We start from the raw sequence: 57,671 nt of genomic DNA, 5'->3' as shown, positions 1-57,671 counted from the left end.
ATTTCATGTATTCTTCTATTTGCTTGTTCATATTCGAAAAACTTTCTCCCGATTAACATGTTCCTCTCCCCTGAAATCGTGTTTACATAAATTGAAATGGGTTCGTATTTATTTTAGAAACCAATAATTCAGTTGATATTTCCTTTTTTTTAAATTCCTCTTCAACATAAGCTTTTACGTGATCTAACACATATTTTTCAATATTATGTCCAGCATCTATGATCGCTAAATTTTGAGCCATTGCATCATGTGCAACATGGTAGTAAATATCCCCTGTTACTAAAACATCTGCACCACGAAATGCTGCTTTACTAACAAAACTGTTTCCATCTCCACCAACAATCGCTACTTTTTTAACAGAACGATTTAAATCGCCAACAATCCGTACACCATCCAATTGAAATTGTTGTTTTACAAATAATGCGAAATCTTGAAGTAACATTACTTCTTTAAGCTTACCTATTCTTCCAATACCATATGCTTTTTCTGATAACTCTAAAGAATTGAAAGACTCCAATAATTCTACTTCTTGAAGTTCTAGCCGTTCAGCTAAAACATCATTCACTCCACCTTTTACTGAATCTAAGTTAGTATGAGCCACATAAACGGCTATATCATTTTTTAGCAATTTATCATACAAGCGTCCTTGAGGCAAATCTGTTCTTAAGTTTTTTAGCGGTCTAAAAATAACGGCATGATGAGAGATAATTAGATCAACTTGATGCTCTATCGCCTCATCCACCACATTTTCTAAAACATCTAACGTGAACATTACCTTTTTTACTTCTTTGTTTAAAGTGCCTACTTGTAGACCAATTTTATCATCTTCTATGGCAAAATGTTTAGGTGCAAACTGTTCCATTAACTGAATAATGGTTTGTCCTTTTGCAAACATTGGATAACCCCCTTCAGCCATTTTTGCTCATGGTTTAATTGCATTTCTTTTATAGATTTTTCTTGTTCATTCTTTGAATTTTTAATCTGTTCAAGGATATATTCTACTTTTGTTAATTCAATCATCCACTTTTTAATTAAAACCTCAGACTGCTTTTTCACTAAAATCGGTCCTAAACGATATAATTCGTCTTTGCTCCATTTTTCTGACCGATATACCGGATCTTCCATTCCCCTTCTTTTTTCTGCCACAATAATCTCATATATTTTTTCGCCCTCTTCTAAAATTTCTTCGGCTATCAAGTCCCAATTATGCTGATCCAGCCATCTTCTAACCTGATCTGCACCAACATTAGGCTGTAAAATGAACCGTTCAAGTTGATCTATTTTTTCTTTTCCCTGTTCTAAAATTTGAGAAATCAATGATCCTCCCATTCCAGCAATTGTAACCACTTGAACTTCGTTTGGTTCTATCACTTGTAGACCATTTCCTTTTCTGACTGAAACCTTATCTTCAAGCCCTAAACTTTCAATTTGCCTTTTCGCTGCCTGGTAAGGTCCTTCATTTACTTCACCAGCAATGACGAATGGAGAGATTTCATTAACGATAAGATAACTTGGTAAGAGGGCATGATCTGAACCGATATCTGCTACTCTTTTTCCTACAGGGATATTTTGTGCAATCATTAATAAACGCTCAGATAACTGGATTGATTCCATGATTTCACCTTTTCTTATCAAACTATATACATAACCATTATACATTCCAACCCATACATAGGCAAAAAGAAACCTATGCTGAATAACATAGGTAAGTTATCACTTTTGTGGATTTTTCTTAACGAGTAATGAGCCACTGATTAAAAAAAGGGCTCATATCCTTATTGAGTACTGTATTTGCCGTTTGGATAAAATCCTCTGTTGAAGCGATTTTGAATCGGTAATTTTTATAATAGGTTTGTAATAATTCTTTAACTTTCTGATCCCCAAACTCTTCCTTTAATTCCCATAACATAGCTGCTGGTCTTGCATAAATAAATAGTCCATATAAATCACCATAAGAATAAATCGATTGTAGTACACTCACATTTTGCTCAGCTGAAAGTTGATCTGTCGTTTGTTTGATTTTTTTCATTAAAACATCGATATTTTTTCGCTTTAAGACCTGTTCGGTATAAAGATATTCGGAAAAAGAAGTTAACCCTTCGTCTAACCATGGTTCTTCAATTTGATTATTTCCTACCGTACTATACCACCATTGATGAGCTAATTCATGGGCCACAACGTGATAAGCAGGCCACTTTTTTTTCCCTTCCTCAATGTAGGCATCAGATGTAACCAGTCCCGGATATTCCATACCAGCTATTCCATATCCTGAGTTAGCTAGCACAATATCTATTTCTTTCATCGGATAGGATCCAAACGATTCATTAAAAAATTGCATTGCATCGGTAGCAGCACCTAAGAGTAATGGAGCCACCGCCTGTTGATCTGATAGGTACCAAAGGTTTGTTTTTACCCCATCTTTTGTTATCCCAGAAATCGATTCGTATTCTTTTGTGATAACCATGGCAAAATCTCTAATTTTTTGTTGAGACAAAGTGACTTGTTTCTCATTTGCAACTTCATGATGTGGATCGTTTGCAGAGGAAATAACAGTATATCCTTCTGGTACTTGAACATGTACTTTAAAATCTGCAATTTCAGAAAAAAACGGATCACCTGTTGTCGTATAGGGGTCAATATGCCATCCCTGATTATCCACCACTGCTAGCATTGGATACCATTGGGCTAAATAGGCAGAATAGGGTGTTTGATTTAAACGTAACCCTCTTGTTGGCAGCTTTAATTCAAAAGTGATTTCCACCATTGCTGCTTTATTCGGTTGTAAAGGAATAGGTAAATTAAGTTTTAGCAATGTATCTTTCTGATGAGGAAAAGCTTCTATCTGGTTGATTGAAGCTTTAATCACTTTTAAATAACCGTTCGTTTTGGGCTTGGTCACTTCTTCCCATTTCCAATTAGCAAAAGCGTTTGGATATAGATGAAAATAAAGCTCATCTAATGGTTTAGTTGTGCGATTAGGAACCATCACTTTCATGTTTCCCGTCACTTTTTTCGTATTTTCATGATAAATCATATCGATTAGATAACTGGGAATTTGGTCTCTTTTTATAGTAATATAAGGTGCAAAAGAACGTAAAGTTGGTGTACTTTTTGAACTCATTCCTTGAAGATTAATTACAGTACCTAATATTGCTAGGGTCAAAAGACTAATCACCCATAGCTTACCTTTTTGGAACATAAGATATCACTCCTCATCTACATAGAATACGCAAATAAGGAGGCATTCATCCAAAAAAAGTTTGATTTGGAAATTTGCATTAGGTTATTAAAAAATGTAAAATTGAAAACAACAAGAAGTTAGTTATATTTATTGAAAGAAAAAGACCCACAAATTAGCTTTGCGGGTCCGAAAAACAAATACTTAAGAATTATTCTAGAAAATCTTTTAACCGTTTGCTGCGGCTTGGATGACGAAGTTTTCGTAAGGCTTTTGCCTCAATCTGACGAATCCTTTCCCTTGTTACACCAAAAACTTTACCAACTTCTTCCAATGTTCTTGTGCGACCATCATCAAGTCCAAAGCGTAAACGGAGTACATTTTCTTCTCGTTCTGTTAACGTATCTAGAACATCTTCTAATTGTTCTTTTAATAATTCATATGCGGCTGCATCGGATGGAGCTAGAGCATCTTGATCTTCAATGAAATCACCTAGATGGGAATCATCTTCTTCTCCAATAGGAGTTTCTAAAGAAACTGGCTCTTGCGCAATTTTCATAATTTCACGTACTTTTTCAGTACTTAGATCCATTTCTTTGGCAATTTCCTCTGGAGAAGGTTCACGTCCTAAATCTTGAAGTAATTGTCTAGAAACTCGAATCAATTTATTGATCGTTTCAACCATATGGACTGGAATGCGAATCGTTCTTGCCTGGTCTGCAATCGCTCTTGTAATTGCCTGGCGAATCCACCAAGTTGCATAGGTACTAAATTTGTATCCTTTTCGGTAATCAAATTTTTCAACTGCTTTAATTAATCCCATATTTCCTTCTTGGATTAAATCCAAGAATAACATACCACGTCCAACATAACGTTTAGCAATACTTACAACTAATCTTAAATTAGCCTCAGCAAGGCGACGTTTCGCTTCTTCATCACCTTTTTCAATTCGTTTGGCCAATTCAATTTCTTCTTCCGCAGATAATAACGGAACACGCCCAATTTCTTTAAGATACATTCTTACGGGGTCATTAATTTTTATACCAGAGGGAATAGTTAAATCTTCTAGATCAAACTCATCATCTAGATCTTCATCCCTATCATCCTCTATTATTAATGTATTATCATGGTCATCATCATCTGAATCATTGACTATTTCAATTCCTTGATCTGTTAAATATTCAAAGAATTCATCAATTTGATCGGAGTCCTGGTCATATGTGGATAATTTAGCTATCATTTCTTTGTACGAAACGGATCCTCGTTTTTTACCAGCTTCAACAATCTGGTCTTTTACTTGATCCAATGTAAGTTCAGGATCAACATGATTATTTTCCACATTCAGATTCTTATCTTTCGCCATAATAATTCCCTCCTTCCCTAAATTTCCTGATTATCCCCATTTCAATTTATTACGTAATTGGATGATCTCCTGTCCAATTTGGGCTGCTTTAGCAAAATCGTTTGAACGCTCTGCCTTTAGCTGTTCTTCCCTTTTTTGCTTAATCATAATCTCTATATTATATTTTTTAACTTGCATAATATAATCATTTAACTCATCCTCTGTGATCTCTTCATTCACATCAAGCATAGCCATTTCTGTTGCAAGTTGAATATCATGTTGGTCTTGAAGGGTGGAAAGAAACCGACTAATATCTGCAGGATTTCCTTCACCATAATATGAATATATATACGCCGCTAATACTGCAAAATCCTCCACATGAAATCCACTTCCAATCTCCTGTTGGATTTTCTCAGCAATTTGGCGATCTTTCATCATGAAATAGATTAAATATTTTTCAGCATTATAGTAAGCTGGATATAAAGTTTTAGATCTACCCAGATGATTGCCATTATTTATATTATTATTCCACTTGACTGCCAGATTATCCCTTGTTTTCTCCTTTTTTTTCCGTTTTTCATAATAAATGAGCTGGAGGTCATTTTTTAAGGAATCAAATGATAGCTGAAATTCATCTGCCAGTCCCTTCAAATAATGTTCACGCTCAATCGCATGTGTTAAGTCAGCTATAATATCTATCGCATGAGTAAGATATTTCATTCGATCAGATTCAACATTTAAGTTATAGTCTTTTCGAATATATTGGATTTTAAAAGCTGTTGCAGTTACAGTATTCCCAAGAATCTCTTGTTTAAATGATTCAGCCCCAAATTTACGAATATAATCGTCAGGATCAAGTCCCTTTGGCATTTGAACTATCTTGATTTGACACCCAACTTCTTGAAGTATGTCTATAGCACGAAATGTGGCCAATTGTCCTGCTGAATCAGAATCATAACTAATGACCACCTCATCCGCATCTCTTCGCAGGATTTTTGCATGTTCTTCTGTTAATGAAGTACCAAGTGTAGCAATCCCTTGCTCAACGCCTGCATTCCAAACAGCAATGGTATCTACATAACCTTCTAATAAAATAGCTTGCCTTTTTTTTCGAATCTGTTTTTTTGCTAAATGTAAATTATATAGTGTTTTACTTTTGTTAAAAATAAGGGTCTCAGGACTATTTAAATATTTAGGTAAACTTTGATCTAAAACCCTTCCTCCAAAGGCAATCACTCTTCCATGAGCATCAAAAATAGGAAACATCACACGATTTCTAAACCGATCATAGTAGTTCCCTTCATCGGATTGAATAATTAACCCCGCCTTCTCCAATATCTCTATAGCAAAACCCCTTTTTAATAAAAAGTTTTTTAATGTGTCCCAAGCTGAGGGTGCATATCCAATATAAAAAGTCTCAATCAACTCCCTTGTAAACCCTCTATCTATTAAATAACGTAAAGATTCCTGCCCATGTTCTGTCTCAAGCAGAAGATAATGATAAAACTTACTAGCTAATTCATGGACTTGGATCATTTGTTGTTTTTGTTGTTCCAAAGGATCATAATAGGTTTGCTCATGCTCCAAAGGAATCGTAATACCTGCTTGTTGACCTAAATGCAGAGCAGCTTCTCTGAAGCTAAAGTTTTCGATCTCCATTATAAAACGAAGCACATCACCGCCAGCACCACAGCCAAAACAATGATAAATTTGTTTTTCAGGAGAAACAGAAAAAGATGGTGTTTTCTCAGAATGGAAAGGGCAAAGCCCAACAAAGTTCCTCCCACTCTTTTTTAATTGAACATATTGGCTAATCACATCAACTATATCAAAATGGCGTCTAATATTATGTAGAATTTCATCTGGTATCAACTTAGATGACATAGAAGCACCCTCAATTCCATCACATTACATTCTTCATCGGTTTAAAATTTCCTGCTAAGAATTTAAAATTTTTCGTAGTGTTTCGACAAAATTTTCCCTATCTTGCATGGTATAAGCCTAACATAAATAATCTGGGCACCCTCTATTGGACTCATAAAATGAGCAAAGGATGCCACAAAGATGACTGAGATCACATATTCTTTAGCTACTTGTACGATTTCATCCTTTACAGGACAGGAATCTGCATCAACAATTAATCTTTTAATCATTTTCATTTCCTATCTAACTTATTCTACAAAAACACAAAAAATCCTTCTCGACAAAGTTTTTAAATAAAAGGAGAATTTTGTCGAATAAACGATCTATATTATAACAAAAATACAAGAAAAAATAAGTAGCAAATTTATTTTTTTACAAAAAAAATACACCGAATGAATAAATTTGGTGTATTTTTGACTACCAACTACCTATTCACTTTTATGCTCTTTTCTGTTTAACCGTTGCTTGAGCTGCCGCTAATCTCGCTAAAGGAACGCGATATGGGGAACAACTCACATAGTTTAGCCCTGTTTGATAACAAAATTCAATTGATTTTTTTTCTCCACCATGTTCACCACAGATACCTACTTTTAAAGTAGGCTTTGTGTTACGGCCTAATTTTGTTCCCATTTGAATCAATTTTCCTACCCCATCTTGGTCGATGGTGACAAAGGGATTATCAGGTAGAATTTTATGATCAACATAATAGTGCAAGAATTTACCTTCTGCATCATCCCTACTAAATCCAAATGTAGTTTGGGTTAAGTCATTGGTTCCAAATGAGAAAAATTCCGCGTGTTCAGCAATTTCATCTGCAGTTAAGGCTGCCCTTGGGATTTCAATCATTGTACCGATTGTATAATTAAAGGATTTTCCTGTTTCTCTTTTTATCTGTTCCGCTGTTTCTATGACTAATTCTTTCAGCAATTTTAATTCGTTCACATGTCCTACAAGTGGAATCATAATTTCTGGTTTTACTTCGATCCCTTCTTCTGCTAATTCAATCGTTGCTTGAAAAATGGCCTTTGCTTGCATTTGGTAAATCTCTGGGAAGGTAATGCCTAAACGACATCCCCTATGACCAAGCATTGGATTAAATTCTGACAAATGACGAATCTTCCGTATAAGTCGTTCCTTTTCCCTTAACTGTTTAGAATCTTCATCCACCATTTTTAATTTTGTAATTTCTACCACTAATTCTTCAACATTAGGTAAAAATTCATGAAGAGGTGGATCTAGTAATCGTATTGTTACTGGCAAACCAGCCATCGCTTTCAAAATTCCTTTAAAATCAGATTTTTGCATTGGGAGAAGTTTGGCTAGAGCTGCCTCCCGTTCTTTCACCGTTTCTGAGAGGATCATTTCTTGTACAATTGGAATCCTCGTAGCCTCCATAAACATATGCTCTGTTCGGCAAAGGCCAATTCCTGTTGCACCAAATTCTCTTGATTTCATCGCATCTTCCGGGTTATCTGCATTTGCTCTAACATCAATTTTCCTGATCCGATCAGACCACTCTAACAATTCAATTAGTTCTTTAGATAACTGAGGGTCAATCAATTGAACTTCCCCAGCGATGACTCTACCTGTACTTCCATCAATAGAAATGACCTCTTTTTCTTTAAGAACTTGACCGTTACTTAAGACGATTTCTTTCTTTCTTAAATCTATTTTTAATTCTTCACAGCCTGTAATACAAGGTTTCCCCATTCCTCTAGCAACAACTGCTGCGTGGCTTGTCATACCACCACGACTTGTCAGTATCCCTTGGGCTGCAACAATCCCATGAATATCTTCTGGGGTGGTTTCTGGACGAACCAAAATCACTTTTTCACCTGCCATTCCCAACTTTTCCGCAATATCCGCATCAAATACTATTTTTCCGGTTGCAGCCCCTGGAGATGCTGGCAAACCTTTTGCGATCTGATCAAACTTAGCAGATAAATCAATTTGACGATGTAGTAATTGATTTAGTTGATCAGGGTCCACTCTTAATATGGCTGTCTCTTTATCAATAATTTCTTCCTTTACCATATCAACAGCGATCTTTACTGCTGATTGGGCAGTTCTCTTTCCATTTCTGGTTTGTAATAAATAAAGTTTTCCTTTTTCAATCGTAAATTCTATATCCTGCATATCTTTGTAATGCCGTTCTAATCGTTCTGCAATACGACTAAAAGATTCATATACTTCAGCGTTTATTTCTGCTAATGTATGAATGGACTTAGGTGTTCTAATGCCTGCAACAACATCTTCTCCTTGAGCATTCATTAAAAATTCTCCATACAAAGTCCGTTCTCCTGTAGATGGGTTTCTCGTAAAGGCTACCCCTGTTCCAGAATCTTCGCCCATGTTTCCAAAAACCATCATTTGTACATTGACAGCAGTACCCAAATTATCAGGGATTTTGTTGATTTTACGATAGACAATTGCCCTTTGATTATTCCAAGAATCAAAAACAGCACGGATTGCCATTTCTAATTGAACCATAGGTTCTTGTGGAAATGAATCTTTTGTTTTTTGGAGGACTATTTTTTTAAAACCAGCAATGACTTCTTGCCAATCTAATGCACTTAATTCAGGATCTTCCTTTAATCCTTTTTTTTCTTTTACTTCTTCAATTACTTGTTCGAATAGGTAATGTTCAATTCCCAATACAACATCTGAAAACATTTGAATAAAGCGGCGATAACTATCATAAGCAAAACGAGGATTTCCCGTTAAATTAGCAAGCACTTGAACTGTTTCATCATTTAGACCTAAGTTAAGTACAGTGTCCATCATTCCGGGCATCGAAATGACTGAACCAGATCTTACAGATACTAATAAAGGATTTTCCAACCCCCCAAGTCTTTTCTCTGTATTCTCTTCCAGAACATGTAGAGCTTTTACAATCTGGTCTTTCATTTCATTTGATAATTCTTTACTATTTTCATAATATTGATTACACGCATGTGTTGTAACCGTAAATCCAGGAGGAACAGGTAGCCCGACACGGGTCATTTCCGCCAAATTGGCTCCTTTTCCACCTAACAGTTCTTTCATTCCTGCATGCCCCTCATGGAATAGATAGACATATTTTTCGGCCATTTTATCTTTCCCCACCTTTACGAAACATATCTAAAATAATATTGGCAGTCTCCTCCACTGCTTTACTAGATACATCAATCACGGGACAACCTATCTTTTTCATGACTCTTTCTGCATATTCTAATTCCTCTAAAATTCTTTTATAATTGGCATAGTTAGCTTGAGCGGTTAACCCTAATGCTTTTAATCTTTCTTTACGTATACTGTTTAATTGGTCAGGATTTATTTTTAGACCAATTACTTTTTTGCTAGAAACCTCAAAAAGTTCATCTGGCGGTTGTACTTCTGGAACGAGTGGTACGTTTGCTACCTTTAAACGTTTATGAGCTAAATACATGGATAATGGGGTTTTAGAGGTTCTTGATACACCAACCAAAATAACATCAGCTTTTAAGATACCTCTTGGGTCCCTTCCATCGTCATATTTAACTGCAAACTCAATCGCTTCAACTTTTCTAAAATACTCATCATCTAATTTCCTAACCAATCCTGGCTTCATTTTTGGAGGTATTTTATAAATTCCCTGTAAAGCATCGATCATTGGACCCATGATATCTACTGTTTTGACTTGCTTCTTTTCTGCAATCTTCAGAAGATATTCCTTCAATTCAGCTACAACAATGGTAAAAGCAATTAATCCATTGACTTCTTTCGCTGATTGAACAACCTCGTCAATTGATTCATGGTCGTCAATATAAGAAATTCTTCGAATTTCAGCTATTCCCCCATTAAATTGACTTGCAGCAGCTCTTACCACATATTCAGCAGTTTCTCCAATTGAATCAGAAATAACATAGATAATTGGTTTTTCGTTTTGGCTACTTATGGTTATTCCCTCCTCTAAATATCTTTTTCATTGACCAGTTCAACAAATGCCTTTGTTATCGTCGTTTTTGTTATCCGACCCACTACCTCAAGACCGTCAAGCCCATCAAATGGACGGACAACCGGAATCGAATCAATTTGATAATGAATTAATTTGTTTGCTACATTCACCAGTGGGTCATCCAATTGACAAGTAATGATATTCGGCATTCTTGTCATAATAATGGAGATAGGGATTTCCTGTAAATTTTGTTTCCCTATTGCAGCTTTTAACAAATCTTTTCTGGATACGATTCCTGCTAATATCCCCTTATTCTTGATCACTGCCAATGTTCCAACATCCTCTAAAAACATCATCACAATCGCATCATAAACAGAAGCTTCTTCTTTAATGACAACAGGAACTGCCTTGTAATCCTTTACAAGTATTTTGTTAAGTGTTTCACTGATCAGTTGGTTACCCTTTTTTCCTGTATAATAATAACCAACCCTTGGCCTAGCATCCAAAAAACCTGACATGGTGAGGATCGCCAAATCAGGGCGTAAAGTGGCACGTGTAAGGTTTAATCTTTCAGCGATCTGTTCTCCAGTAATTGGTCCTTCATCTTTTACAATTTTTAAAATCAATTCTTGTCGATTTGTTAGTTCTATCGTTATCACCACCTTCAAATAATTGTGTTATACTTTTTATATTTTTTCTTTATATAGTATATACTATATTGTTATTCCAACTTCTGCAAGAACTAATTAAAGGTTTAAAAGAAAAAGCTCTCTGTTCCTGAATGGGATACATGAGAGCTAAAAGAACCCACAAAAGTAAAGACTTCCTTAAAAGCTATTCCGACTACCTTTGTGGGAACCTATGAAATCATTACGCTATTCTTTTCAATATCTTAATCGTGTAATTACTTTTTATTAAGTAAAGAGTTGTTAATGTGGAAATGAAAGGATATAACCAAAACATGAACACCCCAAAAGCAAGGGGAATAGATAAGAGAACTTTCTGGTCTTTTTGTAGAGTTAAATGGACCAAATTCGTTTGTTTTAGAAGACTCCTTAACGTTTTCAATAATTTCTCTCCAGAGACATGAAAAACTTCTTCGATAACATGTTCTTTTGGCCCATCTTTTATTCCGTTGATTTCATTCATAGCGGATACCAAATCATAATGGTGTTTTTTTAGAAAATTACGTGCTTCTTCGCGACTACAATGTACTCGATGTTGGATAATTTCTATTAGCACATCTTCCTTTTTAGGCTCCATGGTATCCCTCCTATTCCTTGTACTTGTGCAATTGATCTAGAAATTGTCTAGATTTTAAAGTTATACCTATATATTGATCAAAAAATGACTTCATTACATGTGAAAGTTGAATTTTTGTTGAATCTTTGATATTGACCTGACCAATTCGTTTCATATCAATCATTTCAAACATTTGTAATAATTTAATGGTAATTGGTTGTAAAGCAATCGTTCGATACTGGTCAAAATGTTTAGAACAAACAAGACCACCATGTCTAATGTCAAAACCACTAAGTGCCTCCTCACTACCGCAAATTGTACATGAGTGTAGATGAGGGCGATAACCAGAAATGTATAGTATTTTCATTTCAAAAATTCTGGCAATCACTTCTTCATCTTTTCCCTCATCAATTAATTCAAGGCCAGCTAATAATTGTTGAAATAAAAAAGGATTTGGATCATTTGATTCTGTCATCTTATCAATAAGTTCAATTAGGTATGCTGCATATGCAGTCTTTTCAATATCAGTATGAAAGGTGGGGAACATACGAATATGTTCAGCTTGATTTAAAGATCCCATCTCTTTTCCCAAAAAAAATATATATTCTCCATAACTAAAAACCTGTGACATGGAACTAAAACGACTTTTTGTTTTCTTTGCGCCTCTAGCCATAAGCGATACTTTTCCATGTGTTCTTGTATATAAGGTAATAATTTTATTTGTCTCTCCGTAATCCACGGTTCTGATCACGATACCTTCAGTTCTTACTAACATTTTTATGCTCCAGTTTCTCCCATTCACTTATTTATCCTTTAGGTCTGTTCTAATGCCTTCCGTTCTTTTATTGCAGAGTCATCCTCTACTTGATTTGCTTTTTCACAATCCTTGTATAAAAGATAAGCGTCAATCTGTCCTGTATTGCAAAAATAGTTCCATGAAAAGTTTTTCATGGCTTTTCACCCTTTCCTCACAGATTGAAGTATTTATATCTATTAGGATAAGCTAACTACTTCTTTTCTATCCGAGGAAAAAAATTTCAGGAATAATCTAATCATTTTCTTCAAAATAACCAAAATCCTTTAATAAGTAATCGCGATTTTTCCAGTCTTCTTTCACTTTCACCCATAATTCTATAAATGTTTTGGTTCCCAATAATCTTTCAATATCCTCCCGTGCCTTTTTCCCAATTTCCTTTAACATGCTGCCACTTTTGCCAATAATAATTGCCTTTTGAGAGGGTCTCTCAGTATAGATTACGGCTTGGATCACGACGGTATTGGGATTTTCTTCACCTGGCTTCATCGATTCAACCACAACCGCAATAGAATGTGGAACTTCTTCCCTTGTTAGATGCAAAATTTTTTCCCGAATTAATTCAGCAACGATAAACCTTTCAGGTGATTCTACGACTTGATCTGGTGGGAAATAGTAAGGCCCCTCTGGTAGCTCTTCAAAAATCTCACTTAGTAAAGTTTGCACGTTATTCCCTTTTAACGCAGAAATAGGAATCACTTCTTTAAAATCAAATAATGATCGATATTGTTCAATAATCGGTAATAATTGCTCTGGAGTCACTAAGTCAATTTTATTTAAGATAAGGAATACAGGGGTAGAACGTACTTCCTTTAATTGTTCTAAGATGAACTGCTCCCCTAGACCAAATTTATTAGTCACATCAATGAGATATAAAATGAGATCTACTTCTTGTAATGAGGTCAAAGTAATATTCATCATATACTGACCCAATTTCGTTTTTGGTTTATGTACACCTGGTGTGTCAATAAAAACAATTTGTCCTTGCTCATTTGTAAAAACAGCACGAATCTTATTTCGGGTCGTTTGCGGTTTGTCGGACATGATTGCCACTTTTTGACCAATCACTTCATTAAGTAATGTGGATTTCCCTACATTTGGTCTACCAATAATGGCAACAAAGCCAGATTTGATTTGCTTACTTTCCTGATTCATCTAAATCCTCCTGTGTAAATGCGCCTGGAAGTAACCCCTCTACGGTTGTTTCCATTACATCCCCTTTTAAATTAGCCAAATATACTTTTGCTTTAGGATTGAAAAACTCAACCATGACCTGGCGACAAGCACCACACGGTGCTACAGGATCTTCTGTATCAGCAATAACAGCAATTTCGTCTAAGTCATGATCCCCTTCTGAGATCGCTTTGAAGATCGCTGTTCTTTCCGCACAGTTGGTTAAGCCATATGAGGCATTTTCAATATTTGCCCCTTTATATATTTTCCCACTTTTAGTTAAAATCGCAGCGCCAACTTCAAATTTTGAATAAGGAACATAAGCATTTTTTCTTGCTTCCTTTGCTAACTCAATTAATTCCTCTTTTGTCATTTCTTATTCTCCTCCATTTATGAATATGAAAAAGGTTATCAGTAAAAAAGATTGTATAAGAGAAAAAAACCCCCGATTGAGATCAGTCCATTTTGCACAAATCCAACCCAGGTAAACTTCTTCTTAAATAAAATCATGATTAAATAGTTGGTTAAAAGAAAAAAAACAAGTAAAGAAAATAAAACATTTATAAAATAGAAAAGAACAAATAAATATAACAAATTACCTACTAATACGTTAGGCTCGTAATTGGATTGCTTTTTATACCAATATGCTTTTACAACATAGGTAAATAATAACAGAAAGAATCCCTGTAAAATAAAGAAAGAGGGTTGGGATGGCAACCTCCCTTTCCATCCCTCTTGATAGATCAATGTTAAATAGGGAAATAGCACAACCAATCCAACAAAAACAACTGTAAAAGTAACCATTAAAATAGCTCCAGCGGCTACATCCTTTGCAATCTTTGCTAAAGGATGAAATTCTTGCGTTACTAAATCTATCGTCGCTTCAATTGCCGTATTTACCATTTCAAAACCAATCACCAGTCCAATGGCAAAAAGAATAATAAGGGTATCCATCGTATTAAAGTGAAACCACATTCCTAACAAAAGAACGATGAAAGCAATCGTGAAGTGAGCTTTCATATTTCTTTGGCTTGCCAAGGAATATGTAATTCCCTCACTTGCATAGACAAAACTTCGAAGGAATTTCCCCCAGATCACATTCATCATCACCTTGATAGTTTCATTTTCTCCAAAATCAACTCTTGTTTTGTAAACATTACTTTTTCATCTTCTTCTGTCTCATGATCATAACCTAATAAATGCAAGAAACCATGAGCTGTTAAAAACCCTAACTCCCGTTCAAAGGAATGGCCATAATCAGCTGCTTGCTGGATCACCTTTGGAATTGAAATCACTATATCTCCAAGCATAGTCGGCATATCCATCTCTTCATCATAAACAATATCTAGATCATCTTCGCCCGGTTCATTTAATGCAAAGGATAATACATCTGTAGGTCGATCGATTCCACGATAGTCTCGATTTAGTTCATGGATTCGCTTGTTATCAACCAGTGTAACAACCACTTCTCCTTCAGTGATCCCTTCTAATTCTGCAGCAGTTTGAATTACTTGATTGACTAATTCAATTTCTTTCTCTAGGATTTCCCTTTCTTCTTGCTCATCTAAGACATCAACATCTATCATTAGCTAGATCTCGCCCCTTTTGTTTCTTCTAAATCCTTATCATCAGGATACTCAATTCGCGAATGAAAAATACCTTTCAAGGTTTCCAACATCGAAATTGCAATAATTTCTAATTCTTTTAATGTTAAGTCACACTCATTTAACTGACCATCATCCAATTTGGATTTAATAATCTTTCTAACCATTTCTTCAATGATTTCATTGGTAGGATGTTTAATTGACCTTACAGCCGCTTCAACACTGTCTGCGATTCCTACAATCGCTGCCTCTTTAAATTGTGGTTTTGGCCCAGGGTAACGATATTCAACCTCTGGAATAGGTTGTTCAGAATCTTTAGAAGCCTTATGATAAAAATATTTAAGTAAAGAAGTTCCATGATGTTGCTCAGCAATATCCTGAATGGCATTAGGGATTTTATAAACCTTTAACATCTCTACCCCATCTTTTGGATGAGCCAAGATAATATTTTTACTCAAACTTGGTGAAATTTTATCATGAGGATTTTCCATATTTAATTGATTCTCAATAAAAAAACTAGGCCGTTTTGTTTTTCCTAAATCATGATAATAGGCACCTACTCTAGCCAATAATCCGTTTGCATTAATTGCTTCAGCTGCTGCCTCTGCCAGATTTCCTACAATCACACTATGGTGATAAGTCCCTGGCGTTTCAATTAACAATTTCCGTAAAAGAGGATGATTTGGGTTCGATAATTCAATTAATCTAGTAGGAGATAGAATCCCAAAAACAGCTTCAAAAAATGGTAAGAAACCAATCGTAAGCACGGAAGAAAAGAATCCTCCTATTGCACCATATGAAAGGGTTGCAAACATTTGTCTCAATGAATAACTTTGGCTCGTCAACATCACAATCACGGCAATTCCAATTACATTAAACAACGAAACCACTAATCCAGCTTTTAAAATGGCGGAACGTTGCTTAATTCTTCCAATCGCAAATGCACCAGCAGCACTACCGATCAAGGCAACAAATCCATATCTAAAATCAAAAATAAAGCTTTGATCCGTACTAAAGATCATGCTTGTAAAAATACTAAAAATAACGCCACTCAGAATCGCCATCTTCATATTAATGAGTAAGGTAATTAACATCACACCAAAAGCGACTGGTGCTAAATAACCCTTAGGAGAGGTTAGAAGGTCTTTACCTAAACCAATCAATCCCAAAATACTAATACTTGAAAATGTTAAAATAAAGATCGTAAATAATAAAAGAAGTGCACGGTTATCTTGATGTAAGAAAGGGTTCATCCGTTCAATACTAAAGAAAAGAAGTAATAAAATGAGTAAAATGAACAGCAATAACCCAAAATAGGGCCATAGTGTTGAAGTATCTTTTAATAGTCCTGCTGCTTTTAATTTTTCATAAATTTCTTTATCAATATATTGGCCCTGTTTTACGATCAATTCATCTTTTTTAATGATAACAGGTTCGACTTCACTTTTTGCTTTTTCTCGTAAAAGGGAAGTTTGATCCGAATTATAAAATACATTTGGTTTAATAAAATATTTTGTCATTTCATTGGCCAAATGTTTGATTCTATCTTCATTATCAAACGGATTGTTTTGAATGATTTGAGCCGCTTCTTCAAAAGCTTCATTTAATTTTTTAATGTTCACTCCATCATTCATCACAATATCCAATGTAGATTTAGAGATATATTGAATATTTTTTATCTTTTCAACATTTAAACTAGATAGTTCTTTGAATAAAGCGTCGTCTAAAAAAGATAAGCTAGTTAGGTCTCTTAAAGCAGCTTCCTTCTCTTCTTTAGATAGATCTTTATTTTCTGCTATCGTTAAAATGTCTGTAAACATTTGCTCCAATCGGCTAATTTGGTCATTAACAATATTTTGGTCCTTTGTATATTGATCAGGAACTGATTTTGCTGCTTTATCCTTTGCAAGTTCAGTCGCCCACTGATTTTCTACACGAATCGGTGAAGTTAAAGTAACCTGACTAATCTGCCCCTCTTTTAGTTCATAGGTTTCAGGTATAACTTGTCCAATTAGTAACAAATACATGATGATTCCTAACCCAATATACATGAAGAAACGAATGGAAGGATGATTCCCCCAACCTTCCATCATTTTAACCATATTCCATTTCACTTTTTGCTTTTTTCCCATTTCGTTTTCGCCCCTTTTTAGGAAGGACTTTGTGTATCTCTTTCATAAGCAAGAATTATCTTTTGAACGAGATGATGACGAACCACATCATGTTCAGTTAAATAAATAAAACCAATGTCGTCTATAGATTTAAGAATTCTTTCCGCTTCACGTAAACCTGATTTCGTTTTTCTTGGTAAATCGACTTGTGTAATATCTCCGGTTACTACCATTTTAGAACCTATCCCTAAACGTGTTAAAAACATTTTCATTTGTTCAGGTGTGGTATTTTGCGCTTCATCTAGAATAATAAATGAATCTTCTAATGTTCTACCCCTCATATATGCTAAAGGGGCAATTTCAATCATTCCTCGCTCCAACAGTTTATTTACTTGTTCTACACCTAGTAAATCATATAACGCATCATAAATTGGCCTTAAATAAGGGTCCACCTTTTCCTGTAAATCACCAGGAAGAAAGCCTAAGTTTTCCCCAGCTTCAACGGCTGGGCGAGTTAAAACAATCTTCCGTATCTCACCCTTTTTTAATGCCGACACCGCCATGACAACTGCTAAGTACGTTTTCCCAGTACCTGCTGGACCTATTCCAAAGACAATATCCTTTTTTTGAATCGTTGAAACATAATGCTTCTGTCCCAAAGATTTTACTCGAATCTCTTTTCCTTTATAGGAAACCATGATTTTTTCATCATAAAGGTCTAATAATTCGTTTGATAAATCATCTTTTGCGAGTTCTAATGCATAATAAATATCTCTTTCAGAGAGTCGGTATCCTTTTCTTACTAAAACGACCAGAACTTCAAATAACTTTGTCAAACGGTCTACTTCTTTTTGATCCCCTTGAAGCACAAGATTCTCATGCCGAGTTAAGATATGAACATTTGTTTCTTTTTCAATAATTTTTAACCATTGATCTTGTGGCCCAAATAAATTTTGTCGTTCTTCCATATCTCCTAGCGCAATTCGATTTGTATATACGTCTACTTGCAAATGCCCTCATTCTCCTTGAACTATAGGTTGTGTTGTTGCGATATTTTCTAACACCTCAAAAAGTATCTTTACTGTTACTTTACCATTCTCTGTGCTTTGGTGCAAAACTTTTTCACTTTTAAAATTGCTGTCTTCATCAATTTTCGTTCGTAAATCCTGTCTTGCTTGATTTTTTGCTAATTTGATCGCTTCAGAGACAGATAAAACTCGTTGTTGATTATGGTATTCTAAAATGGTCTCATCAAGAAAACCGATTGGTAAAACATAGTTTTTCCATGATATCTGTTTTAAATCATACTGTTTTTGAGATTGTGAAAAAGGAATATCCTTCGCTCCCTTTACTCTTAATACTCGATTCCCAAGCATAAGATACTTCCGTTCAACCCGATTACCCGTATATTCCTTCCACTCCTGCTTTAATGGAATCGTAACGGTGGATTCATACCAAACCACTCCTAAGACTTCCCCTTCTGCTGCTACTAGTTCTTGAGCCTCTTGGTTTTCAACATTTCCCACAATTCCAGAGATTAAAAGATCTCCCTTTTTTACGCGATCATTCACTTTTACCTGTGGGATTCCTTTTTCAGCTAAAATGCGATAAATAACTGCGTTTTTGCTAGATATAATATGCCTTGGGCCAACTAATGGCTTTTCATCTGGTTTCACCTTCTCCATTATGGTGATCAATAAATGAGTTCCTTTTAATTTTACCCCAATCCATGAGGCTTGTTCTAAATTTGAACCTAGTTGTTCTTGAATCACTGTATCTTCTGGGAGTTGAAATTTAAACATTCCTCTATGTATCCCTAGCTTTTCAATCGCTTGAAATATTTCTTCATCTGTCATAGTTTGATTGCCTTCTATTTCGATCGTCCAAACCATAGAAGATAAAAGATAAATCAACAGAAAAAATAATAAAAAGCCGGTAGCGATTCCCTTTCTTTTGTTTAACTTGGCTAGTTGGAAAGGTAACCCTACCTTACGCAGAATATGGATTCGAGTATAGGTTTTTTGCAATATCGGTTTTAATTTAAAAAAGTTCTCAAGGCTAATCGAGAATACAGCCTGTGAATCATTTACGATTTTTATGTTCCAAATCTTTAATTGTTTTTTGATTGTCATGTTAATAAATAATTCAATATGTTTTCCTTTGAGTGAGCATACGACGTAACCTCTAGTCCATTTTAATCCACGAACATTCAAAAAGACTCCTCCTAATCAATATAGTGAATTTCATTTATAATACCTTCTACTAGTACCTCTTCAGGTAATATGGTTCGGATCACAAGTTGTTTTCCAACTAATCTTAATTCACCTTTACTTAAGCGTAGATGTAAAAATTGATCAGTAAATTGAATAACTCCTCTATGATTTTCAATATAGATTTGATAGGAACCAATCATGGTGATACGAGGCAAATCAAATATAACATCTTTTGGAAGTTCCAATTGATTTGCAGTCAATTGTTTAATTTTTTGTCTTAACTTTCTCAATGCTTTGCCCCCTCTCTTCCTTGTTACACCCATATGCTTTTTTTTTGGAATTTATGAATATAACAATCCCACAAAAGCGAAGATTTCCTTTGAAGCTTATTCCGATTAATTTGTAAGAAAACATACTCCCAAAGGTCGCTGCTTATGGAATATACAAATTCAAATGATAAGGAGAAGAAAGTTATACTTTCTATAATATTTAAAAAAGCTGTTGATTTCTCAACAGCTTTTTAAATTCAATCTATGATCTTGTACGGTGTAGGGGTGAATAGGGTCTAATTGCCCGTGGTGGGTTCAATATTTCTGACCAAATGATTCCTTGAATAACAGGATGAGTATAGGTTGGGTATTCAGTAGTCTTCTTTAAATTTTCTTTTTCACTTTCAATTTCTTTTTCAATTTCCCTCTCAGTCCATTGCTTCTTCAACATTTTGTCCTTCACAAATTGATCCATTTTGATCACCTATTTCCCACTGGGAGGCGTTTGATTTGGGTCATTTAACTTACTAAATGCTTCCCTCATCTCAGTATCTGCGTTAATATTCTGCATATTCATATAGTCCATTACACCAAGTTTGCCATTGCGTAAGGCTTCTGCCATGGCTAATGGAACTTGTGCTTCAGCTTCGACTACTTTTGCCTTCATTTCTTGTACCTTTGCCTTCATTTCTTGTTCTGAAGCAACTGCCATCGCCCGTCTTTCCTCTGCTTTGGCTTGTGCAATACGTTTATCTGCTTCAGCTTGGTCTGTTTGTAATTGAGCACCGATATTTTTGCCTACATCCACGTCAGCGATATCGATGGATAGGATTTCAAAAGCTGTTCCAGCATCAAGTCCTTTTTGAAGAACTGTATGAGAGATTGCATCTGGATTTTCTAAGACATGCTTATGAGTTTCAGAAGAACCAATTGTTGTGACGATTCCTTCGCCAACTCTAGCGATAATGGTTTCTTCTCCAGCTCCACCCACTAAGCGATCAATATTTGCCCGAACTGTTACTTTCGCTTTTGCTTTTACTTCAATTCCATCTTTAGCCATAGCTGCCACAATTGGTGTTTCGATCACTTTAGGGTTAACACTCATCTGAACAGCCTCTAATACATCCCTACCAGCCAAATCAATGGCCGCTGCTCGTTCAAAGCTTAAACTTATATCTGCTCTTTCAGCAGCAATTAAAGCATTCACGACCCTATCCACGTTTCCCCCAGCAAGATAATGTCCTTCTAATTGATTTGTTCCTAACACTAGCCCTGCTTTTCTCGCCTTAATGAGGGGATTTACAATTCTTGAGGGAATCACTCTACGCAGTCTCATTCCTACTAGTGTAAAGATTCCTACATGAACCCCTGAAGCTAGAGCAGAAATCCATAACATCACTGGAACAAAGGTGAAAAATACAGATAAGATAATAATCCCAAAGGCAACAAATACGAGTAATGTAATTTCTGGACCAAAACCCATTCGACAAACCTCCTAAAACTATTTTTTTACTTCTCTAACAATGATTCTAGTTCCTTCAACAAAAATCACTTCAATCTCTTGGTTCGCTTCAATCCAAACCCCTTCACTAACCACATCATATCTTTTATTATCAATCAATGCTACCCCAGATGGCCTTAATTTAGTTAATGTTCTTCCTTTATGACCAACTATTGTTTTATCCTTTGTATGAGAAATATAACCTCCTTCTTTTTTCTGTTCATCTTTTAAAATAAATCGATTCCATAATCCTTGGTGTTTAAAATATTTAAATAGAATAAAGAAGAGGATGGAATTAACTACAACAGCTATAACTAAGCTTATTAAACCATAAGAAGTCTCATAAGCAGCAAAAATAATGCCTGCAAAAAGAGAAATCACGCCTAGCGCGCCAAAAATGCCAAAGCCAGGAACAAATAGCTCAACCACCATTAAAATAAATCCAACGATAAAGAAAATGATATCTTCCCAGCCAGCAAAACCAGCAAAATAATGCCCAAAAAAGTAGAGGCTAAATGCGGATATTCCGATTAACCCAGCGATACCAAATCCAGGAATGAATAGTTCAATTAAAATCCCTGCTAATCCAATGATCAATAAAATGGGGATCACATAGGGGTTTGTAGAAAACCGAGCTAATCTTTCAGCAGGTGTTAAACCAACCTCATAAGTATCTGCCGACCCCAAACCAATGGTATTTAAAAGCTGTTTTCGACTTTGAACGATCCCGTCGGCAATTCCATATTTTAGTGCTAGGTCTGAATCTAATGTGATCAATTGGCCTTTTTTAGACAGACCTGGGATCTCAACAGCAGGATCTACCATTCCCCTTGCAATTTCTTCATTTTTATTATTCTGTTTAGCTGCATCAATCATATGACTAGCCCACCAAGAAGTGATCTTAGGGTCTACTTGTTGCCCGGAAATGGTTCTCACTGCTGCAGCACCAATATGGCTATTAGGTTCCATATAAATTTTGTCGGCATTTAAAGATATATAAGAGCCCGCTGAAATGGCTTCTCCTTTAATATAAGCATATACAGGGATCTGTTCTTTTTGAATCAATTTACCTATTCCTATCGCCGCATCCACACTTCCGCCTAATGTATTGATTTCTAAAATAATGGCATCTGCAAAAGCATTTTCTGCTTCAGAAAAGGCACGTTCTAAAAAACGCTCTAATCCTCTTTCAATCCCTTGCTCAACAGGAATGACATAAACGAGTTGTTTTTCTTCTGCAGAAATGATTGATGATTTAGGAATAAATGTTAAAACAGTAGCTAAAAAAATGATAGATAAAAAAAGACTTAAGTTTCGTTTCAAAAACATCCCCCTTTCCTTGATGAATTTACATACGTTTGGTTTTCAATTAGGTTTCACTTTCCCAACAAAATAAGGGAAATAAAAAACGACTAGAGAGTTCTAGTCGTCATTTTTTCTATTCTTTATGATAAATATTCCTGTACAAGCTGATTAATGAGTTTCCCATCAGCACGACCTTTTACTTTAGGCATCACTGCACTCATTACTTTTCCCATATCTGATTTCCCTTTTGCTCCAATTTCTTCGATTACACTTTGGATGATGTTTCGAAGTTCTTGTTCAGATAGCTGTTGAGGAAGATATTGTTTTAGAATTTCAAGTTCTGCTTGCACATTTTCAACCAGATCTTGTCGACCTGCTTTTTCAAACTCTTGGAGGGAATCGCGTCTTTGCTTTACTTCACGAGTCAGAACGTCAAGTATTTGTTCATCAGATAGCGTTGTTTGCTTTTCAATTTCGGTATACTTGATAGCAGAACGAATCATACGGATGACAGATAGTTTTACTTTATCTTTGTTCTTCATCGCTTGTTTCATATCTTCACTTATACGATCCATTAACGACATGTTATGATTAGCCCTCCTTAATACTTACGTTTGCGCGCAGCCTCAGACTTTTTCTTACGCTTTACGCTTGGCTTTTCATAGTGTTTACGTTTTTTAACTTCTGCCAATACGCCATCTTTTGAAATTGTACGTTTAAAACGACGAAGAGCACTATCTAATGATTCGTTTTTTCTAACGCGAATTTCTGACATTCACTTTCCCTCCCTCCACAATTACCATGCAACAGACCTTGTTTTTGCAAAGTCTAACAAATTTAATTATATTATAGTAAATTTAGTAGTGTCAACCTTTCATCATCAGACAGGCAATTTCTCTCCACCCAAAACATGATAATGAATATGGAATACCTCTTGGCCTCCATGATCTCTACAATTATTTACCACTCGAAAACCGTTTTCTGCAATTCCAAGTTGATTCGCTATTTTTTGAATGGTCTGATGTAATTGGCCAATTAAAGGAAGATCCTCCTCCTGAACATCCATAAATGTTGGAATGTGTTTTTTGGGAATCACCAATACATGAACCTTTGCCTTTGGATGAATATCATGGAATGCGACAAAGTTCTCATCTTCATATACTTTGTTTGCTGGAATTTGACCATCTACAATTTTACAAAAAATACAATCGTTCATTTTTACAGCTCCCTTATTCTTTATATTATGCATATTTTACCACAAAAGTTTAAAAAATAAAAAAGAACGCCTGTCATGAGACGTTCAGGTTCATCAAGATTTTTTTGTCAAATTTCTCATAGTTTTCACCGTATTCGTCTTGTAACGCCTCTACAAAAATACTAACGATTTTGGCATCAAATTGGGTTCCAGAATATCGAAGCAATTCATCAACCGCATCTTTCATCGACATACCCATACGATAGGATCGATCAGCTGTCATCGCATCAAAGGCATCCGTGATTGCCATGATTCTAGCATGCAACGGAATCTGTTCTCCTTTTAATCCCAAAGGATAGCCTGTCCCATCATATTTTTCATGATGGTGGCGGATGACAGGTAAGAACTTTTTAAAAAAGTGCATATCTTTCACTAATTGATATCCTCTTTCTGGATGACTCTTAATAATTTCATATTCCTCCTGTGTCAATTTCCATGGTTTATCTATAATTTCTATAGGAACTTCAATTTTACCAATATCATGCCAAGATGCAGCCTGAGAAAGCTGACGTATCTCTGATTGAGGTAACTCCATTTTGGTCGCTAATAATACTGTCCAAAACTTCACACGTTCTGAATGGGTGTGGGTGATCGGATCCATCTGTTTAAGGACATGTAATACAAAATTAGTATAAGTAGAAAGCTCGTTATCAAAGATTTGCCGATATTGAAGTGCTGGTTTTATAAAATAGACGAGAAAGGTAAAGATAGCAACACCTATAAGATTTGAATAATAGAATAAAACAACATTGATTAGGCCAATAAATACTGTTACAAATGCCACTCTAGTAATGGATACAATACCTATAAAACCATTTACATCGAATCTAGACTTTTCAAGTGAAACAACAATAAATAAAAATAAATTTGTGATCATTGAATTTATAAAGGTAACAAGAAAAATACTAAGAAAAAAAGTTGGAGTAAATATTAAATCATTGCTATATCTAATTTGTGAAAATTGGTGAAAGATAATTGATGATACAAGAATTGATATACCATAAATCGATGCATTAAATAGTCTTTTGTACCAAATAAGTTTATGAAAAATGAGCATTGCTGAAATAAAAATAAATGCCATTACATAAAATGGATTTAAAAAAACTAAAGCAGGAATAACAAATGGTAATACAATTAGAAAAATCATGTTACTATGTAGATCCCTAACTGGATCAAGATTAAACAAAACCATTAAAATAATTAAACCTGTCATCTCAATTATTTGTTTTGTATCTATGCCATCCCAAATGTATAGAAATGAAACAATAAATGTAGAGTAAATAATAAACAAATATATTTTCAAACTTAATTTCATAAAAAACACCTCAATCTATAGAAATGCATAGCATAACATTTATTTTTAATTTTTAAGCCCAACCACCATAATCTCCAACAGATACTTTAGTATCATTTTTGGATTTAACGATCTTTTTGATCACTTTTAACATGGCGATGACCTCCCTTAAAATAGATTTTTTCCCATTTCAAGTTCGGCTCATCTCGTTGTTCTGCTCTGCTCTTGTTATGCTATGCAAACTGAAAAACTAAATCATGTGGTAGATTCTTCGATTTAATGCATCTAAGGTTGCCTTAGCAACCGAAGATAATAAATCTTTAGTTTTGACGACAGAACCTACAAATAGATTCCCTGCTCCAGATGGGCGATGAATCACAGTAAGTGTGACAACAATGACATCGACTTGACCCATAGGAACTTCACGGACCTGATCAATCCTTATACTATAGTCCGTCGCCACCCTCATCAACGCAGAGGCAGCTGCATTTGCGATAATATATTCTAACTCCATCTCAAAATGATGGGCAGTAACATTCTCAACAATAATTTGTTCGTTATATTCTAATTGAACCGTCCCTTCGATAAGACCATTTGTCTTTTGAACCTGATAAGCGGTCAAAAAACGAATGCGATTGCCCTCTATCGGGGTTTCTACAAATTGCTGTTCTACGATACTAATCTTATTATGATTAACGCGATATCCAGCCACATTGCGAAAGGTTTCTTCTACGTCACGCTTGATATCCTTTGGATGACGTAACCCATCACTAAAGACCCCAATCGCATGAACCTCTCCCTGCTCATCAAAGTCTACATGGGCACCTGTTACATTTTTGATGGCACGAAATTGTCTCTCTAATTCCATAGATACTTCTTTTATATTCATAGATAATCTTCCTTCTTAAATAATAATCATGATTAAAAAAAAAAGCATAATTTACCATTAGATAATATTCTCCATTATTCGATCATTTCCTTCTTTTTTCTACTAAAATTTTTAATATAGAAATGTCTAAAAGTTTTATCATCAACAGGAATTTTAACTAGAAATAGAGAATGATGATTAAATATGTATGTTTTTGTCATTCAAGATGATTAGAGGAGAATAGCTATGGAACTGATGAGAGGGTTACCTGTAAAAAAAGAATGGATGAATCGATCTTTTGGATTACTCATGGTGGGTAGGTTCATTTCACAATTAGGAGATAAGTTATATTTGCTTGCCCTACCTTGGCTTGTATTAGAATTAACCCATTCTGCTTTGTCTAGCTCAATTACTTTTGCTTTGGAAATCATACCCCAAGTTTTATTGGCACCTTTTATCGGCGTCTTTGTCGATCGGAAATCAAGAAAACTCTTAATGGTCTTTTCTGATTGGGTACGTGGAATCATTGTTGGTGTTATTACCATGCTCGCCTATTTAGGAAATATTCAGATGATTCATATTTATCTCGCCGCTTTTTTATTAGCAACCTTTACATTATTATTTGATTCTGCTTCAGAGGGATATATTCCTAAGGTTGTTGCCAAAAGTTATCTAGTTGAGGCCAATGCTAATTTGACCTTTATCAATACCTTGATGAGATTGATTGGCCCTGCACTAGCAGGAATCTTGATTGCATGGATTGGGGCGGCAGGGACAATTGGTATCAATGCCATTTCCTTCATCCTTTCTGGAATGGTTTTAAGCTTTTTAAATAAGGACGATGACGAAAACAGTGGGAATAAAAAAGTGAATAAGATCCTTGAAGATATAAGGGAAGGATTCCAATACTTAACGAAGCATGAAATCCTTTTTCCTATTGCACTTTTTAGTACGTTTATGAATATGGGAATTTTTTTAGTTCAAGCACTTCTTATCTATGGTAGTAAAGAAATCCTAGGCTATGGCCCAGAAGAGACCTCTATTATTTTTTGGGTTAGTGGAATCGTGGCTTCTATAACGACACTCCTACTAAAACCATTAAAAAAAATTGCAACCAAAGGAAAAATCGTACGTTTTGGGAGTATTGGCGTTTTCTTTTCCATTTTCATTTTAGTGTTGAATGAATCTTTAGTTACTTTTACAGTATCCTATACTCTATTGTTGATGATAGGAATTATCGTGAATGTCAACATGATGGCTTATCGCCAAGAAATTATCCCTGACCACCTGTTCGGAAGAGTGATGACTTCTAGTCGTGTGCTTGTTAATGTCTTTTCACCTATTTCTATGATAGCGGCTGGATATCTAGCCTCAAAATATAGTACACAGCTTGTTTTTGAAATTGCTGCAGTGATTATCTTTTGCAATGTTCTTTATGCTTGGTTTAGTAAAATGAGACAGATTGAATAGTTTGACTCTGAACTCCTAGGTTTGTTCTATTTTAACTCTTGACTTCATAAGGATTACATAGGACAACCATAGGAGTTGAATTTTTATGCGAGAAATCATTATTCCATTAGCTACTGGAATGACCCTTTTTTTATTTGGTATGAAAATGATGAGATTGGGTTTGGAAAGAATCTCTAGTCAATATCTTCAGCAATTTTTGTACCGTTTTACTAAAACACCCTATCATGGTTTTTTTAGTGGAACGATTGCCACATTATTATTGCAAAGTAGTAGTGCTGTTACTGTAATCACCATTGGCTTGATCAATGCAGGATTGATTGATTTTTTTCAAACGATTGGCATTATTTTGGGTACGAATGTTGGTACGGTGGTCACGGTTCAGTTAATCGCCTTCAATATCGGCAAATGGGCAGTACCCGCATTATTGGTTGGTGCAATGCTTATTCTATTTTCAAATTATAAAGTAAGAGCAACCGGTTTATTTATTGCTGGTTTTTCTATTATTTTTCTTGGAATGGATGCCTTACAGATGATTTCAGTTCCTATTCTACGATCATCTTGGCTACAATCAATCGTTTCTTTACAAGAACATCAAACCATGATCGGGATCTTAGTAGGGACTCTGATGACGGCTTTGATTCAATCAAGTAGTGCGACGATTGCCATGACGATGGGGATGATCTATCATAATGGAATTCCGTTAGATTTTGGACTTGCTATTGTTTTAGGAGCCAATATCGGTACATGCTTTACGGCTGTGCTTGCAAGTATGGGAGGTAGTATAGAAGGAAAACAAGTAGCAATAGCTCATGTTTTATTAAATCTACTTGGTGTGATTCTATTTTACCCTTTCATCCCCCAATTTTCAGAAATCGTCCGTGTATTGACCCCTTATCCAGCGGTACAAATTGCTCATTTTCAGTTGATCTTTAATTTAATCAGTTCATTAGTTGTTTTACCCTTTGCTAAACCCTTTGCCTATCTAACATTACTTCTCTCGCCGAAGGGGGGAAGCCCACAAAAGTAACGTCGACCTTTGAAGTTTATTCCGATAACTTTTGCAGGGTCCTACGAATAATAAAAGGCTTGTTCTAGCTTTATTGCTAAATACAAGCCTTTTACCTTTAATATGTATTTTTAATAATCATTCTCACTTGTTAAACCATTGATAATGGCAATTCCTGAACTTGCCCCAATTCTAGTTGCTCCTGCTTCAATCATTTTCATGGCACCTTCAAAATCTCTAACCCCACCTGAAGCTTTTACTCCCATTTCAGGACCAACTGTTAGCCTCATCAATTTGATGTCTTCATAAGTGGCTCCACCATGGCCAAAACCAGTAGATGTTTTAACAAAATCGGCTCCGGCTTTCTTACTGATTTCACATACTTTTACTTTTTCTTCATTTGTAAGCAAGCCTGTTTCTAGGATAACTTTTACTAATGCTTTGCCTTTAGCAGCCTCAACAACCGCCTTTATATCTTCTTCAACAATTTCGTACTGTTTTGATTTTAGTGCACCGATATTAATGACCATATCTACTTCTGTAGCACCATCTTCAATTGCTTTCTTTGTTTCAAAGACTTTTACTTCTTTGGTTGTTGCCCCTAAAGGAAAACCAATGACAGTACACACTTTGACATTCGTATCTTTTAAATGTTGAAAGGAACGTTTTACCCAAAAAGGGTTCACACAGACGGAAACAAATTCATTTTCTTTTGCTTCTAAACAGAGTTTATCAATCATCTCTTCTGTGGCTTCAGGTTTTAATAACGTATGATCGATCATTTTGGCTAATTTTCTTTTATCCATTTCTTTATTCCTCCTGGCTAAATTGATTAAACCCCAGCTCTTCTAATGCCATTTTTATAACAAGCAGGTTGTTGTCATAACCTGATATTTTTTGTCTTTCCCAGGCCTCTTCTAAACTAAACCATTCTGCCGCATTGATTTCACTGACTTGAACCTTCAACTCTTTGGATGTGGTTTTTACTAAATAATAGTGAACTTCCTTCTCTATCTTTCCATTGCTAGGGTGATAATACTCATAATAAACTTTATCTAAAGGTTTGACAATGGTTCCTTCAATTCCAGTTTCTTCAGCTATTTCTCTTAATGCGGTTTCAGCGAAAGTTTCCCCTTCTTCTTGTTTCCCTTTAGGGAGTGTCCATCTTTGACAACGGTCTTGAATCAAAAGTAATTCAATATGGTGATCTGCCTCAAAAAAAACGACTCCACCAGCTGATACTTCCTTCAAGTTTAATCTCCTCCTTCTTCATCTAAATTAAAATCTACTACTTTAAGGATTGTCATTTTACTGGTTTTTAAACAAAAAAGGTGATCAAAAGTTGATCACCATAGAGTGCTATACTGCTGCTGTCTTTTCTTCTATGTCGATTAGGGTACCCTGACAATATTCAGGTCCTACACCATCTAGTCTTACTCTACAGATTTTACCAATCATTTCTTCATTTCCCTCAAATACGATTTGAAGGTAGTTATCTGAATAACCTGTATAAAATCCACTGTCAGGATCTTCTTTGTAAGAGCGCTCTGGAATGACTTCCAGCACCTGTCCTACGAATTTGGTTGCATATTTCATCGATAGACGAGTGGATAATTCAATTAATTTTTGTACACGCTCATGTTTTACCTCTTCAGGAACTTGATGATCCATTTTGGCTGCTGGAGTTCCACTTCGTTTAGAATAAGGGAAAACATGCATTTCAGCAAATTCCAGCTCCTCCATTAGATGATAGCCATTCATAAATTGTTCTTCTGTCTCTCCAGGAAATCCTACAATGACATCGGTCGTAATGGCTACTTCAGGTAAAGCTTCTCTAATTTGTAATATTTTATTCCTGTATTCTTCAACGGTATATTTCCGTTTCATTCGTTTTAATACTTCATCATCTCCTGCTTGCAATGGAATATGAAGATGACGAACCACTTTATTAGACTTATTTAAAACCTCTAATACTTCATCCGTAATTTGGCTAGCCTCAATAGAGCTGATACGAATTCGTTTTAAACCTTTCACAGCATCTAGATCCCATAATAATTTGGCTAAACTATAATCTTCTAGATCTTCTCCGTACCCTCCTGTATGAATCCCTGTTAGAACAATTTCATTGTAGCCAGCAGCGACTAATTGTCTTGCTTGCTTAATTACATTCTCAGGCTTACGGCTGCGTAACAATCCTCTTGCCCAAGGAATTATACAGAAAGTACAGAAGTTATTGCACCCTTCTTGAATCTTTAATGACGCCCTTGTTCGATCGGAAAACTCAGGCACATCTAATTCTTCAAATTCCTTGGTCTTCATAATATTCTTAACCGCATTAATCGGTTCTCTTGTTTTGCGATATTCTTCTACATAGTCAACAATCTTTTCCCTGCCTTGGTTTCCGACGATAATATCAACCCCAGGAATATCCAAAATTTCTGCAGGTGAGGTTTGAGCATAACAACCTGTTACTGCGATCACCGCTTCAGGATTTTTCTTGATCGCTCTTCTAATTACTTGTCTGCTCTTTTTATCCCCAGTATTGGTCACTGTGCAAGTATTTATGATATAAACGTCAGCTTTTCTTTCAAAATCGACGCGTTCGTACCCACTATTTTTAAACAGTTGCCAGATCGCTTCTGTTTCATAATGATTTACTTTACAGCCTAAAGTATGAAATGCTACGGTAGACAACGTTTATCCCCTTTCTAGATGATATAAGATATTTGCTACACCGACAAGACCAGCTGTTTCTGTTCTGAGAATTCTATTACCAAGAGAAATCGAGATAGAACCATGATTTTCTGCTTCAATGACTTCCTGATTGGAAAAACCACCTTCAGGACCAATGATGAGTAAAACCCGTTTTACTTCCAGATTGTTTGAAAGAACTTGGTATAATGTCTTCGTGCTTTCTTGCTCAAAAGCAATAAGAGACCATTCATTTTTTACAATCTGTAATAATTCTTTCCAACTATGCACTGGTAAAATGTTAGGAATTACACTTCGTTGTGCTTGTTCAGCTGCTTCCTTTGCAATTTTTTCCCATCGTTCCAATCTTTTTTTTTCTTTTTTATCATTTAATTGAACAATCGTTCTCTCAGAGGTAAAGGGAATAAAACTTTTTACTCCAATTTCAGTTCCCTTTTGGATAATCAAATCCATTTTATCAGCTTTTGGTAGCCCTTGAGCAAGAATGATTTCAACTTTTGGTTCACGGGTTCCCTCAAGTTTAGAAAGAATGCGACAATCCACTTGTTTCGCTTCAATTGAAGTGATTTCTGCTAAAACATCTAATCCTTCTCCATTTGAGCAAATGATTTGATCTCCTGGTTCAGAACGTAATACTTTGATCAAATGATGAGCATCATCGCCCAAAATAGTCACTCTATCTTCGTTAAACTGTTCTTTTGAAACAAAGTATCTTTGCATATGATATCCCTACTATTCTAAACTTTTTTTGCAATAAACGCTACCCAATCCTCTTGTTGAAGTGTTTCCTCTATAACCAAACCTTCCCTTTTAAGGGCTTCTTTTACCAAATCACTCTTATTTTGAATAATACCTGAAGTAATAAAGATTCCCTTTGGCTTAAGTATCCTTGCTACATCACCGGTAAACCTTAGAATCACTTCTGCTAGGATATTAGCGACAACTATATCTACTTGTTGATCAATATGATCCAGTAGATTGTTTTGTTTCACCTCAACCCTGTCATCTACATGATTGATTTTTGTATTCAACTTTGCACTTTTAACAGCTACTTCGTCTAAATCAAGAGCAAGTATGTGCTTTGCACCTAGTTTTGCAGCAGCGATACTCAATACGCCTGTTCCACATCCTACATCAATCATTTCTTCGTTACCTTTAATTACTTTCTCTAAAGCTTGAATACACATGACTGTAGTAGGGTGAGTGCCTGTACCAAAGGCCATTCCCGGGTCTAATTCAATGATTAATTGGTCATTTGTTTCTTCTACTTCCTCCCATGTAGGAGTGATGAGGATTCGATTAGATACTTTAACTGGCTTATAATACTTTTTCCATCCAGATGCCCAATCTTCTTCATTTACCTCTGAAATAGATACTTTTCCCGTACCAATATTAATATCGTAGGTTAGCAAGTTATTGATAAGTTGTTTAATTTGTTCAATCGTTTCCATTAAATAACTATTTAAAGGAAAATAAGCTTTTACATATACACCTTCTTCAGGATAATCTTCAGGAGAAAGTTGATAGACTTCGCCATATGGAGTTTCCCATTCCCGATTTAGTACTTCTGGATCCTCAATGATTACCCCACCTGCACCAGATTCATGTAAAATATTCGCCACTGCCTCAATTGCCTCTTGAGTTGTGTGAATCGTAATTTCTGACCATTTCATATTATAATTCCTCCTGAAATTATTAGAAGACAAGATAGCCCACAAAAGTAACGACCTCCTTCGAACCATATTCCGATTACTTTTGTGGGGACTCATTTTAATATAATGAAAAGAAAGTTATGCTTTCTTTTTCGATAAAAAGGGGGAACACCCTATTCCCCCATAAAAGCTTTTTTCATTCTTTCAAAAAATGACTTTTGTTGCTCATGTGTTTCCTCTCCGCTTAAATTCCCCAATTGTCGTAATAGATCTTTTTGTTCAGTGGTCAATTTGGTTGGTGTAACAACAACCACTTTCACATGCTGGTCACCTCTACCACTATAACGTAAACGAGGCACACCTTTTCCTCTTAATCTGAAGTTTGTACCTGTCTGTGTTCCCTCAGGAATCTTTAACTTGACTCTTCCATCTAAAGTAGGAACTTCAATCTCATCCCCTAAGGCTGCTTGGGTAAAAGTGATAGGAACCTCACAATAGATATCATCACCATCACGTTCAAAAAAGTCGTGAGCTTTAACATGTAAAACAATAAACAAATCTCCTGAAGGTCCACCGTTGACTCCTGGCTCCCCTTCACCACTTACCCTTAGTTGAGAACCATCATCAACACCTGCTGGGACTTTGATATGAATCGTTTTTCGTTTCTTCACTCGTCCACTACCATGGCAATCTGTACATTTCTCAGTAATGATTTTACCTTGCCCATGACAAGCATTACATACCCTACGATTGACAATACGACCAAACGGGGTATTCTGTACCACTTCTTGCTGGCCAGTTCCCTTACATACCGAACAAGTCTCGATTTTAGTACCTGGTTTTGCGCCTGTTCCATGACAGGTATCGCACTGTTCCTCTCTAGGAATCGTAATATCTGTTTCCTTACCGAATACGGCCTCTTTAAATTCTAAGGTCATACTATATTGAAGGTCTGCTCCTCTTCTTGGGGCATTTGGATTTCGGGTTCTTCTTCCTCCGCCTCCAAAAAACATATCAAAGATGTCACCAAAGTCACCAAAATCTGCTCCACCAAAACCTGATCCTCCAAAACCTGCAGTAGGATCTTCATGTCCAAACTGATCATAACGAGAACGTTTTTGTGCATCGCTTAATACATCATAGGCTTCTTTCACTTCTTTAAATTTGGTTTCAGCATCTGGTGATTTATTGACATCGGGATGATATTGACGAGCAAGTTTCCGATAAGCTTTTTTTATTTCTTCATTTGAGGCATTTTTGCTGACGCCAAGTACCTCATAATAATCCCGTTTACTCATTCAATCCCCCCGTTCTTTAGAAAACATGCAAAAGTCAAAGCCAAGAAGTCGACTTTGACTTTAATTAAATGGAAAAAAAGTATATCTCTCTTTTCATTAAACAATGAATAAGTAGAAAGGCATGGATGACGGAGCTCGTTGTAATATACACTCGTTGTAATATACATTCGATAGATTATTTGTTGTTGTCATCATCGACAACTTCATAATCTGCGTCTACCACGTTCTCTTTTTTATTGGTTTGTTCTCCTGCTTCAGCTTGTGCACCTGCTTGTGCCTGTGCTTGTTCGTAAAGTTTGACAGATAGTTGTTGAACAACTTCTGTGAGTTTTTCATTCGCAGACTTAATTTCCTCAATATTGTTGCCTTCTAAGGCTTTTTTCAATGCTTCTTTTGCTTGATTTGCTTTATCAACTTCAGCTTGATCTACTTTTCCTTCAAGCTCTTTTAATGTTTTTTCTGTTGTATAAATCATGGAGTCTGCTTGGTTGCGAATTTCGATTTCTTCACGACGTTTTTTGTCTGCCTCAGCATTTGCTTCTGCTTCTTTGATCATTTTCTCAACTTCTTCATCACTTAAACCGCTTGAAGAAGTAATGGTGATTTTTTGGCTTTTTCCTGTACCCAAATCCTTCGCAGAAACATTTACTATACCGTTAGCGTCGATATCAAAAGTTACTTCAATTTGCGGAATACCACGTGGTGCAGGTGGAATATCCGTTAATTGGAAACGGCCTAATGTTTTATTATATGCAGCCATTTCTCTTTCCCCTTGAAGCACATGAATGTCAACAGCAGTTTGGTTATCAGCTGCGGTAGAGAAGACTTGGGATTTACTTGTAGGAATGGTTGTATTGCGATCAATCAATTTTGTAAATACGCCACCTAATGTTTCAATCCCTAGTGATAATGGTGTAACGTCAAGTAATACCACATCTTTTACATCACCAGTTAACACACCAGCTTGAATAGCTGCCCCAAGAGCAACTACTTCATCAGGGTTTACTCCTTTATGAGGTTCTTTCCCTATAAATTTCTTAATCGCTTCTTGCACTGCTGGAATACGAGTAGAACCACCAACAAGAACGACTTTATCAATCTCATTTGGGCTTAATCCAGCATCTTTTAAAGCTTGACGAGTTGGACCCATTGTTCTTTCTACTAAATGAGCAGTCAATTCTTCAAATTTTGCCCGAGTTAAAGTAACTTCTAAGTGCTTAGGCCCTGTCGCATCTGCCGTGATAAATGGTAGAGAAATCGTAGTGGTTAGAACACCAGATAGATCTTTTTTTGCTTTTTCAGCTGCATCTTTAAGACGTTGTAAAGCCATTTTATCTTTACTTAAATCAATTCCATTTTCTTTTTTAAAGATATCGACTAAATAGTCTATAATCACTTGGTCAAAATCGTCACCACCAAGTTTATTATCTCCACTAGTCGCTTTTACTTCAAAAAATCCGTCACCTAATTCAAGAATGGATACGTCGAAAGTACCGCCTCCAAGGTCATAAACGAGGATTGTTTGATCTTCTTCTTTTTCTAAACCATAAGCTAAAGAAGCAGCAGTTGGTTCGTTTACAATACGTAGTACTTCTAAACCAGCAATTTTACCTGCATCTTTTGTAGCCTGACGTTGGCTATCGTTAAAATAGGCTGGAACAGTGATAACTGCTTGAGTAACAGGTTCGCCAAGATAAGCTTCTGCATCAGCTTTTAATTTTTGTAGGATAATGGCTGAGATTTCTTGTGGTGTGTATTCTTTCCCATCAATATTCACTTTGTAATTTGTACCCATATGACGTTTAATCGAGATGACAGTGTTTGGATTTGTAATTGCTTGACGTTTTGCAACTTCACCTACCAAACGTTCTCCATCCTTTGTAAAAGCAACAACAGATGGTGTTGTACGGTTTCCTTCTGGATTAGGTATTACAACAGGTTCGCCACCTTCTAATACAGCAACACAAGAGTTTGTTGTTCCTAAGTCAATTCCAATAACTTTTCCCATAAAAACATTACCTCCAACAAATTTATCTTAAATTTTAATTTCTTCTACACTTTGTTTATGCATTTACCTTAACCATTGAAGGACGAATTACTTTTTCTTTTAGCTTGTATCCTTTTTGTAATTCTTCCACAACGATTCCTGAATCAAATTCATCTGTTTCTACTTGCATCACTGCTTGATGAATTTCAGGATTAAAAGGCTGTCCAACAGCTTCGATTTTTTCTAATCCCTCTTGCGTCAATACTTGTTCAATTTGACGATAAACCATTTCTACCCCTTGTAAAAATAAATCAAGGTTTTGTGAATCTTTGCTTGAGTCAATAGCTCGTTCAAAATTATCTATTGCAGGAAGAAGGGATTCAACAAGCTTTGCTGTTGCATATTTTGCTAATTCTTCTTTTTCAACTCTTGTTCTTTTCCTAAAGTTTTCAAAATCTGCTTGGGTGCGTAATAGACGATTTTGTAACTCTTCAATCGTTTGCTTTAATTGTGACACTTCATCCTGTTCTTCTTGCACCCCAACCTCATTTGAATCCTTTTCATTGTTCATTTCAGCTGAAACTTCTTGTTCTGCTACATTCTCATTTTCTTCTTCCATGACAGTGGTTTCTTTTTCCTTCATTTGATCTGTCATTGATTCACCTCCTAATCTTGGTCTTCATCTTTTTTCATACGGATAATGGTATGAATACGCAAAATCGCTTCACAAATTTCCCCCGCAGCTTTTAATGCATGAATTTTTACCAAGGCAGGATCAAGAATGCCATTTTGCTCCATATCCATCAATTGTCCAGTGTCTGTATTAATACCAATGGCATCACTTTGCTGTTCAATTTGGGCCACTTTTACCTCATCTAATTTTTCTAATGGGTTAAATCCAGCATTTAATACGATTTGGGCCATTGGCTTTGTTAAAGCTTGAGCAACAGCTTCAAGTCCAAAGCCTTCCATACCACGAGTCTGTTCCCGTATTCTTTCGATTTCCTTGGAAATGGCCATTTCAACTGCCCCTCCTCCAGGTACATAACCTGAACGAATGGCAGCTTGAACTGACGAGGCAGCATCCTTTGCAATTCTCTCTCTTTCTTCTACAATTTCACCAGTAGATGCACCTACTAGAATCGTAGCCGTCGGTTTACCTTTTCCTCCAACTACTCTTACTTTTTCAAGTTTTTCATCTTCATAGACAAGTTGAGCATATCCCAAATAGGATTTTAACTCTTCAAGCTCTTTATTTAAACCTGTACGTTTCATCATTTTGGCACCAGTATGTTCAGCTAAAAGCTTCATATCTTCACTAGAAAGACGCTGAATCATCATAATTCCATGGTCGACACAAAATTCTTCTGCCATAGGATCGACCCCACGATGAACCGCGATCAGATTAATTCCTAATTGTTCTACTTTATCTAGATTTTGCTTAAAGATCTCTTTATATTCTAGGTACTTGCTAAACCCTATTTCCGTTCCTAATGCTTCATCATCAATCTCTTCAGGTTCAAAAGCATCCTGTATGACTAGTAGCTTCACGTTTTCTATCTTTTGAGGCATATCAGGATTCATTTTCTTCTTTTTCAAAATGAGGCCTGAGACTAATTCATTTTCTGAACCTTCATATGCCAAAATCGTATCTGCAAATTTGAACTGGGAATCTAATAACTTTTCCTTCCCCACTAATTTGGCAGCTTCTACAATAAGCTCAGCAACATCTTCATGCTCTCGACCCGCAATTAAAGCAATTTGATGAATCCAATCCTTATTTAAATCTTCTACAGGCCTTACATGTTGTTTCAAAAATTGGATTGCAAGTCGAATTCCCTGTTTTAAACCCATTATCACCTTAGGAATGGGAACGCCTCTATCTACTTGGTTAACTGCTAAAGACAATAATTCACTTGATAGAATCGTGGCTGTCGTTGTTCCATCACCAATCTCATTTTGTTGGGAACGAGCCACTTGTATAAGCATTTTTGCTGCTGGGTGATTTACTTCCATTTTATTTAAAATGGTTACCCCATCGTTGGTAATCACAACTTCGCCTGTAGTATCGACCAACATCGTATCTAAACCTTTAGGACCCAAAGTACCTTCCACTGCTGAAGCAATAGCCCTAATGGCATTTGTATTACTATGTAGTGCTGTTAGTCGATCATCGGTTTCTTGATGGGATTGATTGCTGTGATGATTCATCATTCAGCATCCTTTCAACACAAAGTACAATTTAAGAAAGCCCACAAAAGTGCCGCCTTCCTTGAAAAGATATTTCCGATTACTTTTGAGGGATCACATTATAATAATGAAAAGAAAGTTATATCTTCTTTAATATTCAAAAAGCGGAAGCCCCACTGTTAAAGTGGTGGCTAACCAAAAAAACATTTTATTTATATAAGCGGGAAATAAACTCCGATAAATCTTTTGTTAAAAATTCTAAGATACGAATCACACGCCCATAATCCATACGGGTAGGACCAAAGATACCGATTGTTCCCAAAGGTTTACCTTCGAATTCATAGGTGGCAGTAATAATACTACAGTTACTTGCAATCTCAATCTCATTTTCAGTTCCGATCTTCACTTCAATTCCTTTATGATTAGAGCTCACTAACTGTCTAATGGTATCTGTTTTTTCAAACAAAGTGAGAAGATCTTTAATAGTATTGATATCGCTAAATTCAGGTTGATTAAGGATATTTGTTGTACCACCCATATAGATTTTATTATCTAAAGTGGTTTCATCAAGGTTTAAAAGGATCTGATCAATCATCTTCATCGATTGCTCAAATTCATAAGAATTGCGTTGAAATTCCTTGTTTATTTCCATAAATATTTTTGATTTCAATTGATACAACGGTATTCCCGATAATTTATGATTCAAAAAACGAACCATTTTTTCAATCTCATTGATGGAAACCCCTTGTGGTATAGTTAACATCTTATGTTCTACTTTACCTGTATTGGTTACCAGTATCACAACTAAACTTTCATCTGTAATCGGCACGATTTGAATATTCTTCAGTTTAGTATGATAAATCTCTGGACCCAAAATAATACTTGTGTAATTTGTAATTTGCGACAAAATGATCGCAGTTTGTTCGATCAATTGCTCAAATTCATTAAATTGATCTGTAAATACTTTGCTAATATTCGTCAAAATATCTTTTGAAATAATCGAATCTTCTGGGTTCATTAAATGATCGACATAATAGCGATATCCTCTATTTGATGGAACCCGACCAGCTGAAGTATGTGGTTGTTCTAAATAACCCATTTCTTCCAAATCAGCCATTTCATTACGGATGGTTGCAGAACTAAAACCAATATCTTGCCGCTTAGAAATTGACCGAGAACCAACCGGCTCAGCAGATTCAATATAATGAGTGACGATAGCTTTTAATATCTTTTTCTGTCTTTCTGTCAGCAAACCATCCACCTCCATTATTAGCACTCACCTTTGACGAGTGCTAAAATCTATTTAAAAGATATCAAATCCTACCCTGTCTTGTCAATTCCTATACGGAAATAAATTCCGCAAAGACTTCATTACCATAAATCAGTCCTTTTTGAGAGAGTTTGATTCGGTCTTTTTCCTTCATCAATAGCCCTAGATTTACTAATTTCTCAATTTGCGCTCTAAATCGGCTCAACATCTCTTCATTAAACTCTTTTTCGTAGTCGCTAAATTTGACCCCTTCAAGCATTCGTAGACCTAACATCAGCATATCTTCCTTTTTCTCCTGCAGTGAGACCTCAAATTCTTCGAATCTTGGTAATTGATTTTCCTTTAATAGATGATCAATATAGGATCGTATCCCTTTGATATTCGCATGTCTTCTGCCTTGAATATACCCATGGGCGCCAGCACCCAATCCAAAATAATCTTCGTTTTTCCAATAGGTGATATTATGTTTACTTTCATACCCTGGTTTTGCAAAATTACTAATTTCGTATTGATGGTATCCGTGTTTTTGCATTTCCTCCATGGTGATTAAATACATGTTTAATTCATCTTCTTCAGGAGGTAAGGGTAATCTATTTTTTTGATAAAATGTATGAAATAATGTATTTTGTTCTACTTTTAAGCTATATACAGAGAAGTGAGGTAATTGAAGTTGAATTGCCTTTTTCAGACTCTCTCTAACCATCTCAATCGTTTGATTTGGTAAACCGATCATTAAATCGATGCTAAGGTTTTTAAACCCTAAGTGATGAGCATTCTCTATACTCTGATAAACTTCTTTTTCAGAATGTATTCGGCCAATAAATGATAATAAATCATCTTGAAAGGCTTGAACACCCATACTAATCCGATTGACTCCGAATTCCTTCATCATTTTTAATTTATCTAATTCCACAGTTCCTGGATTAGCTTCCATCGTAAATTCAATCTCCTCGTTCCAATGAGGGAAATGCTTGCGAACAGAAGTCAAAAAAACCTCCATTTCTTTTGGAGTTAAAACCGTTGGCGTTCCACCGCCAACAAAAATCGTTTTGATTTCTCCAGTTGGAAATAGCTCAACCGTTTTTTCCATTTCTAAGTCGAGGGCTTTTAAATATTCCATGACAGGTTGACCACTTACAACATATGAGTTGAAATCACAATAATGACATTTATTCGTGCAAAACGGTATATGAATATAGACTGCATTTGCCACGCTTTATCCCTCCTTCATTGCCCCGCAAAAGTGCCCATTTCCATCTGTTAAAAACAAGGAAAACCTACACCTCAGTGCAGGTTTCGATATTCTTTTTATTTTTCCTATTCATTCATCATTCGTCCATTTTTAGAACAGCCATAAAGGCTTCTTGGGGAACTTCAACAGTTCCTACGGCCTTCATTCGTTTTTTACCCTCTTTTTGCTTTTCTAAAAGCTTTCTTTTTCTCGAAATATCGCCACCATAACATTTTGCTAATACATTTTTTCTCATCGCACTAATCGTTTCTCTAGCAATAATTTTATTGCCAATGGCAGCTTGAATTGGAACTTCGAACATTTGTCTAGGAATTAATTGTTTTAGTTTTTCTGCAATCTGCTTTCCTTTGTGATATGCTCTGTCTTTATGAACGATAAACGAGAGTGCGTCTACTTTTTCTCCATTGAGTAAAATATCTACTCTTACTAAGTTAGAGGCTTTATATCCAATTAGCTCGTAATCAAAGGAAGCGTACCCTTTGGTTCCCGATTTTAATTGATCAAAGAAATCATAGACAATTTCAGATAAAGGCATATTATATGTCAAGGTAACACGATTGGTATCTAAATATTGCATATCGACAAATTCTCCCCGTTTTCCCTGACAAAGTTCCATCACTGCTCCGACATAGTCATTTGGAACCATGATCCCTGCTTTTACATATGGTTCTTCAATATATTCAATATGAACTGGCTCAGGCAAATTAGATGGGTTATCTATGACCAATTTTTCTCCATTGGTTTTTGTTACATGATAAACCACACTTGGAGCTGTTGTGATTAAATTGATTCCAAATTCACGTTCAAGTCGTTCTTGAATGATTTCCATATGGAGTAATCCTAAAAAGCCACAACGGAAACCAAAACCTAATGCTGTTGACGTTTCAGGTTCATATTTTAAAGCTGCATCATTTAATTCAAGCTTCTCTAATGCATCTCTTAAATCATTATAATCCTGTGTTTCAACAGGGTACAAGCCACAGAATACCATTGGATTGACTTTACGATAACCTGGCAATGGTTCTGCTGCAGGTCTTTTGGCATCTGTAATCGTATCTCCCACACGGGTATCTTTTACATTTTTGATTGCTGCAACGACAAAGCCTACGTCGCCAACTGTTAATTCATCAACTTGTGTCATTTTTGGTTTAAAGACACCCACTTCTGTTACCTCAAAGGACTTACCTGTGGCCATCATCTTTATTTTCATACCCGGTTTAATCGTTCCATTGACTACACGGATATAGGTGATCACTCCTTTATATGGGTCATAGTGAGAGTCGAAGATCAGGGCTTGTAACGGCTCATCTTTCGAACCAATAGGTGCAGGAACCTTTTGAACGACCTGCTCTAAAATTTCCTCAATCCCAATCCCAGCCTTTGCCGAAGCTAGTACTGCATCTGATGCATCTAAACCAATAACATCCTCGATCTCCTGTTTTACTCGTTCCGGTTCAGCACTTGGTAAATCAATTTTATTAACCACTGGGATAATTTCTAAATCGTTTTCTAAAGCAAGATAAACGTTTGCTAATGTTTGAGCTTCAATCCCTTGAGCTGCATCCACGACAAGGATAGCCCCTTCACAAGCTGCTAGAGACCTAGATACTTCATAAGTAAAGTCTACATGTCCTGGGGTATCGATTAAATTCAAAAGATATTCTTCTCCATCTTTTGCTTTATAATTTAGACGTACAGCTTGAAGTTTAATGGTAATTCCACGTTCCCGTTCAAGTTCCATTTGATCTAAAACTTGATCTTCCATTTCCCTCTTTGTTAAAGCACCTGTATATTCTAATATTCGATCAGCTAATGTAGATTTTCCATGATCGATATGGGCGATAATGGAAAAGTTTCGAATCCTTTTTTGTCTGTCAAGATCGCTCATGATAAATTCCTCCTACAACCGTAGACAAATACACTGCATAATATTATAACAATTATCCAATATAGAAACAATCAGGAATCAAAAAAGAAAAGAGCCATTATAGCTCTCTTAAGAATTGTGAATGAAATTGGCTAACATTTCCAATCCTTTCTCTGCTCCTTTTTGCAGGGTTATACTTAAAGCATTTCCTACCTTGCTTAATAAACTCATTTGATTAGAGGAAGGCACCTTTTGCGTAGATTCTTCTTTTTCTTTCGGGGAAGTATCTTTTTCTGTTTTCGTTGTTTTTGGGATCGTTGTTGTATACGTTTTTCCTAAAACTTTTACTTCTACCTGTTGATTTTTTTGAGCAATATTTAAACTATCTGTCGGAAGATTAGGATTACCAGCAACTCGGTAAATCCCCTTCTCAGCCATATTCATGCTGATCAATATCCCAAACATTAAGATCACAACGATAGAGATAAAACGAATCGTAAATCTAACCAATGGATTCACTCCTTATTTGAATTGCTTTGTGGTTTTGCATCCACTTGTTCAGCTTGCCAATAAAGATCTGCCACCGCCTCAGCAAGTGCTTTTGCTGTCCTATCAGTTTCCGAAAATGTATTATCAATACCCCCAACTTCAATCACCAATAGGTTAGGTGAAAGGGATTGATTATATTCCCCATTCACACCTTTTGTCTTCTCTTTTGCGATAATTGGTTTTGTTAGACCCGGATAACGCTTTTCAATCGCAGCTCGAAGTTTTAAGGCAAATGCTTTGTTTTGTTCATAATTTTTGTTTCCTGTTCCAATAACAAAAGCAATTTTTGCATAATCTTTTCCATTGATTTTTACTGTCGTATCTTCACGGCGTTGCGAATCACGATGGATATCAAAAATAAATTCGTAATCATTCTGCTGCAATGCTGCTTTTACTGTTTTTCTTGATTCTAAATAGGATAAACTAAACTTTTCAGGATTATACTTTTTTGTGGAAACAACAGATTTAATCCCTAATTTATTTAATTCCTCGCCTAATTTCTTTCCAACTTGGGTCACATTCACTGAACTGTTGTAATACATATCAGATTCTTTTTTGATCTCTGGTTCTTTTTTTCTTACCTCTGGGATATAAGCTTCTGTATCATGTGTATGGTAAATAAACACTAATTTTTTGTTTGAAACCATTGTTTTTAATGCTTCTTGTTGAGCTGGATCAAGGTCGTCCAATTTTTTCTCTTGCAAAAATTCCTCCGGAGGAGTTGATTCAATTAGTTCATGGTCAATATCCGTAATATTAGATGCTGTGAGTTGTTGGAGATCCATTACGGAAAAACCTGGAATCTCCTGTTTGATCAAATCATTAGGATGGCTTGGGGTGAAGAAAGGTAGAAAACTTAATAATGAACTTTCTTTTTCTTCGCCCTCATTCTCAGTGAGAGCATGTACATTCATTTGGAAAAAAGGAATTTCTATTTCAAACATTTGAAGAATTTGTTTGGTAGACCATTTCACTGTGTATTGATTCCACCAATTTAAATTTTGTTGTTGCTTTGGTGAAAATTGTAATAACACAATACTAAATAGCAAAAACAATAAAGCTGTTCCTAAAGAAAGGGACATAAATATTTTTTGGATAGAAGGTTGTCTCATATTTTCATCCTTTCTCCTCATTACAGTCTTTACCACCAATCTATGCAAGGAAAAGGAGAATTAGAACAACCTTTCATTTTTTCGTTCAATGAGTATAAGATCCTATGTTCCCATCATTAACTGCATGGTGTAATGCCATATTTAACCCACTAGCAATTATGTTAGCCATGTCTTCTATAAAGGTATCCACTTCTTTTGGGGTGACAATCAAATTGTGACCTAAAGGTGCTAAAACTTCATGAATCAGTTGACGTTTTTCTTGTTCTTCAAGTGTTCCAATTAACCCAAGGAATTTTTCACGATGTTTAGGATTCTTTGAGGGTTTGCCAAATGGATTTCGAATATCCATCTGATTTCCCATATATTGTAAAATATAATCGATGGTATCGCTTGTTATTGAGACCGCGTCAACAACGGTTGGTACCCCAATGGCAATCACAGGAACACCTAATGTTTCTTTATCTAATGCCTTTCGTTTATTGCCAATCCCCGAACCAGGTGCGATTCCAGTATCTGCTACTTGTATTGTAGAATTCACTCGTTCAAGTGAACGTGAAGCAAGTGCATCGATAGCAATTACCAAATCTGGGCAACTCCTTTCTACAACCCCTTGAACAATTTCACTCGTTTCTATCCCAGTAATCCCTAAAACCCCTGGAGCTAATGCGCTGACTGGCCGAAAACCTTCTTCTACCTGATCTGGCATCAGTTCAAAAAGATGGCGGGTGATCAGTAAATTTTCTACAACCATAGGTCCTACCGCGTCAGGAGTTACATTCCAATTTCCCAACCCAATGACTAATACTTTGGCATTGTCGGCAATTTGTAGCTGTTGAAGATATTGCTTAAACTCCTTTGCAAAAACATTTGTCATTTCATCTTGTAATGCTGAATCATGATTCTTTAACCCAGGAGCTTCAAAAGTTAAGTAGTTCCCTTTCCTTTTATTTAATGTACGTGCTCCTTCATCTGTTGAAATATATAGTTTTGTAATATGTATACCCTCTAATTGTTGTTCATCAACCTCGACCCCAGAAATTATATTGCCTTGTTGTTCTACAGCCATTAAATGACTTTCTAATGCAAGGTCGGTTCGTACTTGGTATGGGCTTAAATCAATATCATGTCCTTTCTTCATGTTCAATCTTCTCCTTCTTCTATAGATATATTTATTCTTTTACCAATTGGTTTCTTTATACAGATTCGATTAAATCTTGCAATATGTATAAGAGCATGTTAAAATATTTCATGTTGTATTTGGAATTCTTTATTTATTTGTTGCACCAAGGGAGGTGAACATAATGCCAAATATTAAATCTGCAATTAAGCGTGTAAAAACAACTGAAACAAGACATGCAAGAAACATTGCTCAAAAATCAGCTCTTCGAACTGCAATTAAAACATTTGAAGTAGCTGTTCAAAATAATGATGTAGAAGCTGCAAAGGCCGCTCTCTTGAATGCAACCAAAAAATTGGACAAAGCGGTAACTAAAGGGCTTATTCATAAAAACGCTGCTTCTCGTAAAAAATCACGTCTTGCTCAAAAATTTAATTCACTTTCATCCAATGTAACTGCTTAATAAATGAGGATAAAAAGAACGACCCATACATATAAGGGTCGCTTTTTTTATTGGAAGAAAGTGGGATTCTTCAAATAAAAGAAAAACATCTCTAATGCTAATACCTTGTCCTTCAGTCCCGTTTTGATTTCATAATCGATTTCTGCTAATTTGATTAAGATATTTTGTAATTGTTGTTCATTAAATTTGACTGATTGTTTTAAGGCAATTTGTATTGCATAGGGATGGGTACCTAATTGAGAAGCGATTTGTTGTGCAGAATAGCCTTTTCGCTGTAATTCTTTTGAGTACAAGATCAGCCGAAACTGACGAGCTAGTAATGCCACCATTTTGATTGGATCTTCTTTATTTTTTAATAAGTCATAGAATATTTGAAAAGCCACTTCAATTTGTAAATTCGCAACTTGTTCAATCAATGCAAAAATGTCTTGTTCTATCGTCCGCACACTTAATTCTTGAACGACTTTTTCATCGATAAGTCCACTTTTCCCAACATAGGTTGCCATTTTTATTATTTCTTGATTTAGTAATTGTAAGTCTTGACCAACCAAATGAATAAGCAACTGACCAGCTTCTGGTGGAATTTCTACCCCTTCATTTTTAGCAATCTCAGTCAGCCAATCTAATAAAGAAGCATCAGAAAGAGAAAAGAATGATTCCACCTGAGCAAACTTCTTCAATTGTTTCACTATTTTTCTCCGTTCATCTAATTTGTCAACAGGTACCCAAAAAATTAAAGTACTAAAATCAACGGGTTGCTCTAGATATTGTTCTAAGCGATCTATTTGATGTTCGATCTTTTGTGGGACTTTTTGGCCTGTAAATAAGAACGCATTTTTCCCAATTACAATTTTATGGTCAGCCAAAAAAGGTAGTGTCTCCGCATCTTGGATGATCTCTTCAATCGGAGTGCTTAATAAATCGTAAGTAATCACATTCATATCCCTTTGGTCTTCGGGAATAGAATTATGTATGATGTTTTTAATTTTATTCTCTATAAGAAAACTTTCTGTTCCATAAAATAAGTAAATCCGTTTAGACATGCTCCACCCTCCTTTAACAACCTTCATTATACTATAATAAGAGCAAAACATTAGCTCTAGTTTTTTTATAAATTCTAAATTTATTCAGGTATAATTACTAAGGAAGAGGAGGTAAATTTATGAAGTATAAAATTGGGAAGCGGATAATAAAAACCGGAATTGCTGTTTCTTTATCCATTGGATTGGCTCATGCATTAGGATTTACAACCACTTTTTCTGGTGTTGTTGCCTTAATTGCAATGAAAGAAACATCTAAACGAACGATTCGATATGGAGTTACCCTCTTTTTAGGTAGCTTACTTTCAGTGATTATTGGACTGATTTTAGGAGTGTTTTTGGGTAAATCGGTAATAGCCTTTGGTATCGGAACAATTCTCGCACTTTCACTCATTGTAAGACTTCAATTGGCCGATGGTATTATTTTAGCCACAATTGTAGTCTATCATGTTCTTGATGCGATGCCGATCACAGGAAAACAATTTGTTTCATTTTCCTTAAAAGAGATAGCAGTCATTGGAATAGGAATTGTTGTTAGCGTTCTAGTTAACTTGATTGTTCCCCAAAAGTATGATGCGCTATTAAAAGAGAATATAGAAGAATTTAATACTCGTTTTTCTACTTTTTTTGAACGAATGGCAGCAAACGTAAAGAATCCTGAGTTAAGATCTATTCCTACACAAGATGAGTATTATGAATGTAGAAAACAAATCAAAGTCTTGTTGGATCAAGCTGAAATTAGCAAAGAAAATGCTTTACTTTCGGAGGAAATCAATATCTATACTAAATATATCACGATGCTAAAACTATATAAAAAGTTGATTACTCTATTAGAAGAATTAACTTTCCAAGTTGGACACCTTCAATCTACACGCATACATTCAAAAAGTATTGCAGGAGCTTTACAACAACTTTCTAAAATGCAAAAAAATCCAAGCTTAAACCCAATAGAGACTTTTAAAGAAATGTCTGAATTATTAAATCAATTAAATGATCATTACGCTAACTCTCCATTGCCGAAAACCCGTGAAGAGTTTGTTGATCGAGCTCATCTGTATCATATTTTCATCTATGTTCGCGAATACGCAGATACCTTATTTTTATTCTATAAAAATAATTTAAAGTAACATAAAACAAAAACCGTGGAATTCCACGGTTTTATCGTCCAATCACACTTATGTAAACGCCCAATGAAAAGGCCTAGGATCTTCCCATTGGGCGGGAAGCAATGGTCGTATTACACTATACGCAAGTTCCTGCTGATGTGTGACACTCTATTCAATTGTTTCTTCTATTTTCTTAACTGTTTCTTCTTTTTGGTCTATCTTTTCTTCTTTCTTCTCTATGATATTGATTTGGTATTTTGCTATAAGCTGGCCTTGCTGATCAAAAAGTTGATAATTAATTAGATTCTCATTCTCCACAATCCAATGAACAGAAAATCCTTCCTCCCATTGATGGGTACGATAGATCTCAATATGATTCTGGTCATAAATCACTAATTGTCGGTCTTCTTCTTTAATCTGATAAGGAAAAGGAGGAATTTCTGTACCTGTTATCGATATTAGCATCCCATTTTCATCTGCAGTAAAAGCGTCATCTTCCTTTGGTGATTCAGATGGATCTTTTGTTAAGCTTCTATCCCTTTGAGGTTGTTCTTCCTGAATTGGATCCTTTAAAGCGACTGATCTATTATTTTCTTGATCAATCATTTTTTTCTTTTGATATTCATCAGTTGGTTTATTACTTGTTTCTTTATTATTTGGTTCTTTATTTAATCCTTTACCAAGATTTCCTTCTTGCTCTGATTTACTTTCTTTTACATTAGATTGAACGAATGTTGTTTGACCTACATTTTGGTTTATCGGCGCATCAAAAACTGCAATTTGTCCCTTGTCACTAGAAGACGACTGATTGCTCACAAATAAACCTGAGACCGGAAACCATAACCCGATAAGAATGGATGCAGCCAAAACACCAATCAATGGTTTCTTTAAAGATCCTTTAAACCATCTTGATTTATTCTTAAATACAGGTATTTGTACCTGATTTGTATCTGCTTGAAACAGTTGATCGACAAGGCTTCCATGAAGGGTGGGTTTCGGCATTTGGCTTAATTGTAAATGTAACTGATTCATTTTCTCATGATAATCACGACAAGCACTGCAAGATGTTAGGTTTTCTTGTAATAATACCTGATTTGATTCATCTAATTCGTGATCTAATTGTAGCTGTATCCATTCTTTAGCCTCTTCACAACGAATCAACGTTGAACACCTCCTTGTTGAGTTTGATTTATTAACGCTTGCAGTTGGTCTCTACCACGGAAAAGATAGGATTTCACAGTATTTAATGGCAAATCCAATGTCTCAGCGATCTCCTGATAAGAAAAATTTTGTAGATATCTTAATATCATCACTGATCGAATTTTATTGGGTAGTTGATTCATATGAGCTAGTAATTCTTCCACCATCATCTTGTTTTCAATATCTGTCTCTATATTTGAATGGTTCGTTAATTTCATCTCAAAAAGATCAATCGAAACTTCCTTTTTATTTTTCCGATATTTATCCATACAAATATTGGTGGTAATACGTTGGACCCAGGTATGAAATTGAGCTTTTTCTTCAAACGTACTTAATTTAGTATATACCTTAATGAGAGCTTCCTGAGCGACATCCTTTGCATCGTGTTCGTTTCCCATAAAATAATAAGCGGTTTTGTAAATGGAATGCTCTATGCTTTTGAGTAAATCTATAAGTGCCGCTTGATTTCCTGTTTTTGCTAGTTGAACTAATTCTATATGATTCAAGATGCCTTAGCCCTCCTCTCTCAATTGACGAATCTTCGTTATATTTTGTTGCTGAATTTCATCATTTTTTATCTTTTTTTCAATCCGAAATCCATCATTATTGATATAAATCATGATGGCTCCATCTTGGTCTGTTCTCCATATGTTAATGTTTTGCTCTTGTAATCGTTGAACCACCTCATTAGAAGGGTGGCGATACAAGTTATTTTCTCCCACAGATATGACCGCTTCTTTTGGCTCTAGTGATTGTAACCAAAGATCTGATGTAGAGGTTTTACTTCCATGATGTCCAACTTTCAAAATATCAATAGGCTTCACATGATAAGTATCTAATATCTTGTACTCGCCTATTTCTTCTAAATCCCCGGCTAGTGCTATTGATGTATCGTAAAGTTTTAAAAAGGCCACTAACATGTGATCATTTTCTTTTAAAGAACCAGAGATATCGATTGGAATAAAAGTAAAGACTGACTCATTGTCTAGTTTAACATGTTGGATCTGATTAACGTGAATGATTTTTATTTTCTTTTCTATTAACTTCTTTTGAAGTTCCTTGCCCAATTCAGTCCTAGGAAACTCTTTGCCTACGACGAATGTTCGAATCTCTAGTTGGTCGACTAAGGAAAGATACCCACCTATATGATCTTGATCTTCATGGGTTAAAACCGCCATATCCAAAACATCAATTCCCATATAATGTAAATATGGTAAGATGATGTCTTCACCTGTGTCGAATTGATTCTTTCTTTTTTGCCAATCTTCTTTTTGAAAGGTTAGTGTTCCTCCAGCATCAATAAGCACTTGATCATTCCCTGGAGTCTGAATCAGAATACTGTCCCCTTGACCAACATCAATAAAAGTGACCATACCTTGCTTTGGCAAAAAAACTGGAATGATAAGCGCAACAACCAATAATAATATACTTATTTTCTCAAGTAGAAAGATTTTCTTTTTCAGATCATAGGAAATAAAAGCATTCTTCACTTCGTTTCTGATCAGTATCCAAAAAAACAGGGTATAGAGTAAAACAACTTTTATAAAGGGAAAATAGCCATAAAAATGAAATACAGAGAGTTTAGAAAATAGGTGAATAACCTCAAATAACTGACTTAATGTCCAGTTTAGAATACTTGCTAGCGGTTCAATAAGATTGAAAGAAAAAAAACTAAAAAAGAGCAAAGCAAAGCTAACCGGTATCACCATGCTAAAGATCGGCACAAAAAGAAAATTGCCTAACCATGATAGCAGCGAATACTGGTGAAAATAATAGAAGGCCAATGGAAATGAAGCGAATTGTGTGATGATTAGCACAGTCAAGGTAGACCTTAACCACCTTTGCTTAATCGGAATCCGTTTCTCCACTCTAGAATATCCCCAGATTAAGGTAAGGGTGACAACAAACGATAATTGAAATCCTATATCATAAATCCACATCGGTTGATAAAATGTCATTAGTATAAAAGCAGTTGCTAACGATTGTAGGGAAAATAAAGCACGTTTATAAATAAGACCATAAAACATCAATAAAGCCATTAAAGTGGCTCGAACAACAGAAGCACTTGCTCCTGTTAAAAACATATATCCAATTAAGACAAATCCTGCAGTTATAGCGATATGTTCACGTGTCAAGCCAATCTTTGTTAAAAGCCAGAAAAGAACAAAGGTAATCATGGATAAATGTAAGCCTGAAATCGCCAAAAGATGGCTAAGCCCAAGAATAGAAAAATCCTCTTTAAGTTCCTCAGAGATTTGCTGGTCTTCTCCTAATAGTAAGGCCTTTAAAAAACCAGCATTAGGTTCTGTATACAACTGATCGATTTGTAACGTTAATTTATCTTTCACACGGTTTAGGCTTGCCAACAAGCTAAATCGATCTGACACCTTTATCGTAGATGGCTGGTCTACTTCCACCTTCCAATAGACCCCACGTTTTTCTAAATAGTTGCGATAATCAAACTGTCCCGGGTTTTTGGCAGTTTGTGGCTTTTCCAACTTTCCATACAACATGATGCCCATGCCATTTTCCCACTCATGAACCTTCTGCAGTTCAGATTTTGTTCTAAGATAGATGTAAACAAGGACTTTTTCTTTAGAATTGATTGGAACTTCTTTTTGATCCCATTGATAGGAGATGGGACTTACCATCAATTTAACTAAATCACCATCAATCATTGGTGTTGCAGCAATATAGCCTCGGATTCCAATCTCTTGATCCTCTTGTACAAATTCATTTGAGAGTTGTGTCTGGTGTTGATCTTGATACAGAGTCATTCGAAAAAATGCAAAAATTATAACAGCAAATATTAACCATACTAGCCAATATTTTGACTTTCTATAGTAAGAGCCAATTGATAAGGCTACTAATAAGAAACCTAAACCTAAGCCAATAACCCAAATAAATAGGGATAGGTCAATCTGATAATAGCCAAGATAAAGACCAGTAAGCCAAAATAATGATAATAAGAATAAAGGATACCTTTGCATCAGGAAACATCTACCTCACATTACATGATTCCTATAGATAATTCTCTCTATTTCCTTGTTTCCCTTCCTTTTTTATCATGAAAAAAACCCTCCATCATTACTGAGGAAGGGCTGGCACACTATTTCTTAAATATTGTCGATATTGAATCTTTGCTTCATTAAAAAGGGCAGAAACTTTAGGATGGTCTTTTTCATAGACTCGCTCATATACAACTTCTTTGATACCGCTATTTGCTAACATCTTCGCACAGTTATAGCAAGGGGAATCCGTTACAAAAACAGTAGCATCTTCTCGATCCTCGCGATTGGTAAACAAAACTAAATTTACTTCTGCATGAATGGTTCGAATACATCTTTCTTTTTCTACACCATTTTCATGATAGTGTTCGATTAGACACCCCTGTTCATAGCAATCAGCGACCCCTGAGGGGCTTCCGTTGTAGCCTGTACCCAGCAATTTCTTGTTTTTAACAAGGATTGCTCCTACATGTCTTCTCGGACAAGTTGCTCTTTCAGCGACGGTAAAGGCCAAATCCATAAAATATTCATCCCAGCTTTTACGGTAATGCTGATCTTTTTGTTCTTTTTCTTTTCCCATCCTAAACTTCATTCCTTTAAAAGAATAATCTTCCATGTTCAATCTTTATACAGCGATCCATAACCACTTTTAAACCTTTATCAGAAGCTTCCTTGGCCGCTTTTTCATTAACCACACCTAATTGGAACCAAATTGATTTTGCTCCGATTTCAATCGCCTCTTCTACAACAGGCATGACTTGATCAGCACGACGGAATACATCAACCATATCGACTGTCCCTTTAATTTCTTTTAAGGAGGCAACAGCTTTTACTCCTAATACTTCATCGATGGTTGGATTGACTGGAATAATCTCAAAACCATGATTTAATAAATACTCAGCCACTCTATAGCTATCACGATCAGGTTTATTGGATAATCCTACAATTGCGATACGTTTTGTTTCTTGAATCAGTTCTTTGATTTGTTCATTTGTTGTTAAAAGACTCATGGAAAGCTCCCCTTTTTATCATTTACCTATACAATATTGTATTTCTTAGGAATAAGTCAATAATTATTCTGCTAGAGCCTGTTCAAGATCAGCTAATAAGTCATTAATATCTTCGATTCCAACAGATACTCGAACTAAATCATCTGATACACCTGCAGCTATCTTTTGTTCGTTTGTTAACTGGTGATGAGTTGAACTACTTGGATGGATAACTAAGGATCTAACATCACCTACATTTGCAGCATGGGTAAATAATTGAACCTTATCGATGAAGCGTTTTGCTGCTTCATATCCACCTTTTACACCAAAGGTCAGGATACCTCCTTGCCCATGATCTAAATATTTCTTGGCTAAGGTATAGGTTGAATGATTCTCTAAACCAGGATAATTCACCCATTCAACTTGCGGATGCTGAGATAAAAAGTTTGCTACAGCTAACGCATTTGTACTATGTCTTTCCATGCGAAGAGAAAGCGTTTCTAACCCTTGAATTAACAGAAATGCATTAAATGGTGCCATGGTTGCACCAATATCCCGATTTAATTGTGCCTTCAATTTTGTAATATATGCCTGTTCTCCGACATGTTCTATATAGCTTAGTCCATGGTAGGCAGGATCTGGATCGCTTAATCGCTTAAATTTCCCATTGTCCCATGGAAATTTTCCACTATCTACGACAACTCCCCCGATCGTATTACCATGCCCTCCAATATATTTGGTTGTGGAATGGATCACAAGATCTGCCCCAAAATCAAATGGACGTAATAATACAGGGGTTGCAAATGTATTATCCACAATCAATGGAACTCCATTTTGATGTGCTAAATTAGCTAGTTCCTCTATATCTGGAACATCTAAAGAAGGATTACTAATGGACTCAATATAAAAGGCTTTTGTTCTTTCATTCACATGCTTTTGCCATTGATCTAAATCATTTTGATCTACAAAATGAATCGTAATTCCTAATCTTTGTAATGTATATGTAAATAAGGTGATGGTACCCCCATACAAGTTTTTGGAAGCAATGATTTCATCTCCAGTTTCAGCAATATTAAGAATAGATAATAATGCTGCCGATTGTCCAGAAGCAGTAACTAAGGCACCTACTCCTCCTTCTAAAGCTGCCAAACGTTGTTCTAATAGATCTGTTGTTGGGTTACTAATTCGGCTATAAATATTACCTTCTTGTTCCATATTAAACAGGGCAGCAGAATGCTCTGAATTCTCAAATTGGTAGGCTGCCGTTTGATAGATTGGAACATTTGTCGCCCCTAAGTGTTTACTTGCAGTATACCCTCCATGAATTGCTAATGTTGCTAGTCCTTTCTCTTCTTTCCTTAATTCTGTCATTTTTAATTCCTCCTTAGAAAAAAATAAAACCTCTTTCAAAGAGAAAGAGGTGTAAAACCTAATTCTCTTATCTTTCAGACTTTCGTCTGCTGGAATTAGCACCTTCACAATTAACTTGTGGGGTTGCCGGGCTTCTTCGGGCCAGTCCCTCCGCCACTCTGGATAAGAGTTTATTATGTAATTGTAAAATATTATAACACATTATTCTGTTAATGCACTGAAATTTTTTCTTTTATTTGTTCAAAAGTTTTTTGGCCGATTCCTGGCACATTCATCAGATCTTCAATCGTCTGAAATTTACCTTGTTTTGTTCGGTATTCTATAATAGCTTTTGCCTTAGCAGGACCAATTCCATCTAATTGCATCAGCTCTTCTTCACTTGCTTGGTTGATGGAAATTGTTTCAGCATTTGATTCAAAAGATACACCTAATCCAGAAGATACACCATTTAGTGTTTCTCCTTGAACAGGGACAAAAATGACCATTTCATCTGCGATTTTTTGAGCTAAATTGACTTGGTTTAAATCTGCATTTGCTAAGGTCCCTCCAGCAAGATCTAACGCTTCTTTTACCCTTGACCCCTCTGTTAATTGGTAGATTCCTGGTTTTGCTACTGCTCCTTTCACATCAACTACTATCTTCTTAGGATTTGTCATTTCCGTTTGCTTTACTTCTCCTTGTGGGGTATCCCCTTTTTCGGTGGATAACTCAACTAAAGGTTCATCCGCAAACGTAGGTGGCTGTTTTTGATGATAAGAGATGTATTGACTAATGATGATAAGTAAAAAAATAATCAACAGTCCGAGTAAGACTTTTTCTCTTTTTGTAAACCGTATATTTGGGAGACTTCCCATTCTTCTTCCCCTTTCTACTACTGCATTTTTTTAATTATTGATATAAAATAATAGAATCAAAAGGTTGAGGTGATAAAATGAATAGCGTTCATTTGGAAATATCAAAAAAAGTAAATGAAAAAGTTCATGCCATCGAAGTATATAAACAAATGGATCAGCAGCGTGAACGGATTATAGATGAATTACTAACCGAATATAAAATAGGAAAAAATGTAGATTTAACTAAGTTAAATCAATGGACTAATGAAATGAATCGATACGCACTAAAGAATCAGCTTCCTTCTCGAAAAGAAGTAACAATGGAAATGTTCACAGCATATGCGAATAAAATGAAAACACATTCCTAATATTTGATAAAAAGCATAAATTTCCTGCTTTTTGTACAAAAAGACTACTGGTTTGTCCAGTAGTCTTTCTTATGATTTATTAGCTAACAACAATATTGACCAGTTTTCCTGGAACGACAATCACTTTACGGACTTCTTTACCAGCCTTCCATTCTTCTAATCTTGGATCAGAAAGAACTTCCTTTTCTAACTCCTCTTTGGAATAGGAAGTCGGAACAACCATTTTTCCTTTGATTTTTCCATTGATTTGTACTGCAATTTCCACTTCATCTAACACTAAATACTCTTCTTGATATGTTGGCCATTTTTCTTTATGAATACTTTCCCTTTGTCCCATCATTTGCCACAATTCTTCTGCCAGATGTGGTGTCATCGGAGCAAGTAGAATGACAGTGGTTTCAATCGCTTCTTTTAGCAACCCTTTATTGCCATCCTCTGGATAAACATAAATTTTGTTTACTAACTCCATAATTGCGCTAATTGCTGTGTTAAAGTTATCTCTTTCATCAATATCTTCAGTCACTCGTTTGATGGTAAGATGAATCATGCGGCGAAGCTCTTTTTCCGCATCAGTTTCCACTTGGTATGGATAAGTCTGTGTAAGGGTTTCTAGATGCTGTTGTACCATTCTCCACACACGATTTAAGAAGCGATGACTTCCCTCTACTCCTGAATCGCTCCAATCTAGATCTCGATCAGGTGGTGCAGCAAATAGGATAAATAGACGCCCTGTATCAGCACCATATTTTTCAATGATCTCATTTGGACTAACGACATTCCCTTTTGATTTGGACATTTTTGCTCCGTCTTTAAGTACCATTCCTTGAGTAAGAAGGGACTTAAAAGGCTCTTGGAATGAAATAAGACCTGCATCATAAAATACTTTTGTAAAGAAACGTGAATAGAGTAGATGCAATACAGCGTGTTCAATTCCACCAATATATTCATCAACTGGAAGCCATTTATTTACTTGTCTTGAATCAAATGGTTTGATCTCTTCATGAGGGCTTGCGTAACGGAAGTAATACCATGATGAATCAATAAATGTATCCATCGTATCTGTTTCTCGGTGAGCAGGACCCCCACATTTCGGACAAGTCGTATGAACAAATGCTTCTGAAGTGGTTAAAGGATTATCTTTACCGTTAAACACTACGTCTTCTGGCAAAATAACAGGTAATTGCTCAAGAGGAACGGGTACATTTCCACATGTTTCACAATACACCATTGGAATAGGTGTTCCCCAGTAACGTTGACGAGAAATAAGCCAATCACGTAAACGATAAGATACAGTTAATTTTCCTTTACCTATTTTTTCAAGATATTCACCAATTGTTCGAATCGCTTCCCTATTGTTTAAACCATTAAATTGATCTGAATTTACAAGAACTCCATCCTCTGTATATGCCCCAGTCATTTGTTCTAGTGTATAAGGTTCACCCTCTTTAGACTGAACCACAATTTTAATGGGAAGTTGATATTTTTTTGCAAATAAGAAGTCACGCTCATCGTGAGCAGGAACTCCCATAACAGCCCCTGTACCATAATCCATTAACACATAGTTAGCTACCCAGATTGGAATATCTGCCCCTGTTAACGGGTGTTTGGCATAGGTTCCAGTAAAATAACCCACTTTCTCCACTTCAGTAGAGGTACGGGTAATTTCATTTACCTTTTTCAATTCTTCAATAAACTCAAGAATTGCCTTTTCATTCTCTTTCCCTGCAATCAATTGGGGGACAAGAGGATGTTCCGGTGCAACAACCATATAGGTTACACCATATAAAGTGTCTGGGCGAGTTG

58 protein-coding genes and 1 riboswitch (2 of these 59 running past the window's edge) are annotated in these 57,671 nt (G+C 35.7%); of the genes, 5 read left to right on the top strand and 53 right to left on the bottom strand.

All coding sequences use genetic code 11. The features are described from left to right. From BEN26_RS00885 to BEN26_RS00745, 29 genes are all read right to left on the bottom strand, one after another. On the bottom strand, positions 1–59 hold the start of the coding sequence (locus tag BEN26_RS00885) for a C4-type zinc ribbon domain-containing protein (protein WP_069800199.1). It extends 442 nt beyond the left edge of the window; 59 of the gene's 501 nt are visible here — the first part of the coding sequence; the start codon lies at positions 57–59; its stop codon lies beyond the left edge, outside the window. A gap of 23 nt (positions 60–82) precedes the next feature. Beyond that, positions 83–895, bottom strand: a complete 813-nt coding sequence (locus tag BEN26_RS00880; RefSeq protein WP_069800201.1) for a Nif3-like dinuclear metal center hexameric protein — start codon at positions 893–895, stop codon at positions 83–85. After that, positions 862–1,614: a tRNA (adenine(22)-N(1))-methyltransferase gene (locus tag BEN26_RS00875; protein ID WP_069800203.1), complete on the bottom strand. Its 753-nt coding sequence runs from the start codon at positions 1,612–1,614 to the stop codon at positions 862–864. Before BEN26_RS00875 ends, BEN26_RS00880 begins: the two co-directional genes overlap by 34 nt. Positions 1,615–1,732: 118 nt before the next feature. Beyond that, a complete protein-coding gene (locus BEN26_RS00870; RefSeq protein ID WP_069800205.1) occupies positions 1,733–3,199 on the bottom strand; it encodes a M1 family metallopeptidase in 1,467 nt (488 codons plus the stop codon). Between the two features lie 190 nt (positions 3,200–3,389). Continuing rightward, on the bottom strand, positions 3,390–4,541 hold the full coding sequence (gene rpoD, locus BEN26_RS00865; protein ID WP_068723401.1) for an RNA polymerase sigma factor RpoD: 1,152 nt from the start codon (positions 4,539–4,541) through the stop codon (positions 3,390–3,392). Positions 4,542–4,571: 30 nt separating this feature from the next. Further along, positions 4,572–6,404, bottom strand: coding sequence for a DNA primase (gene dnaG / locus BEN26_RS00860; RefSeq protein WP_069800207.1), 1,833 nt, complete (start codon positions 6,402–6,404; stop codon positions 4,572–4,574). 62 nt (positions 6,405–6,466) lie between these two features. After that, positions 6,467–6,673: a hypothetical protein gene (locus BEN26_RS00855; protein ID WP_255421829.1), complete on the bottom strand. Its 207-nt coding sequence runs from the start codon at positions 6,671–6,673 to the stop codon at positions 6,467–6,469. A 208-nt stretch (positions 6,674–6,881) separates the two neighbouring features. After that, on the bottom strand, positions 6,882–9,533 hold the full coding sequence (ppdK, locus tag BEN26_RS00850) for a pyruvate, phosphate dikinase (RefSeq protein WP_069800210.1): 2,652 nt from the start codon (positions 9,531–9,533) through the stop codon (positions 6,882–6,884). A gap of 1 nt (position 9,534) precedes the next feature. Then, positions 9,535–10,359: a pyruvate, water dikinase regulatory protein gene (locus BEN26_RS00845; RefSeq protein ID WP_069800212.1), complete on the bottom strand. Its 825-nt coding sequence runs from the start codon at positions 10,357–10,359 to the stop codon at positions 9,535–9,537. A gap of 14 nt (positions 10,360–10,373) precedes the next feature. After that, positions 10,374–11,015, bottom strand: a complete 642-nt coding sequence (ccpN, locus tag BEN26_RS00840; RefSeq protein WP_068727434.1) for a transcriptional regulator CcpN — start codon at positions 11,013–11,015, stop codon at positions 10,374–10,376. A gap of 214 nt (positions 11,016–11,229) precedes the next feature. Beyond that, a complete protein-coding gene (locus BEN26_RS00835; RefSeq protein WP_069800213.1) occupies positions 11,230–11,622 on the bottom strand; it encodes a DUF4342 domain-containing protein in 393 nt (130 codons plus the stop codon). Positions 11,623–11,632: 10 nt separating this feature from the next. Next, the gene (gene recO, locus BEN26_RS00830) at positions 11,633–12,376 is read right to left on the bottom strand and encodes a DNA repair protein RecO (protein ID WP_069800214.1); all 744 of its coding nucleotides are present in this window, start codon (positions 12,374–12,376) and stop codon (positions 11,633–11,635) included. Between the two features lie 38 nt (positions 12,377–12,414). Continuing rightward, complete coding sequence (locus BEN26_RS00825) at positions 12,415–12,552, bottom strand: YqzL family protein (RefSeq protein ID WP_084818863.1); 138 nt, start codon at positions 12,550–12,552, stop codon at positions 12,415–12,417. 97 nt (positions 12,553–12,649) lie between these two features. Beyond that, a complete protein-coding gene (gene era, locus BEN26_RS00820; RefSeq protein WP_069800215.1) occupies positions 12,650–13,570 on the bottom strand; it encodes a GTPase Era in 921 nt (306 codons plus the stop codon). Beyond that, positions 13,554–13,961, bottom strand: a complete 408-nt coding sequence (locus BEN26_RS00815; RefSeq protein ID WP_069800217.1) for a cytidine deaminase — start codon at positions 13,959–13,961, stop codon at positions 13,554–13,556. Before BEN26_RS00815 ends, era begins: the two co-directional genes overlap by 17 nt. A 38-nt stretch (positions 13,962–13,999) precedes the next feature. After that, positions 14,000–14,686, bottom strand: a complete 687-nt coding sequence (locus tag BEN26_RS14215) for a diacylglycerol kinase family protein (RefSeq protein ID WP_181482152.1) — start codon at positions 14,684–14,686, stop codon at positions 14,000–14,002. 8 nt (positions 14,687–14,694) lie between these two features. After that, positions 14,695–15,174, bottom strand: coding sequence for an rRNA maturation RNase YbeY (gene ybeY / locus BEN26_RS00805; RefSeq protein ID WP_069800219.1), 480 nt, complete (start codon positions 15,172–15,174; stop codon positions 14,695–14,697). Continuing rightward, on the bottom strand, positions 15,174–17,324 hold the full coding sequence (locus BEN26_RS00800) for an HD family phosphohydrolase (RefSeq protein WP_069800221.1): 2,151 nt from the start codon (positions 17,322–17,324) through the stop codon (positions 15,174–15,176). The genes ybeY and BEN26_RS00800 overlap by 1 nt, the downstream gene beginning before the upstream one ends. Before the next feature lie 17 nt (positions 17,325–17,341). Then, positions 17,342–18,271: a PhoH family protein gene (locus tag BEN26_RS00795; RefSeq protein ID WP_069800438.1), complete on the bottom strand. Its 930-nt coding sequence runs from the start codon at positions 18,269–18,271 to the stop codon at positions 17,342–17,344. A 48-nt stretch (positions 18,272–18,319) separates the two neighbouring features. Further along, a complete protein-coding gene (gene yqfD, locus BEN26_RS00790) occupies positions 18,320–19,516 on the bottom strand; it encodes a sporulation protein YqfD (RefSeq protein ID WP_069800223.1) in 1,197 nt (398 codons plus the stop codon). 11 nt (positions 19,517–19,527) lie between these two features. Then, a complete protein-coding gene (yqfC, locus tag BEN26_RS00785; RefSeq protein ID WP_068723380.1) occupies positions 19,528–19,806 on the bottom strand; it encodes a sporulation protein YqfC in 279 nt (92 codons plus the stop codon). A gap of 241 nt (positions 19,807–20,047) precedes the next feature. Beyond that, positions 20,048–20,260 carry a hypothetical protein gene (locus BEN26_RS00780; protein ID WP_068723378.1) on the bottom strand — a complete coding sequence of 71 codons (213 nt, stop codon included), beginning with the start codon at positions 20,258–20,260 and terminating at the stop codon, positions 20,048–20,050. Between the two features lie 9 nt (positions 20,261–20,269). Continuing rightward, positions 20,270–21,268: a flotillin-like protein FloA gene (floA, locus tag BEN26_RS00775; protein WP_068723375.1), complete on the bottom strand. Its 999-nt coding sequence runs from the start codon at positions 21,266–21,268 to the stop codon at positions 20,270–20,272. An 18-nt stretch (positions 21,269–21,286) separates the two neighbouring features. Then, positions 21,287–22,609: an NfeD family protein gene (locus tag BEN26_RS00770; protein ID WP_181482151.1), complete on the bottom strand. Its 1,323-nt coding sequence runs from the start codon at positions 22,607–22,609 to the stop codon at positions 21,287–21,289. A gap of 122 nt (positions 22,610–22,731) precedes the next feature. After that, on the bottom strand, positions 22,732–23,175 hold the full coding sequence (locus tag BEN26_RS00765; RefSeq protein WP_069800227.1) for a GatB/YqeY domain-containing protein: 444 nt from the start codon (positions 23,173–23,175) through the stop codon (positions 22,732–22,734). A gap of 17 nt (positions 23,176–23,192) precedes the next feature. Continuing rightward, on the bottom strand, positions 23,193–23,366 hold the full coding sequence (gene rpsU / locus BEN26_RS00760) for a 30S ribosomal protein S21 (RefSeq protein WP_068723355.1): 174 nt from the start codon (positions 23,364–23,366) through the stop codon (positions 23,193–23,195). 105 nt (positions 23,367–23,471) lie between these two features. After that, complete coding sequence (locus BEN26_RS00755) at positions 23,472–23,807, bottom strand: histidine triad nucleotide-binding protein (RefSeq protein WP_069800229.1); 336 nt, start codon at positions 23,805–23,807, stop codon at positions 23,472–23,474. Positions 23,808–23,880: 73 nt separating this feature from the next. Beyond that, on the bottom strand, positions 23,881–25,161 hold the full coding sequence (locus BEN26_RS00750; protein WP_069800231.1) for an HD-GYP domain-containing protein: 1,281 nt from the start codon (positions 25,159–25,161) through the stop codon (positions 23,881–23,883). 229 nt (positions 25,162–25,390) lie between these two features. Next, on the bottom strand, positions 25,391–26,029 hold the full coding sequence (locus tag BEN26_RS00745) for a hypothetical protein (protein WP_069800233.1): 639 nt from the start codon (positions 26,027–26,029) through the stop codon (positions 25,391–25,393). Positions 26,030–26,254: 225 nt separating this feature from the next. Here BEN26_RS00745 and BEN26_RS00740 point away from each other — a divergent pair, with 225 nt between their 5' ends. Then, positions 26,255–27,478 (top strand): MFS transporter, encoded by a 1,224-nt coding sequence (locus tag BEN26_RS00740; RefSeq protein ID WP_069800235.1) that lies wholly within the window; start codon positions 26,255–26,257, stop codon positions 27,476–27,478. An 85-nt stretch (positions 27,479–27,563) separates the two neighbouring features. Then, positions 27,564–28,505 (top strand): Na/Pi cotransporter family protein, encoded by a 942-nt coding sequence (locus BEN26_RS00735; protein WP_069800238.1) that lies wholly within the window; start codon positions 27,564–27,566, stop codon positions 28,503–28,505. Between the two features lie 110 nt (positions 28,506–28,615). Here the strand turns inward: BEN26_RS00735 and deoC are convergent, their stop codons facing one another. The 15 genes from deoC to gpr all read right to left on the bottom strand — a co-directional run bounded on the left by deoC (position 28,616) and on the right by gpr (position 45,511). Next, the gene (gene deoC, locus BEN26_RS00730; protein ID WP_069800240.1) at positions 28,616–29,290 is read right to left on the bottom strand and encodes a deoxyribose-phosphate aldolase; all 675 of its coding nucleotides are present in this window, start codon (positions 29,288–29,290) and stop codon (positions 28,616–28,618) included. Positions 29,291–29,294: 4 nt separating this feature from the next. Beyond that, positions 29,295–29,735 carry an NUDIX hydrolase gene (locus tag BEN26_RS00725; RefSeq protein ID WP_068723346.1) on the bottom strand — a complete coding sequence of 147 codons (441 nt, stop codon included), beginning with the start codon at positions 29,733–29,735 and terminating at the stop codon, positions 29,295–29,297. A 108-nt stretch (positions 29,736–29,843) separates the two neighbouring features. Continuing rightward, the gene (gene mtaB / locus BEN26_RS00720; protein WP_069800242.1) at positions 29,844–31,178 is read right to left on the bottom strand and encodes a tRNA (N(6)-L-threonylcarbamoyladenosine(37)-C(2))-methylthiotransferase MtaB; all 1,335 of its coding nucleotides are present in this window, start codon (positions 31,176–31,178) and stop codon (positions 29,844–29,846) included. 3 nt (positions 31,179–31,181) lie between these two features. Continuing rightward, on the bottom strand, positions 31,182–31,916 hold the full coding sequence (locus tag BEN26_RS00715) for a 16S rRNA (uracil(1498)-N(3))-methyltransferase (RefSeq protein ID WP_069800244.1): 735 nt from the start codon (positions 31,914–31,916) through the stop codon (positions 31,182–31,184). Between the two features lie 17 nt (positions 31,917–31,933). Then, positions 31,934–32,869, bottom strand: coding sequence for a 50S ribosomal protein L11 methyltransferase (prmA, locus tag BEN26_RS00710; RefSeq protein ID WP_069800246.1), 936 nt, complete (start codon positions 32,867–32,869; stop codon positions 31,934–31,936). A 152-nt stretch (positions 32,870–33,021) separates the two neighbouring features. Continuing rightward, positions 33,022–34,146, bottom strand: coding sequence for a molecular chaperone DnaJ (gene dnaJ, locus BEN26_RS00705; protein WP_069800248.1), 1,125 nt, complete (start codon positions 34,144–34,146; stop codon positions 33,022–33,024). Positions 34,147–34,321: 175 nt separating this feature from the next. Further along, positions 34,322–36,154 (bottom strand): molecular chaperone DnaK, encoded by a 1,833-nt coding sequence (dnaK, locus tag BEN26_RS00700; RefSeq protein ID WP_068723328.1) that lies wholly within the window; start codon positions 36,152–36,154, stop codon positions 34,322–34,324. A gap of 55 nt (positions 36,155–36,209) precedes the next feature. Further along, positions 36,210–36,788, bottom strand: coding sequence for a nucleotide exchange factor GrpE (gene grpE / locus BEN26_RS00695; RefSeq protein ID WP_235589058.1), 579 nt, complete (start codon positions 36,786–36,788; stop codon positions 36,210–36,212). A gap of 11 nt (positions 36,789–36,799) precedes the next feature. Then, the gene (locus tag BEN26_RS00690) at positions 36,800–38,344 is read right to left on the bottom strand and encodes a TCP-1/cpn60 chaperonin family protein (protein WP_069800250.1); all 1,545 of its coding nucleotides are present in this window, start codon (positions 38,342–38,344) and stop codon (positions 36,800–36,802) included. A gap of 187 nt (positions 38,345–38,531) precedes the next feature. Further along, on the bottom strand, positions 38,532–39,575 hold the full coding sequence (hrcA, locus tag BEN26_RS00685) for a heat-inducible transcriptional repressor HrcA (protein ID WP_068727432.1): 1,044 nt from the start codon (positions 39,573–39,575) through the stop codon (positions 38,532–38,534). Between the two features lie 88 nt (positions 39,576–39,663). After that, entirely contained in the window at positions 39,664–40,806 is a 1,143-nt protein-coding gene (gene hemW, locus BEN26_RS00680; RefSeq protein ID WP_069800252.1) for a radical SAM family heme chaperone HemW, read from the bottom strand. Between the two features lie 115 nt (positions 40,807–40,921). Next, a complete protein-coding gene (lepA, locus tag BEN26_RS00675; RefSeq protein WP_068723320.1) occupies positions 40,922–42,733 on the bottom strand; it encodes a translation elongation factor 4 in 1,812 nt (603 codons plus the stop codon). 108 nt (positions 42,734–42,841) lie between these two features. Then, positions 42,842–43,222, bottom strand: a complete 381-nt coding sequence (locus BEN26_RS00670) for a DUF3679 domain-containing protein (RefSeq protein WP_069800254.1) — start codon at positions 43,220–43,222, stop codon at positions 42,842–42,844. A gap of 5 nt (positions 43,223–43,227) precedes the next feature. After that, complete coding sequence (gene spoIIP, locus BEN26_RS00665) at positions 43,228–44,373, bottom strand: stage II sporulation protein P (RefSeq protein WP_181482150.1); 1,146 nt, start codon at positions 44,371–44,373, stop codon at positions 43,228–43,230. Between the two features lie 85 nt (positions 44,374–44,458). Beyond that, positions 44,459–45,511, bottom strand: coding sequence for a GPR endopeptidase (gpr, locus tag BEN26_RS00660; protein ID WP_069800258.1), 1,053 nt, complete (start codon positions 45,509–45,511; stop codon positions 44,459–44,461). A 163-nt stretch (positions 45,512–45,674) separates the two neighbouring features. Between gpr and rpsT the strand changes: the two genes are divergently transcribed. After that, the gene (rpsT, locus tag BEN26_RS00655; protein WP_068723310.1) at positions 45,675–45,953 is read left to right on the top strand and encodes a 30S ribosomal protein S20; all 279 of its coding nucleotides are present in this window, start codon (positions 45,675–45,677) and stop codon (positions 45,951–45,953) included. Between the two features lie 47 nt (positions 45,954–46,000). On the opposite strand, the gene holA is transcribed toward rpsT, so the two are convergent. Then, positions 46,001–46,996: a DNA polymerase III subunit delta gene (gene holA / locus BEN26_RS00650; RefSeq protein WP_181482149.1), complete on the bottom strand. Its 996-nt coding sequence runs from the start codon at positions 46,994–46,996 to the stop codon at positions 46,001–46,003. 119 nt (positions 46,997–47,115) lie between these two features. Here holA and BEN26_RS00645 point away from each other — a divergent pair, with 119 nt between their 5' ends. After that, on the top strand, positions 47,116–48,120 hold the full coding sequence (locus tag BEN26_RS00645) for an aromatic acid exporter family protein (RefSeq protein WP_068723306.1): 1,005 nt from the start codon (positions 47,116–47,118) through the stop codon (positions 48,118–48,120). A 147-nt stretch (positions 48,121–48,267) separates the two neighbouring features. Here BEN26_RS00645 and BEN26_RS00640 read toward each other — a convergent pair whose 3' ends face one another. The 7 genes from BEN26_RS00640 to BEN26_RS00610 form a co-directional block, all read right to left on the bottom strand. After that, positions 48,268–49,260 carry a zf-HC2 domain-containing protein gene (locus tag BEN26_RS00640; RefSeq protein WP_069800262.1) on the bottom strand — a complete coding sequence of 331 codons (993 nt, stop codon included), beginning with the start codon at positions 49,258–49,260 and terminating at the stop codon, positions 48,268–48,270. Next, entirely contained in the window at positions 49,257–49,805 is a 549-nt protein-coding gene (locus tag BEN26_RS00635; RefSeq protein ID WP_069800265.1) for an RNA polymerase sigma factor, read from the bottom strand. The genes BEN26_RS00640 and BEN26_RS00635 overlap by 4 nt, the downstream gene beginning before the upstream one ends. A 6-nt stretch (positions 49,806–49,811) precedes the next feature. Further along, complete coding sequence (locus tag BEN26_RS00630) at positions 49,812–52,289, bottom strand: DNA internalization-related competence protein ComEC/Rec2 (protein WP_069800267.1); 2,478 nt, start codon at positions 52,287–52,289, stop codon at positions 49,812–49,814. A 97-nt stretch (positions 52,290–52,386) separates the two neighbouring features. Continuing rightward, a complete protein-coding gene (locus BEN26_RS00625; protein WP_068727429.1) occupies positions 52,387–52,887 on the bottom strand; it encodes a deoxycytidylate deaminase in 501 nt (166 codons plus the stop codon). Between the two features lie 16 nt (positions 52,888–52,903). Further along, on the bottom strand, positions 52,904–53,317 hold the full coding sequence (locus BEN26_RS00620; protein ID WP_069800269.1) for a CoA-binding protein: 414 nt from the start codon (positions 53,315–53,317) through the stop codon (positions 52,904–52,906). Positions 53,318–53,380: 63 nt separating this feature from the next. Further along, positions 53,381–54,667: an O-acetylhomoserine aminocarboxypropyltransferase/cysteine synthase family protein gene (locus tag BEN26_RS00615; protein WP_069800271.1), complete on the bottom strand. Its 1,287-nt coding sequence runs from the start codon at positions 54,665–54,667 to the stop codon at positions 53,381–53,383. Positions 54,668–54,731: 64 nt separating this feature from the next. Then, positions 54,732–54,836: riboswitch (SAM riboswitch) on the bottom strand. Between the two features lie 40 nt (positions 54,837–54,876). Next, the gene (locus BEN26_RS00610; protein WP_069800273.1) at positions 54,877–55,521 is read right to left on the bottom strand and encodes a helix-hairpin-helix domain-containing protein; all 645 of its coding nucleotides are present in this window, start codon (positions 55,519–55,521) and stop codon (positions 54,877–54,879) included. 77 nt (positions 55,522–55,598) lie between these two features. Here BEN26_RS00610 and BEN26_RS00605 point away from each other — a divergent pair, with 77 nt between their 5' ends. Beyond that, the gene (locus BEN26_RS00605) at positions 55,599–55,868 is read left to right on the top strand and encodes a DUF2533 family protein (RefSeq protein WP_068723288.1); all 270 of its coding nucleotides are present in this window, start codon (positions 55,599–55,601) and stop codon (positions 55,866–55,868) included. A 79-nt stretch (positions 55,869–55,947) separates the two neighbouring features. On the opposite strand, the gene leuS is transcribed toward BEN26_RS00605, so the two are convergent. Continuing rightward, a protein-coding gene (leuS, locus tag BEN26_RS00600; protein WP_069800275.1) for a leucine--tRNA ligase crosses the window boundary here: on the bottom strand, positions 55,948–57,671 show its 3' portion. The gene runs 748 nt beyond the window's last position; only the last 1,724 of its 2,472 coding nucleotides appear in the window; the start codon falls outside the window, past its right edge; the stop codon is at positions 55,948–55,950.

This window comes from Tepidibacillus sp. HK-1 (assembly GCF_001748485.2).
GTDB lineage: Bacteria > Bacillota > Bacilli > Tepidibacillales > Tepidibacillaceae > Tepidibacillus_B > Tepidibacillus_B infernus.
Note: the sequence above shows the minus strand (reverse complement) of the source record. Positions and strands in the feature narration are given on the sequence as shown.

Bases quoted from the DNA above. Each gene is read 5' to 3' on its own strand.
- holA (WP_181482149.1), bottom strand. From the start codon at position 46,996: ATGTCTAAACGGATTTACTTATTTTATGGAACAGAAAGTTTTCTTATA.
- prmA (WP_069800246.1), bottom strand. From the start codon at position 32,869: ATGAAATGGTCAGAAATTACGATTCACACAACTCAAGAGGCAATTGAG.
- dnaG (WP_069800207.1), bottom strand. From the start codon at position 6,404: ATGTCATCTAAGTTGATACCAGATGAAATTCTACATAATATTAGACGC.
- gpr (WP_069800258.1), bottom strand. From the start codon at position 45,511: ATGAAGAAAGGACATGATATTGATTTAAGCCCATACCAAGTACGAACC.
- BEN26_RS00610 (WP_069800273.1), bottom strand. From the start codon at position 55,521: ATGGGAAGTCTCCCAAATATACGGTTTACAAAAAGAGAAAAAGTCTTA.
- deoC (WP_069800240.1), bottom strand. From the start codon at position 29,290: ATGGATAAAAGAAAATTAGCCAAAATGATCGATCATACGTTATTAAAA.
- BEN26_RS00870 (WP_069800205.1), bottom strand. From the start codon at position 3,199: ATGTTCCAAAAAGGTAAGCTATGGGTGATTAGTCTTTTGACCCTAGCA.
- ppdK (WP_069800210.1), bottom strand. From the start codon at position 9,533: ATGGCCGAAAAATATGTCTATCTATTCCATGAGGGGCATGCAGGAATG.
- BEN26_RS00690 (WP_069800250.1), bottom strand. From the start codon at position 38,344: ATGAATCATCACAGCAATCAATCCCATCAAGAAACCGATGATCGACTA.
- BEN26_RS00795 (WP_069800438.1), bottom strand. From the start codon at position 18,271: ATGGAAGAACGACAAAATTTATTTGGGCCACAAGATCAATGGTTAAAA.
- BEN26_RS00835 (WP_069800213.1), bottom strand. From the start codon at position 11,622: ATGGAGCCTAAAAAGGAAGATGTGCTAATAGAAATTATCCAACATCGA.
- lepA (WP_068723320.1), bottom strand. From the start codon at position 42,733: ATGAGCGATCTTGACAGACAAAAAAGGATTCGAAACTTTTCCATTATC.
- BEN26_RS00880 (WP_069800201.1), bottom strand. From the start codon at position 895: ATGTTTGCAAAAGGACAAACCATTATTCAGTTAATGGAACAGTTTGCA.
- BEN26_RS00800 (WP_069800221.1), bottom strand. From the start codon at position 17,324: ATGGGAAAAAAGCAAAAAGTGAAATGGAATATGGTTAAAATGATGGAA.
- BEN26_RS00745 (WP_069800233.1), bottom strand. From the start codon at position 26,029: ATGAATATAAAAGAAGTATCTATGGAATTAGAGAGACAATTTCGTGCC.
- spoIIP (WP_181482150.1), bottom strand. From the start codon at position 44,373: ATGAGACAACCTTCTATCCAAAAAATATTTATGTCCCTTTCTTTAGGA.
- BEN26_RS00750 (WP_069800231.1), bottom strand. From the start codon at position 25,161: ATGAAATTAAGTTTGAAAATATATTTGTTTATTATTTACTCTACATTT.
- BEN26_RS00765 (WP_069800227.1), bottom strand. From the start codon at position 23,175: ATGTCGTTAATGGATCGTATAAGTGAAGATATGAAACAAGCGATGAAG.
- BEN26_RS00630 (WP_069800267.1), bottom strand. From the start codon at position 52,289: ATGCAAAGGTATCCTTTATTCTTATTATCATTATTTTGGCTTACTGGT.
- BEN26_RS00715 (WP_069800244.1), bottom strand. From the start codon at position 31,916: ATGCAAAGATACTTTGTTTCAAAAGAACAGTTTAACGAAGATAGAGTG.
- dnaK (WP_068723328.1), bottom strand. From the start codon at position 36,154: ATGGGAAAAGTTATTGGAATTGACTTAGGAACAACAAACTCTTGTGTT.
- ybeY (WP_069800219.1), bottom strand. From the start codon at position 15,174: ATGATAGATGTTGATGTCTTAGATGAGCAAGAAGAAAGGGAAATCCTA.
- BEN26_RS00825 (WP_084818863.1), bottom strand. From the start codon at position 12,552: ATGAAAAACTTTTCATGGAACTATTTTTGCAATACAGGACAGATTGAC.
- BEN26_RS00875 (WP_069800203.1), bottom strand. From the start codon at position 1,614: ATGGAATCAATCCAGTTATCTGAGCGTTTATTAATGATTGCACAAAAT.
- rpsU (WP_068723355.1), bottom strand. From the start codon at position 23,366: ATGTCAGAAATTCGCGTTAGAAAAAACGAATCATTAGATAGTGCTCTT.
- BEN26_RS00755 (WP_069800229.1), bottom strand. From the start codon at position 23,807: ATGAACGATTGTATTTTTTGTAAAATTGTAGATGGTCAAATTCCAGCA.
- BEN26_RS00815 (WP_069800217.1), bottom strand. From the start codon at position 13,961: ATGACAAAAGAGGAATTAATTGAGTTAGCAAAGGAAGCAAGAAAAAAT.
- BEN26_RS00605 (WP_068723288.1), top strand. From the start codon at position 55,599: ATGAATAGCGTTCATTTGGAAATATCAAAAAAAGTAAATGAAAAAGTT.
- grpE (WP_235589058.1), bottom strand. From the start codon at position 36,788: ATGACAGATCAAATGAAGGAAAAAGAAACCACTGTCATGGAAGAAGAA.
- floA (WP_068723375.1), bottom strand. From the start codon at position 21,268: ATGGGTTTTGGTCCAGAAATTACATTACTCGTATTTGTTGCCTTTGGG.
- BEN26_RS00740 (WP_069800235.1), top strand. From the start codon at position 26,255: ATGGAACTGATGAGAGGGTTACCTGTAAAAAAAGAATGGATGAATCGA.
- BEN26_RS00855 (WP_255421829.1), bottom strand. From the start codon at position 6,673: ATGATTAAAAGATTAATTGTTGATGCAGATTCCTGTCCTGTAAAGGAT.
- rpoD (WP_068723401.1), bottom strand. From the start codon at position 4,541: ATGGCGAAAGATAAGAATCTGAATGTGGAAAATAATCATGTTGATCCT.
- rpsT (WP_068723310.1), top strand. From the start codon at position 45,675: ATGCCAAATATTAAATCTGCAATTAAGCGTGTAAAAACAACTGAAACA.
- BEN26_RS00625 (WP_068727429.1), bottom strand. From the start codon at position 52,887: ATGGGAAAAGAAAAAGAACAAAAAGATCAGCATTACCGTAAAAGCTGG.
- BEN26_RS00620 (WP_069800269.1), bottom strand. From the start codon at position 53,317: ATGAGTCTTTTAACAACAAATGAACAAATCAAAGAACTGATTCAAGAA.
- BEN26_RS00780 (WP_068723378.1), bottom strand. From the start codon at position 20,260: ATGGATCAATTTGTGAAGGACAAAATGTTGAAGAAGCAATGGACTGAG.
- BEN26_RS00645 (WP_068723306.1), top strand. From the start codon at position 47,116: ATGAAGTATAAAATTGGGAAGCGGATAATAAAAACCGGAATTGCTGTT.
- recO (WP_069800214.1), bottom strand. From the start codon at position 12,376: ATGTTAGTAAGAACTGAAGGTATCGTGATCAGAACCGTGGATTACGGA.
- BEN26_RS00735 (WP_069800238.1), top strand. From the start codon at position 27,564: ATGCGAGAAATCATTATTCCATTAGCTACTGGAATGACCCTTTTTTTA.
- BEN26_RS00615 (WP_069800271.1), bottom strand. From the start codon at position 54,667: ATGACAGAATTAAGGAAAGAAGAGAAAGGACTAGCAACATTAGCAATT.
- dnaJ (WP_069800248.1), bottom strand. From the start codon at position 34,146: ATGAGTAAACGGGATTATTATGAGGTACTTGGCGTCAGCAAAAATGCC.
- era (WP_069800215.1), bottom strand. From the start codon at position 13,570: ATGAATCAGGAAAGTAAGCAAATCAAATCTGGCTTTGTTGCCATTATT.